A 57,141-nucleotide genomic window follows, 5' to 3' on the forward strand; every position below is an offset into this window, starting at 1 on the left:
GGTACCCCTGCTCAGTGATCTGTTTTACGGCTTCAATTTTGAATTCTTCTGTGAACGTTTTGACTGACATAAACACTCCTTCATTAGGCCTCCATTATGAGGCAAAAAAGTGTCTACGAAACCCGGGTCTATTCAGTATCCGTTGCTTGTCGTGATTGCCGGGGGCGAACCGTTTCTTTGGATCAGGCTGAAACCGAGAGGCAGGGCGTTCCAGTCATGAAGGATTGCAAACGCTGCCGGGGAAGAGGCTATGAGCGTGTACCTGCTGCTGATGCTTTCCGAGCGATTTGCGCCTTTACTGACACCATATCTGCTGCGACATGGGATAAGACGATAAAGCCATTCTATGACCAGCTATGCACCCAATTGGAGATAGAAGAATCGTGGGCTGAAACAACTTTGAATCGCGTTACTGGATAGTGCATGAAAAAATAGCTCACAAAGTTATCGTGAGCTATTTACTTTTCCGGAAGTTGGGGTTAAAGTCTTCTAACACTACAAATCCGTGAATCTGTTACGGTGAGTGAAAAGCATAATTAAGGCCCCGCAGAAATGCGGGGCTTTTTGCTTTATAGCCCTATTAGATTTACCCCTCCAAAAGTAAACAAAAATGTTGACATGGTAAGCATTAATGATTACTATAATCACATGTTCAACAAACAGGAGGAGTAGTGAAGCAGAGCGAGTTTAGGCGGTGGCTTGAATCGCAGGGAGTTGATGTTTCAAACGGTACTAACCACTTGAAGCTGAGATTAAACGGGAAACGAAGCGTAATGCCAAGGCATCCCAGCTCTGAGATAAAAGAACCACTAAGAAAGGCCATACTCAAGCAGTTAGGCCTGAACTAATAAACCAGCCTTTCGGGGCTGGTTACTCAGAAGCTTCACTAAGACTAAAATGCGATATCCAATAAAGTTAGAACCCGATACGGGTGGATATGTCGTCAGCTTCCCAGATATCCCCGAAGCATTAACGCAGGGTGATACGAAACAGGAAGCGCTAAGCATGGGGCTTGATGCTCTGGTAACAGCGCTCGATTTTTATTTCGAGGAGAATCGGAAGGTACCAGAACCGAGCCCCATCACAGGGGATTACGTTGAGTTGCCACTTAGCGTAGCCTCTAAGGTGCTTTTACTTAATGCCTTCATAGAAGCTGATATCAGCCAGGTAGAGTTGGCATCACTCATGGGAATTAAGAAGCAGGAAGTCACAAGACTTCTTGATCTTCATCATTCGACTAAGATTGATACTATTCAACATGCCTTGAATGCGTTGATGAGACCCATGAGCGTTGATTACATCAATCAGATTGATATCTATGGGGTAATTGATGGTTCTTATCAATTGCCTCATGCGATGAACAAAGGTGAAGAGATTAACTTTGCTGGTAGTTATGCTGCCGAACCTGGCAAAATCAGGAAGTTTTCAGGAGTCCTAGCTGGGTTTGAAGCGGAGGAGTCATCATTTGTCGTGGTGAAGGATATTCATGAAGTGGATTGCTGCGGGCTTGAGGGAATAAAATTTAGCCAGGTACCGATTGCAAGTGTCATTTCCAAGTACATTGCGTTGTCAGTCAACTGCATGTTGCCCAGTGGTTGACCCGTAGATAGTAATTCTATTAAAGGCTGCCTTCGGGTGGCCTTTTTTATTGCCCAAATTTAGAGCCCGACCAATCAGTCACCTCACCCTCATGAAACCATGCGGTCGCGGCTCTATTCCCTATGACTAAACACACAGCCCATTTAACCAAATGGGAGCGGAACTATGAAAATGGATCCAGTTAACCAACACAACCTGCCTTACTGGTGGTCAGCGGCACTTGGATTCTTTTCGCTGCTGTCACTCCAAGACTACGTTTTCATCATTGGTGCGGTCATCTCCGCCTTCTTCACGATCAAGACCTACTATGCCAAGCGCAAAGAGGAAGCAGATCGGATGCAAGAGGAGAGGCTCAGAACTCAGATTCTGAAGGACTACATTGATGGTGTTGCTCAGCGTCCAGTTAACGACCGTCCGGCTTCTGCAGAAGTCATCACAGAAGCTATGACAAAGATTGAGGGCTGACTATGGCTTCAGTATCCAAGAAGGGTGTTGTCGGCGGCGTCTGCGCTGTTATGACCATCATTGGCATTGTGGTATCAAGCGGGACGGTAAGAACAAGCGAAGCTGGCCTCAAGCTTATCGGTGACGCGGAGAGCTGCCAGCGTGACCCATACGTTTGTCCTGCTGGTGTACTGACTGATGGCATTGGCAATACTCACGGCGTTAGAGCTGGGGTCAGGAAGTCTGATGCTCAGATTGCAGCTGATTGGGAGAAGAACATCCTCCAGGCAGAATCCTGCGTGAACAAATACGCAAACGGCAAGAAGCTGAATCAAGGCCAGTTCGACGCTGTCACCTCGATCACCTTTAACGCCGGGTGTGGTCAGATGCAGAAGTCCACGATGTTCCGCATGTTCCGAGATGGCAAATTCACCGAAGCGTGCAATCAGTTCCCGCGCTGGGTATATGGCGGCGGGAAGAAATTGCCCGGCTTGGTTATCAGGCGTGAGAAGGAGAAAGCACTATGTCTCTCCACTCCCAAATAATCGCCTTCCTCATTCTCGTCTTACTGGCAACCGGCTACGGAGAAATCCGTTACCGGAATGGCTGGTATGCCCACTCTGACCAAATGAACGCAGCGGCAGCTAAGAAGCAGAAGAAAGCCGAAGCGAAGCTTGAACCAATAGAGCAAAAAGCAGCGAAGGCCAAAGACGACGGTAAGGTCATCTACAAAACGATTACCCGCGACGTGGTGAAATATGTCCAAGACCCGAATCATACCAAGTGTGATTTTGATGCTTCTGCTATCAGGTTGCGTCAGCAGTCAATCGACGCTGCCAACAATATCGCAGGATTTGATGACGGCACCGTGCAAGGCAAGTGATGCCGGTAAGGATAGTGACGAAGATCTGCAAACAGACAAAGAAACGGCTGAATGCCTGCGTGAACTTCGGCTCAACATCTACCGCTGGCAGGCTTGGTACAAATCATCCATATAAAGAGAGGTGTGTAATGGTATTCCCATCGAAAAATATTGATCAGTATTACGAGCAGATGAAGAAAGAGTTGGAAGAGGCCGAGAAGTTGGCTTCTGCATAAAGAACAGCACCAAATATTAAGAGGTCGCCAATCGGCGGCCTTTTTTTATGCCCGCAGTAAATCCCGCGCATCGCAGCGCATTTCACTCAGAACCTTTCAGGATGACCCTTGAGGAACCGGCTGGCTGTCGGAGCCTTCTGAGGGCCGTATTCCTGTGCGAACAAGGTTCATCACTAAAAGGCAAATCCGATGAAACACCTGATTAAGACCATTAAAGGGACTCCTGTTGTTAATACCGATGTGGTTGCTGCTGAATTCGGCAGAGACCACTTTCGCGTGATGAATAGCATTGAATCACTGGCTGCATCCGGGCATTTAGGAGCCTCCGATTTCAGAGCCTCCTCATACACCAGCAAACAGAACAAAGAAATCCCATGCTACGAACTGACCGAGCGAGGGTTCTTAATCGCAATGCCATTCATCGGTGGTGAAAAAGCTAAAGACGGGCAAGTCCGCCTGGTTGACAGTTTTATCGAATATCGTGAAAGGGCAAAGCAAGAATCACTCGTACAGGCAGAGCGTGATTTAGCGCGAGTCGAATACCGTCCAATGACGAACGCGATAAAAAGCAGCAAGGAATCAGAAGGCAAAGAGGCAGAGCATTATCACTTCAGCAATGAAGCCAACATGATTAACCGAATAGTGCTTGGCACCACCTCTGCAAAGTTCAGGAAGGAAAACGACATCGGCAAAACAGAAGCAATTCGTGACTACCTGACTGCGGAACAAATACGGGCGATCACTGAATTACAGCGAGCCGATACCGTGTTTATCAATATGGGGTGGGATTACGACAAGCGAAAGCTTGAATTGACTGGCATGTTTGAGCGCAACCACCGCCTGCCATTGATTGAAGAGCAGCATCGCCTGGCCGCTTAATATGATTTCATCACATCTTTAAAAGAGCCACTTTCACAACGGCTCTTCAGTTAACATCACAAGGCCCATTTTCGAGTGGGCCTGATGATTGAATACATTCGATATGGTCAAAACAGTTAACAGAATTTGGGGGTAAATCTCAGGGAGTGCATTAACCTGCGAAAGGGTTTGTGTCAATGTCATGCATCAGGTTAGCCCTTACAGATTCGTAAGTTTTACCATGTGCAGACCCAATACCTGAATTTGTCACATGACCCATTGGCCCATACAAAAGCTTGGATATGGTTGCTGATATCTCGTCATCTATGCCTCCAACGCTTTGAAACCATAATTCAGGGTTATGATTATTATCTGTTACCACGTCAAATACTAAGGCTAACAAGTCGGGTAAATATTGAGCCTTGAAGCCGCCACCGGCGGATAGGTCCAATTGCAATAGGTTTTCGAGTTTAGGGTACGTACTTGTATCACCCTGAATACCTTTTTTAAGCGTGGAGTAAACAACTCCTAACATACGTTCAACGTTTTCTCTTGTCCCATCAATCCCATTGCGATTAGGACGGTTCCCTGTCAGGTACTTTTCAAGGCAATAATCCAATAAATTCATAATTTCCTCACCTTATTTCCTCACCTTAGGTATATACATGGCACTCACCGACAAGCAAGAAATGTTCTGTCGCGAGTACCTCATCGATTTGAACGCCACGCAAGCGGCAATTCGGGCGGGGTACAGCGAAAATACCGCCCGGAAGATTGGTAGTGAGAACCTCACAAAACCAGACGTCCAGAACAGAATCGCCGAACTTAAATTACAACGCAATGAGCAGGTTAACATTGACGCTGCTTATGTTTTGAGACGCCTAGTTGAAATCGACCAGATGGATGTATTAGATATTCTGAAAGAGGATGGTGGTCTTAAGCCGATAAGTGAATGGCCGAAGGTGTGGCGAACAACGCTTAGTGGATTCGACATAAACACGTCGATCACCAATTTCGATGAAACAACCATTGAGAACATCCTCAAGAAGGTCAAGTGGCCGGATAAGGTCAAGAACCTCGAACTGCTCGGCAAGCATATCTCCGTCATGGCGTTCAAAGAACAGGTTGAGCAATCAGGCTCGCTCACACACAACATCATGCCAGTTCCATCATGCAGCAGCGCTGACGAATGGGAGGCAGCCGCACAGCAACAGCAGAGCGAGGTATTAGGCAAATGAGCTACAACGTAGTTTGGAAGCCTTTGCCCGGCTCTCAGTCGCTTTCGCTAAGCTGCCCTTGTGATGAGATATTGTTTGAAGGTACGCGCGGACCCGGCAAGACTGCCGCGCAGTTAGCTCGCTTTCGTCGCAAGGTCGGCTTGGGGTACGGCACCTTTTGGCGTGGCGTCATCTTCGACACAGAATACAAGAACCTCGCCGACATCATCACCCAGTCAAAACGTATGTACCGCCTGTTTGGTGATGGTGCGAGATTCCTCAATTCAGCATCAGAACTTCGCTGGGTATGGCCTACCGGTGAAGAGTTACTGTTTCGCTTCGGCAAAGAAGAGAATGACTACTGGGACTATCACGGTCAGGAATTCCCGTTCATCGGCTTTAACGAGCTGACAAAGCAACCTAACGCGGATTTCTACGAGTCGATGTTCTCTTGCAGGCGTTCATCATTCAGGCCGCAGGATTACCCGCTGGCGGATGGCACTTTGCTACCGAGCATCCCGCTTGAAACGTTCAATACTACTAACCCTTTCGGCATCGGCCATACGTGGGTAAAGAAGCGATTCATTGAGCCAGCGCCGCGTGGAACGATTATCCGTGACACGCAATTAGTGCCAAACCCACAGACGCAGCAGGAAGAAAAGATAACTCTGACGCGAGTTGCTATTCACGGCTCCTTCAAAGAGAACCCGTATCTCGACCCGGTATACATCGCCACGCTGATGAACATCAAAGACCCGAACAAGCGTAAGGCTTGGGTTGAAGGCTCATGGGATGTCACCAGCGGCGGCAGATTTGACCATCTTTGGAATGACGCCTTACACGTTATCAAGCCTTTCACTATTCCAGAAAGCTGGACTGTAGACCGCTCACACGACTGGGGCGAGTCTAAGCCATTCTCTAATCTTTGGTGGGCTCAAACAGACGGTACTGAGGCAGTGTTACCTGACGGCTCTAAGTTCTGCCCGCCTGCAGGATCACTCATCCTGATTGGAGAGTGGTACGGCTGCCCGCCAGATGAATTGAACAAAGGTCTGAACATGTCCTCTACCAACGTCGCTAAGGGCGTTGCGTGGCTTGATAAGCGGCTTGTTGGCGAAGATGCTGACGAACCAGAGGAAACTAAAGGGCAAGGTCAGATGCACATCATGCCTGGCATCTGCACAAAGGTTATCCCAGGACCAGCTGACAGTGCGATTTATAACACCGCTGACAATGAGCTTTCCATAGGACAGAAGATGGAAAAGCAGGGCGTTAAGTGGCTTGAGTCAAACAAGAAGCCCGGATCACGCATAAACGGTGCGTCACTCTTCGCTGACATGCTCGAAGCTGTCATTGAAGGCAAGAAGACCGAATCAGGCATACCTGAGAAGCCTGCTCTCTACGTATTCGATTATTGCCGTGGCTGGATAAGCCGAGTCCCCGTTTTAGTCCGTGATGAAAAGAACCCTGATGACGTGGACACCACGCAGGAAGATCACGACTGGGACGCAACCCGATATCGCGTTCTGCATAATCCTCCAAGGATGACCAAATCAATTCCTTTCAAGTGGTAATAATATGGCCGATCTCGACATTAACTACCGCCACCCGGCATACGCTGAATTCATGCCCGAATGGGAGATGATCGGCGATTGTGTGGATGGCGAACGCAAGATAAAGAAAAAAAGAACCAAGTATCTCCCTCACCCAAGTAGTGACCACCTAAATGATGATCCAACGGGTGAGCGGTACGATGCATACCTGATGCGTGCAGCCTTCATTAACGCCACTGGCAGAACCCAGTCAGGAATGTTGGGCATAGCTTTTAATAAGCCTCCTAAAATTGAGCTTACTGGCGGTATTGAAGATATTGAGTCGGATGCTGACGGTGAAGGGCAGCAACTAGAACAGATGATCCGTGATGCACTCGCTCAGAATCTACAACGCGGGCGGGCTGGGATTCTTACTGACTTCACCGGTTCTGGACTACAGACGGAAGCGACCAAAGGAAGGCCAGTGCTTAAGCTATTTACTGCCAAGGAAATCATTAACTGGCGTGTGACTAACGGAAAAACCGCATTGGTAGTCATCCATTACGTCGAACCTATTGATGACCCTGCTGGATTTTCTCTTACGTTAAAAAAATGTTGGATCGAGCTCAGATTAATCAACGGAATTGCCTATTCCCGCAAATGGGAGGAAGGCGATACAGAGATTGCTGGAGGTGGTCTGATAATGCTGAAAGATGCTAATGGTTCTGAGCTGAAGGAACTGCCCTGGTCATGGATTGGTGCTAACAATAATGATCACACACCGGATTCACCTCCATTAGCCGATATTGCGTACGTGAATATTAAGCACTATCAGGCAGAGGCAGATATCGCTGAGGCAGCTCACACAGTGGGACAGCCAATGGTTGCCTTGACCGGTCTTAATGATGACTGGGCCTGTAAATACCTGGCAGATGGTTTCAAGGTTGGCTCCCGCAAAGGAGTCCTGCTTCCTGTGGGCGGTGATTTGAAGTTCGCTCAACCTGATGAGCGGAACATCTTAATCACTTTGGCCGAACGTCGCGAAAATCAGATGGCAATGCTCGGTGCAAAGTTGGTAGAGCGTAACACCTCGGCCAGAACAGCTACTCAGGCAGGCGACGAGGCGCAAACTGATAACTCTATACTTTCACTCTGCGCAGGTAATGTTGAGCAGGCTGTCAATCGCGCCTTGCGCTTTGCTATCCAGTTCGCAGGGAGTGGTGAGGGAGCAGTCGAGCTAAACAAGAAGTATGAAATAGCCAATCTCGACTCACAGGCTATTACCGCGCTTCTCTCTGCCGTGCAGTCTGGGAAAATGCGTCTTTCAGACTTTGTTCGCTTTCAGCAACGCATCGGCCTTATAGGACAGGATGAAAGGCCAGAGGAAGTCGTTGATGAGCTTTTAAACCAGAAACCATCATTACTGCTTGGAGAATAAAATGACAGTCAATGAGAGGTTGCGTGATGAGGCAATAAGCCACTCGCTGTTTGTCAGCCGCTATTCGACCGGCGTCGCGCAGCGCATGGTGAAAATCCTCAACCAGAGCGATGCCGAGCTTTCGATTCGTTTGCAGGTAGCTTTGGATGACCTTTCACCTAATAGCTTCACTGTGAAGCAATTGGAGGGATTGCTTGGCAGCGTTCGACAGCTAAACCAGACAGCCATTCATGCCACCTTCACAAGCTTGGGCGAGGAGTTACAGAGCTTTGCTGACCATGAGGCGGATTATCACCTCAGTCTGTTTGATTCCATTCTGCCAGCACCCATTAAGCACCGATTCCCGCTGGCGGCCATTACGGCAGATCAGGTATACGCCGCCGCGATGGCCCAGCCATTTCAGGGGCGCTTGCTGAGTGAGTGGGCGAGCAATCTTGAAAGCGATCGGATGACGCGGATCATCAACACTGTCAGAACCGGTTATCTCACCGGGCAGTCAACCGAGAAAATCGCCAAAGATGTGCGCGGTACCGCGACGAACAACTTTCAGGACGGCGCAATTCAGGTTAGCCGAGCCAACACCACCAGCATCACGAAGACGGCGATCAACCATCTCGCTGCAACGGCGCGTACCCAGTTCGCTGAGCACAACAGTGATATCGTGGACTGTAAGCAGTGGCTTTCGACGCTGGACAACAAAACCACGCCAACATGCATCATTCGGGACCGGCTGAAGTACTCGCTGGAGAATAAGCCCATCGGTCACAAAGTCCCTTATCTGCAGGGACCAGGCAGGATCCATTTCTGCTGTCGCTCGACAGAAACGCTGGTAACGAAATCATGGCGCGAACTCGGCATCGATGCAGACGAAATGGATGCGGGAACGCGCGCCAGCATGGATGGGCAGGTTCCGGCGAACACGACTTACAGCGATTGGCTCAGCCAGCAATCCCTATACCGACAGGTGCAGGTGCTGGGGAATACACGCGCTAGGCTCCTGCGGAACGGTGGCATGAATGTACCTGACTTTTTCACTGACAAAGGCGAATGGATCACGCTGGATAAGCTGAAAGAAATCGATGCGGCTGCGTTTGAGAAAGCCGGTTTTTAGTACCGAGAAATAATCACACAGGGCTGCCTCCGGGCGGCCTTTTTTATTGTCCGCGGCCAGAGGCTGCACACATCTGACCAGAGGTTAAAGATGGCCCTTAAATTTGCATTAACCAAAGAAGAATTTGAAGCACTCGATGAATCCGTTAAAGCCTTGTATGTCGCAAAAGGCGAAGGCTATCAGCTTGCAGTTGATGGTGCTCCAGATGTAGACGGGCTGCAACGTAAGAACGAAGAGTTGCTGAAAGAAAAGGCCAAATGGCGTGAAGACCGTGAAGCAGCCGAAAAATTAGCGAAAGAAAAAGATGATCAGGCCAAAGAGTTGGCGGAAGAGCAAGCCCGCAAGAAAGGTGACATCGAGACTTTAGAGAAAAGCTGGCAAGAAAAGCTGACTGTCCGCGAAAAAGAACTTCTCTCACAGATTGAAGAGCGAGACGGCCGGTTGACCACGCTTTTAGTTGATAACGTTGCGCAGTCATTGGCAACAAAGCTAGCAGGCGACAGTGCTGCGGTAATCATGCCCCACATCAAATCACGTCTCATTGTTGAAGATGGTAAAACTCGCATTGTTGATGCTGAGGGTAAGCCATCAGCGGCAACTCTTGAAGATTTAGAGAAAGAATTCCGTGGCAATAAATTATTTGCACCGATTGTTATCGGAAGCAGGGCATCCGGCACCGGAGGTAATGGAAGCCTGTCCATCGTCAGCGGCGAAGGCAAAAAATGGAGCGATTTCACTGAAGCTCAGCGCATTCAGTTATTCAAAGAAAATCCTGAAGAGTTCAAACGACTCCAGGCAACCCAAAATCATTAAGAGGTAACGCCGCATGGCTTCCACTCGTCTTTCAGACATCTTCATCAGCGATTACTACCAGACAATCGCACCGGTTAACAGCCCGGAGAAAACCGCTGTATACGATTCAGGAATTATCACACGCCTTCCAGCACTCGACGCGGTTGCACAAAATGGTCAAGGTACTGCCACTATCAGCTACTGGCAGGATTTAGACGCGGATGAAGCACCAAATGCTTCTACTGATGATCCGGATGAAATCGGTAAGGTTGGTAAAGCCACCCAGGGCAGCATGCGTTCTCGTACCCTATTCCTGAATAAGGGTTATGGCGTGGCTGACTTAGCATCTGAGTTAGCTAACAGCGATCCAATGACACAGATTCGTAACCGTTTCGGTACCTATTGGACTCGCCAATGGCAACGCTATCTGATTGGCACAGCCCGCGGAATTATCGCTGCGAATATTGCAAACGATGACAGCGACATGGTTATCCAGTCTGGAGCAACAATTAGCGCGCAAAACTTCATCGATGCTGCTTATACCGCTGGCGATGCTGCGGATGGTTTCTCTGCGCTTGGTGTGCATTCGGTCGTCATGAAACAAATGGCTGAGCAGGATTTAATTGAATACCTGCGCGACTCAACCGGCCAGATTATCTTGCGTACTTACTTAGGCAAGCCAATCTTCATGGATGACAGCCTAAAAACAGCAGATAACGGCTATTTGTCAGTATTCTTTGGTTCAGGTGCATTCGGTTATGGCGTTGGCACTCCACACACGCCGACTGAGCTTGAGCGCAAAGCATCTGGTGGTAATGGTGGCGGTGCAGAAGTGTTATGGGAGCGTAAAACCTACATCATTCAGCCTGCCGGTTTCAGCTGGAAAGGTGAAGATGATCCGAACCTGACACCCTCATATACCCAAATGGCAACTGCCTCCAACTGGGAACGAGTCTTTGACCGTAAGCAGGTGCCATTTGCAGCGGTTCTTTCACAAGCTGCAGGTTCCTAAGCGTCAATCATAAAGGGGCTTCGGCTCCTTTTGTGTTTATTTAGGTATTGCGAAATGACCAACAAAATCTTTTTGAGCTTTAACCGTCTTTACACGTTAAAAGATGGCGATTATCACGGTGCAACGCTGACTTATCGGATTAAGCACGGCGAAGACCTACTGGCGGAAGGTGAAATTAATGGGAAATCACTTTCACCTTTTATCAGGCCTATCGACATCGAAGAAACAGAAATCACCCGGCCTCTGACAGTTGAGTACGTCTGCACAGGTAATGTGGAAGATATTTCAGCCTCGCAGGCGAAAGCGGACGATAGCCCTTTCCGAGTAATAGGTGGGAAGGTGTACATCAACAATGCTCATATTTCCCAATGCATTATAAGTAATGCGCTGACTATCATGCGTGATGCCTGCGAAAGCGACGAAGAAAAGCATATTAAAAAATTGGTGAATGATAACGTGACCGAACAAATCACGAAAATGCTGCAACCAGGTGGACTTCTTTCTCGTAGATGAGCGGAGTAATTATGCAGGTCACTATTGATGGTGTCCCGTATGCGTGTAGGTGCAAACCTTACTTCATGATTAAAGGTTGTGGCTTCACCTCTCGTTCTGTATTAGCCGCTTTTAACCGGGGTACGTATGGCAAGTCTCATAGAGATGGAAGCAAAATTTAAAAAAGACATTCGGCTCAGCAAGAATGGCTATGCGCCGATTCGGGTGCCCCAAAAGAAGCAAGCTGCATATCAAGTCTGGAAGAAGCTTCTTAAGGAAAGCATTAAACGTCAACAGTTAATTAAAACTTTGTAGGAGTCGGTATGGACGTGGTGATTGATGGTGTTCCGTATGCACCTGCGTGCAATTCGGGCTCTCGGATTGGAATTGCCATCACCACTCATAATAGACCGGCAGTTCTGGCAAAAACGATTGAGCAGCATCTGAAGCACTTCCCGGCTAGCGCCAAGTTGATTGTGATAGATGACGGTTCCGCGCCAGCAGCCACAGCCGCCGGTATCGAAATAATCAGGCATGAGAAATCACTCGGGATCGTGGCTTCAAAGAACCGGAGCCTCGAGGCGCTGATTGATGCTGGCTGCGAGCACTTTTTCCTGTGGGACGATGACGCCTATCCGATCAGCGATAACTGGCACGTCCCATACATCGAGTCACCCGAGCCTCACCTGGCTTACCAATTTCTCGATCTTGCTGGCGCGCAGAAGCTGAAAGATATGGCGGTGCTGTATCGCGATGAGCAGCATGTTGCTTACACCGGCCAGCGCGGGGTGATGCTGTATTACCACCGCACCGCGATTGAGAAGGTCGGCGGCTTTGACCCGGTTTATGGTCGTGGCATGTACGAGCATCCCGATCTGGCGCTGCGCATCCATAACGCTGGCCTGTCGACGTGGGCGTTTGCTGATGTGACTGGTTCGGAAAAGCTGATCCATTCCCTCGATGAGCACATGACGGTCGAGCGGTCTGTTCCACGGCCTGACCGTGAGACGCTGGTAAAGCGCAATGTAGGGATTTACAACAACAGGCGGGACAGTGGCTATACCGGCTTTGCCCCTTATCGGCGTGAGCGTGACGTGGTCATTACGACCCTGCTGACCAGCCAGCCAGATCCCCAACGTGCAGCTGCAATGAAGCCAGATGAATCAGTTCTTTCTGCTTGGTCGTCTTCGATTCGCGGCGCTGACGCTGTGGTACTGGCCGACCAGCTCAGTGTTGCACCTGCTGGCGCTTCTTTGGTTATGGTGCCCGCGGTTCAGATGAGCCCGTACTTTGCCCGCTGGGTTCACATCTATCAGCACCTCAGAGCGCATCCTGAATACCGGTTCGTGTGGTGTACGGATGGGACTGACGTCGAGATGTTGCGTGAACCTTGGGCTGAGATGGCTTCCGGCAAGATATATGTTGGCTCTGAGCATAAGACTTACGCTGACGGATGGATGAAGGCCAATCACCACGGTCGAGCATATGGCGAGTTCATTGATCAGTATCGCGATGAGCCACTGCTTAACGCCGGTCTCCTCGGCGGCTCGCGTGATGACGTGATGGAGTTTGCTCACCGGATCGTAAGGCTGCATTACCGCATTGAGAGCCAGCGGTTCTGGAAGATGGAAACAGCGCCAGCGACCGCGGTTGATATGGGCGCGTTTGGCATGGCTGCAAAGTCATTCGGTGACCGCGTTGTTACGGGGCCAAAGGTTCACACAGTCTTCAAATCTGATGATGGTATGGGTAAGGAGTTCGCCTGGTGGAAGCACAAATAAAGGTTGTGGTGGTCGGCCATCATTCCCGGCGTCAACAGGCATGCCATCTTGCGCACCTGCTCGATGCTCACCTGCTGATTGATGACCAAGACCGCGGCGCTAACTGGAATCACCGGCGCGCCATGGAGTGGGCAGCTGACCAGGATCAGCGCGTTGTTGTCATTGAGGATGATGCGATCCCTGTTTCTGGCTTCACTGAATCTGTTTGTGGCTGGCTTGAACGCTTTCCTGATGACCTCATTAGCTTCTATCTGGGTACCGGGCGACCTCCACAATATCAAATGGCAATCGCAGGAAAACTGATTAACGCTGATAAAGAACGCTCAGACTTTGTCACGTTACCTCGACTGCTTCACGGGGTCTGTTACAGCCCACCTAAACAGGCTATTGATAAAATCCTGAGCCGCTGGGACTTCGCTAAGGCAGCAGATTACGCGGTCGGTGACGCTTACGGAGGTGCAGTCATTTATCCATGCTACTCGCTGGTTGATCATCTTGATGAAGCCAGCGTGGAAAAGCACCCTGACAACAAACCTCGCACTGAACGCAGAAAAGCGTGGAGGCTTCATCAATGATTATCAACGACCCGAGGTCACCGGATTTTAATAGCTATGCGAGCGTCATAGAGTTAAAGAGCTTTGCCTCATCTCGCGGTTATTCATTGCCGGAAACCGACGAAGAAATCGAGACGTTGCTTATTCACGCGATGGATTACCTCGAGGGGCTTGTCTGGCGTGGAAAGCCTGCTGAACCAAATCAGCCATTGGCATGGCCGCGCACCGGCATAAACCTGAACGGTGAACCAATTACAGGTATTCCGGGAAAGCTTAATCAGGCTCAATGTCGGCTGGCAGTCGAGGCGCAGACTGTTGACCTTTCCCCCACGTTCTCCGGCGGCGGCGAGGTGACTCAGGAAACAGTCGTCGGGGCGGTCAGCGTGTCATATGCAGAAGGCAGCAGCACTTCAACGCCTTATTTCAGCTGGCTTTCAGGATTATTGCGCGGGCTGACTGGCGCGTCATCATCCGTCAACTTTGACGTAATGCGGGGATGACATGGCAATCAACTATCTGCGTATGCGTGCGACAGCAACACGTTTGCTGACTGAGAACGGCCAGGAGTATCTGCTTACGCGTGGCGGCTCCGTGAAAATGGTGGCAGGCAAAGAAGTCACCACGCCTGTTGAAACGGCGAAGCCGGTCGGGGTCATTACTGCTTATGCGCCGGGAGAAATCGACGGGTCGCGGATCCAGAATGGTGACGTCAAACTGACAGCGACGTATGACGTCGAAATCAGGACTGATGACCGGATCGAGGTGGACGGCAAAAAGTTCCGCGTAGTTTTGCCGGGGCCTGTAAAACCTGCGGCGACGCTGATTTGTTATAAAGCCCAGCTGAGGGCGTAACCATGGCTGATAACGATTCGTTCATGACCTCGATCAACGCCTTCGTCGCGACGGCCAAATCCAACCAGGAAGAAGTGATCCGCGCGACCGGTATAAAAATCCTCGCCCGTCTCGTCGACATGTCTCCGGTGGGAAATCCCGAAGTGTGGGCAGTGAACCAGACTGCGGTGGCCTACAACAAAGAGGTGTTCGACTATAACGAAGCCCTAAAGTACGACTCTGCTAACGTGACTAAAACCGGACGCCTGAAGCGCAAGGCGCGAATCAGTGACGGCATGGATGTGAAAGCCCCGCCCGGTTATACCGGCGGCCGTTTTCGCGGGAACTGGCAGGTATCACTGGATGCGCCAGCAACCGGAGAAACGGGTGTCATCGATAAAAGTGGTGGGGCGACAAAAGCGGCCGGTGGCCTGGTCATGGCATCGTTTAAGGTCGGCACCAAATCCATCTACTTCTGCAACAACGTGCCTTATGCGTATCCACTGGAGTTCGGCCATTCGAGACAGGCACCCGGTGGCATGGTGCGGATCACTGCTGAAGAGTTTCAGCGTTTCTTTACTGAATCAGTGCAGGAGGTGGGGCCATGAGCCAACAGGCCATAACGCAGCTTCTTGAGACGCGACTGAGCGAGTGGGCTGAAGCGCAGGGGCTGCAGGTCGCTTTTGACAATATCGGGTTCAGTCCTCCCGATGGTATCTATCTTCAATCCCACGTCATGCCTGCGACGACGACTGCGATCGACCTCAGCCGACAAGCCAAAGTGATTCGCGGCGTCTACCAGATTAACGTTATCGCGCCCGCCGGTACCGGAAAATCGGCAGGTGGTCTCATCGCCGAACAACTGATCCAGCTATTCCCTGAGAATCAGGAGATGAGTGACGGCGTTTTGACTTGTTTCATCAACAGCGTCCCCAGCGCTTTTGCAGGCATTTCTTCCGACACCTCTTACACCATCCCCGTCAGCATGTCTTATCGCGCTGACATATCATAAGCGCCGCCTGCTGGCGGTTTAAAATCCCTCTTAATGGAGAATTCCCATGGGCTTTGCATTGCCTAACGGCGCGACTGTATTCGTCGGGTCAAAACTCGCTGCCGCAGTGTCAGCAACTGCAGTAACAAACGCAGACGGAGCGGTATTCACCGTTGCCACTGGTCACGGACTGGCTGTTGATGATGTTGTTTTGATTTCATCCGGCTGGGGTCTTATTGATAACCTGGTTGCCCGTGTTTCAAGCCAGACAGCTACATCGATCACCATTGATGTGCTGAATACCTCAGACACCAATTTCTTTGCAGCTGGCGCTGGCATTGGCTCACTTCGCAAAGTAATCGAGTGGACTGAGATCCCACAGATTACTGAAGTCGCATCCAGCGGCGGTGATCAGCAGTATGTGCAGATTCAGTTCCTGTCCGATGACCGCCAGCGCAACCTGGCAACCTACAAAGCGGCGAAAACGCAGACCTTCACGCTGGCGCATGATTCAACCCTTCCAATCTACGGCGTGCTTACGGCGGGTGACCGCAGTGGGGACACGCTGCCACTGCGCATGTACGTGCCGAAGGCCAAAGAAATGCGCTACTGGTCAGGCATCCCATCCTTCGACCCGCAGCCAACTACAGCTGTGAACGCCGTCGAAACCGTTCAGGCAGCCTTTGCAGTGCAGTCTCGCGACATGACGTTCTACAAAGACACCGCGTCGGAGCCTTCCAGCTGATAGACCTTCTAATTTGAGCCCGGCAACGGGCTTTTTCTTCACTCATTTACCGAGGCCACCATGGCAGCTAAATTCAAATTAAAACCAAACCCAACGTTTAAAGCCGATGTAACTATTCCCGTGCCAGGCGACGAGCCAGGGATTGTGACCTTTACGTTTAAGCATCGTCCGATCAAAGAGCTGGCGGTTCTGGAAAAGGTCGAGGGTAAGCACATCTCTCAGTTCCTGCTTGATATCACTGAAGGCTGGGCGCTCCCTGACGAGTTCAATCAGGAAAACGTTGAAATCCTGCTGGATAACTATCCGCGCGCCGGTGAGGCGATCATGAAAGCGTATTACGCCGAACTGCTGGGTAATCGCGAAAAAAACTAATAGCGGTTGCCTCGGCGTTCTATACGCCTGATCCCACTGCTGAAGACCTGGCCGGTATGGGGCTGACAGCCGATGACTTCGAACAGGTCATTATCGATGTCTGGCCTGACGTTTGGCCTGCCTTCGACGTCTTTCAGGCGGCCAGCACACAGTGGCGAGTGGGTATGAGTGGGGCGACAGGTTTGGATTACAACTGTCTGCCCTGGCTGATGCGTACTCACGGAATAGACGACGAAGCAACCGCGCTGCATGACATCCGCATAATGGAAAGAACGGCGCTGACACTCATGCATAAGGGGGCGTAATGTCCGGTGACATTGCAACGATTTCGCTCCGGGTCAATACGTCCGACGTTGAGCGTGGCAGTAACGAGCTGGATAAATTTGCTGAGGCGGCGGCCGTCGCAGCAAAGGGCGCCGATAATTTCGGCACCAGCGGTAAAGGAGCCGCAAAAGTTTCTGCTGAAGTTGCACGCGAAGTGGAGGACACGCACCAGCGTGTGCGGCGATTTAGCGAAGCGCTGAAGCAAAACGAAACCAGTATTAAGGGGGCGGCACAGGCGACCGCTCAGCAGCAGCAGGAGTTGCGCACGCTGCTGACCCAGATCAACCCGGTAACGGCAGCATTCGAAAAGCTCGACAACATGGAGCAGCAACTGTCGCGTTTCAATGCCAAAGGATTGGTAGACACTGATACGTTTCGCGACGCGACACGCACTATCCAGCAGACGCGCGAGGAGCTGGGCCGCACGGCTGATGCTAGAACTACTGAGGGGCGTGCGGCTGCAGCGGCAGCGCAACAAGACAAGGCTGCAACTGCTGCGAGGGAGGGCTTCCTTCGGAAGTTGAAAGAGCAAGTCGCCATCCAAAACCTTTCTAAGCAGGAATTACTGCAATACAAAGCAGCTCAGCTTGGTGTTGGCTCTGCAGCTGATGTTTACATCAAGAAAATTAATTCTGCAGAAGAGGCGGTCCATTCTTTCAGCTTGCAAAGTTCTGCTGCCCGTCGTGAGCTGGGTGTCATGCTGGGCGAGCTGGCCCGCGGCAACCTCGGGGCATTGCGAGGCTCATCAATCACGCTGGCTAATCGGTCAGGATTGATTGATCAGTTATTCAGCCTAAAAGGGTTAGCGATTGGCGGAACAATTGGCGCGGCTACCGCTGCTCTGATTGGTCTCTATAAGGTCTATGAAACCGCCGAGAAAGAGAGCAGCGCTTTTAACAAGTCAGTTATTTTAACTGGCGAGTATTCTGGCTTTACTGCAAAACAACTTGCCAATATGGCCGACTCTGTGGGTAAGAGTGTCGGCACGGTAGGTGAAGCCTCTGAAGTGCTTAGTAAGCTGGCAGGGGCTGGAGTAAGCTCTGCCGTTAACTTCAAGGAAGCTACGGCTGCAATTGTCGAGTTTAGCCATTACTCGGGGCAGTCTATTGATGACCTGGTCAAGCAGTTTGCTCAACTTTCGGATGACCCTTCTGGCGGTTCACTTGCTCTAACTAAAAACCTCCACTATCTCACTGCCGCACAATACCAGCACATTTCCGCATTGCAGGAAGAAGGTGATAAAGCTGGTGCCGTTACTGCCGCCACAGATGCTTTGAGCGGAGCAATGGAGCGTCGCGCTAAAGAGATCAAAGAGTCCATGGGAACTCTGCCATCCTTCTTTGATGAGGTGGGTAAAAGTGCTTCGAAAATGTGGGATGGCATCATGGGGCTGGGGCGTGAGCCATCAGATGCTGAACGCAGGGCTAAGCTTACGCTGAAAATTAAATCAGCAGAGAACGACCCGCGAAGATATAAAGGAGGAACACCAAGCCTTTCAGATGCTGATCTGGATGCCGCTAAAAAAGAGTTAGCAGCGCTGGATGCCGTGCAGCAAAAGAAAACGAATACTGCCAAAGTTGACCAAGATGCAATTGATGCTCAGCAAGGGCTAAACAAGTTAATCAAGGAGGGATTAACGCCAGCAGAAAAGCGGCTTGCTGTAGAAAAAGATTTATCCAAGTGGATAGAGTCCAACAAAAAAGCCCACGCAGAGGATGCCAAGGTTCAGTTATTCACCGATGCGCAAATCGCAAAGGCAAGAGCGGGTATTGAAAACCAGTACAAAGATCCAAAAATACCTAAAGGCGTCACCAAAGCCTATCAGGATGATGCAGGTACCCGGGAACTGCTGGCGAGCCAGCAGCGACTGGCAGCATTGAAAGACCAAGTGTCGGCCAGCACCACGCTGACCAGTCAGGAGCAACAACTCTCGAAGTTCACTCAGCAAATCGCTGACCTGAAAAGAAAAACCATCCTGACCGCCGATCAGAAGTCTCTGCTGGCGCGCGCAGGGGAAATAACGGCCAGCCTGCAGCTTGAGGCGCAGCTGTCTCGCGAGAACGTACAGCGCGAGAAGGCGGTGAAGGCGCTCAAGCAGATGCAGGACTACACCACGTCTATTGTCAGCAAGAACGCTCAGACTCAGGAAAAATTTGGACTCACCACGAAGCAGACCGGGCGAGTCGATCAGGAAACGCAGCTCAACAACACGTTCCGTAAGCAGACTGACGGCATCACTGATCCGGCGGCACTTTCAAAAGTTACGGAAGAATACAACCGGGCTAAAGAGGCTTTGCGTTCAGGATGGGATCAGGAAGATGCCAATCAGGGGGACTGGCTGGCAGGCATGAATCAGGGAATTGCCCAGTTTGGTGAAAACGCCAGTGACGTGTTCACTGCGACCGGACAGCTGGCGCAAACCACGCTCAGTGATATGTCCTCAATGATGAGTACGCTGGCAACAACCGGCAAAGCTAATGTGAAGGATTTTGCGAAGTCATTCCTGACCAGCATTGTTGAGATCATCAATAAACTGCTCATTGCTCAAGCTGTACAGGCGGCCATGGGCTGGATCAGCAGTTCGTTCTCGGCCGGTTCAGGTACCGCTACGGCAGCCTCTAACAGTTCGTTTTCATCGGGTGCCTACAACGGGCTATCTTTTGATTCCGGTGGCTATACCGGCGAAGGCGATAAGTTCGCGCCAGCCGGTATCGTTCATCGCGGCGAATTCGTCATGACCAAGGAGGCTACCAGCAGGATAGGCGTCGATAACCTGTATTCCATGATGAGGGGGTATGCAGACGGCGGTCTGGTTGGCGGAAATGCCGGTATGTTTGGCCTGTCCGGTGGTCAATCCAACTCTACGGTTGTGCAGACGTCCGTTGTGGTTCAGACCGGCAACAATCAGCAGCAGACGTCGGGCAACAGTGACGCCATTGGTAAAGCTTACCAGCAGGTGATCGACCAGTCTGTTCGCGATGGGATTGCGAAAGCTTTGCGTCCCGGTGGTCTCATCTACAACGCAAACAACTCACGTTAACCGCCTACGGGCGGTTTTTTATTGAGGAAATTATGGAACTCGAAACGTTCAGCTGGCGCGTGCAGGGAACACCTGAGGGGGCTTATGACTGGCGCGTGTGTAGCACTCAGTTTGGCGACGGGTATAAACAGGTTGCCGGAGATGGCATCAACCCCGAAACCCAGACGTGGCCGCTCACTTTTCAGGGGAGAGAAAAGGATATGAAACCTATCCTCGCCTTCGTTCGTGCGCACGTCATTAAGTCATGTGTCTGGACGCCCCCCTATGGTGTAGCCGGGCTTTACCGCGTTACGGCTGACTCCATCAAAGCGATGCCAATAGGCGGCGCGACAATGAGCGTTTCTTTCACTTTTGAGCAGGCTTATTCGGTCTGATAGCAGGCAATCACATGGTCATGAATTCTGACGTCCAGAAGCTGGAGCCGGGCGACAAGCTACGCCTTTTCGAAGTTGATGGATCTGCATTTGGCGCAGATATTCTGCGCTTTCACAATGAAACGCTGCCACACACGCCGGAAGAAATTGCCGCTGCAGGTGGTGATGAATCGAAGTTGCCGCCGAAATCTGTCTGGTGGCAAGGGCTGGAGTATTCTGCGTGGCCGACACAGATTGAAGGGCTTGAAGATTCAACGGATGGTTCATCAGCGCAGCCCAAGCTCACGGTCGCTAACCTGAATAGCAGCATTACAGCACTGTGTCTGGCCTATGACGACATGCTGCAGGCAAAGGTCATCATCCATGACACGCTGAAGCATTATCTGGACGCGAGAAATTTTACTGATGGGAATTCGACTGCAGACCCGACACAGGAAAAACTCAGCGTTTTCTATATCGACAGTAAGAGCCAGGAAAACAATCAGCTTGTCGAATTCACCCTCAGTAGTCCGATGGACCTGCAGGGGGTAATGCTGCCCAAGCGCCAGATCCACGCCATCTGTACGTGGGCGATAAATGGCTGGTACCGGACGGGTAACGGCTGTTCATATTCTGGTACCGCCTATTTCGACAAATTCAACAACCCGGTTGATGACCCATCAAAGGATGTTTGCCCCGGCTCACTGTCCGGCTGTAAATGCCGGTTTGGTGCAGACAATGAACTCGACTTCGGCGGTTTCCCCGGCACCAGCTTACTGAAGAGTTAACGCGATGGACGATAAACAGATTCAGGCCATCATGGCACATGCTGAGGCAGAGTATCCGAGGGAGTGCTGCGGCGTATTGGCGCAGAAATCGCGAGTCATTAAATACTTCCCATGCCGAAATCTGGCTGCTGAGCCGACCGAGCATTTCCATCTCGATCCGCAGGGCTATGCTGGCGCGGAGGACTGGGGAACGGTGATAGCAGTAGTCCACAGCCACCCAGACGCAACGACGCAGCCGAGCGAGCTGGACAAGGCCCAATGTGACGCCACTGAATTGCCCTGGCACATCGTCAGCTGGCCGGAGGGGGATTTGCGCACCATTCATCCACGTGGCGAACTGCCGTTACTCGAACGCCCGTTCGTGCTTGGACATACAGACTGCTGGGGTTTGGTGATGAGCTATTTCCTGCAGACGCACGGCATTGAGTTGAACGATTACCGTGTCGATTATCCGTGGTGGGAAAAACAGTATCAGGATAATTTCTATCAGGATTGCTGGTACGAATGCGGTTTCCGGGAGTTCTCCGGCGCGCCAGCTGCAGGGGATTTGGTGATCATGCAGGTTCAGTCGGAGAAGTGGAATCACGCTGGGGTCTTGCTCAAAGGCAACATGCTCTTGCATCACATGTACGGCCGGTTGAGTCAGAGAGTGCCGTATGGGGGGTATTGGCGAGAACGTACGGTAAAAATCCTCAGACACGTTCTTAAAGACTCGGCAACCTTTCATGATTGATAGGTTAAAGCTATTTGTTGGAAACTATTATTGGTGATACTGTTTTTATATACAGTGTTTATGTGGTGCTGTATTTAATTACATGAATACGTTTCATTTAAAACTGTCTATCATAAGGTAATAATAAGCAATCTTTACATTTTGTTTAACCGTATGAAGGATTTTACATGGACAGTACTACCCCTGACGTTTGTAAGTCATGTGGTCGCGATATTGATTTTGACCCGGCACTTGCTTCTTGTGTATGCGGCTATGATGTTTCTTTAGAGCAAGAATCTATCGTTTACAGCCCACATAATGCAATTACTGCAAGGTTAGATGTAGTATCCGGCGAGCATGGTACTACGTTTAAAGCTACCACCGGTGAAGTGTGGGGGTTAGATGTAGAGGATGTTCGTTCTTTCATTTTACAGGCTGAAAGAAAGTTTAAATTAAAACGTAAAAGTCATGGTTTTATTACTAAAAATAATCTAGCAAACAGTACCGCTACTGCATTGAAAAATTATATTAATGCAGGAATTGATTTTAAGGTTTTTGTTGAATACTTTATGCAAAATATCAAGAATCAGGCGGCGCTTAACGGGAAAAAACCAGCTGGCGGTTCTATCGTTTTTATACATTATCATACAGAAGATGAAACAGAGAGCATGGGTAGGCTCTTTGTGATCATGGTAGACAATAATAGTGTTTTCAACTTTGATGAAAATCTAGTACCTAAAAAACTACCCTCTATTGATATGGACGCACTCAGGCAAGCGGTTTTAGTTGATTTGACTCTTTTCGATGTTTCATATCCTAACAATATGAATGAAACATACCTGCAGTTTATAACAGGGAAGTCTAATAGTAATTTCTTTAAGAAAGCTATTGGTTGTGAAGAAGACCTTGATAACAACCGTAGTGTTGAAGAAGCAGAAAAGGCAGTTAAGGAATTTTCTGTTCATATGAAGTTAACTCCGATTGAGAAGGTAAAAATTCTTGATGCTGTTAAGCAATTAATGCATGAAAAGGCAAAGAGTAAGACTAATAATAAAATTTCCTTAGCTGATATCAGTAAAACGATAGACAAGGTTCTTGTAGAGGATTCTCCTGCTCAAAATAAATTCACTCAATTTGCATTGTTGGGTGAGTATAAAATAGATGAGTTTTTCGAACCAAGCATAAATTCAGAAAAGAAATTTGGCAAGGTGATTTTGTCTGATGTGGATAAAGATTACGCTTGCAGTATATCTGTTAAAGCTATTGGCACCGATAATGACTCTGAAGCTAAAGCTATTTATAAAAAAGAACAGGGGGTTCTCATAATAAAGCTTTCCGATATTGATGTTGAAAAAATGAATGATATTTTTAGCGAGTGACTCACGTTAAGGAGGGCATATGAATACGAGCGTAGAATTTAAAGATTTTACACAAAAACTTCAACAGTCCTCAATTGAAGTCGCCGAGGGATATGCATCTATAGAAGTAGTTGATGGCGATGTGAGTTCTTTCGTTTCACAATTGAAAAAATTTGGAATAATATCAGAGGTAAATACATCTGATAATAATATAGTATTTAAAATAGGGAATGGGAGTTTTAACGAAGACTCACTTCTTTTTGTTTCGATAGAATCTCTATGGCGAAAAAGTTGTAGCCTTGCCAGAGTTCCAGATGATTTTTTCTTAATACGTGAAAAAATTAGTTCTTTTGATGTTTTTCCTGAAGTGGATTGCATGAGGCAATTTATCTGTTGGAGAAAGGTTTTATCAAATATTTCAAATCATCCTCTTGATAATAAAAGTATTTGGTATTTGCCGGATGATGATGGAGGTAAAGAAGTCGTTGTAGAGCTCCATGATAATTTAGTTCGGGTTAAAAAAATCCCTTATAGCGCGATTTCTTTAGATAGTGCAAATAAGTTGGTAAGTGTCATCAATCTTGATGATGCTCAATCAAGCGAGAGAAAGGCTATTTTGCGAAAGGCAGTAAGTGATTTCGTTAATGATGATAGCAGCATTGATTCGATCGTTAAGTATGGTGAAAGAGTTTACAATCGTTATAACGACTTGCTAGATCTGTACACTAAAAGATTCTCAGTTAACAAAATTCTTTCTGAAATAGAATCCAAAAACCTTGAGTATACTACTAAAATCAATGATTTTATTTCATCGAGTCAAAGCAAGGCGTTTACCATCCCTGGCTCACTAATTGCTGTAGGTGCTTTAGCGAAAACCAGTGGCTTTTGGGAGGGGGTTCTTGTTGTTATTGGTCTTTGGATGGTTCATTACATAACAAAATCATCAAATGACGTCCAAAGAGAGTCTTATAAAAACCTAATAGACACGCTGAGCAATGCATTTGATAGATATAATCAATTTGATGAAGGAACAGAAGTTCGTAAAGCTGCGAAGAATACGTTGAAATCCCTTTCGACTAAAATAGATACGGCTTCTGTGAGATTAGATAAAATTGATTGTCTTGGTCGAGCGATGATAGTTATAAGCGTAATTTATCTAATTTTCAAATGACGAGAAAGTAATGAGAAAACTACTCATAGCAGTGCTGGCGCTCGGGCTTGCCGGTTGCAATGAAAGTGACGAAAAGGTTATTGCTTACGGACAAAATGAAATTTCGCAAAACCTTAAAGATCCAACAAGTCCGTTATTCAGGGATGTTTTTTTTCACAAGGATGAAAAAAATGCCAGGCGACGGGGTGAGCGGCTATGTCTGTGGACAGCTTAATGCCAAAAACTCCTTCGGTGCATATAATGGTTACAACCCTTTCTATATACACGTCACGATTAAAACAAGATGGTTACTGCCTGCATTTGGAGTCTTACGGGGATCATCAGACCCTTGGGTATTAATCAGTTCTGACTCATCAGAGGAACAGCAACTAGCGCTGCAAACGTACATGTCGAAGTGTGGAAAAAGCTAAAGTTGTCTGTGATGATTGCACGAACGAAATCTTTTACTCTTTCTTGAAAGTCATGGAGAAACAGAAATGAAAGTTTGTTTATTTCTCGGATTAGTGCTCGCTACAAGCCTTACTCAAGGAGCTGCATTCGCACAAGATAGCACTCAAAACGCTCAATCCTCGGAGTTTTATTTACAAGGGTTGTGCCGCGGAAATGGTCATCTCGGCAAGGGATTAGGTGATAATTCTACTGAGGTTATCGAACAATCCGCACGAATTTCTAAGCCAGTAAGACCTGGTAATTCTGCTCCAGAAAATTACAAAATCGCAGAGCTCACCTATCAGGGACTTAGCAAAGATGCTTTATTGCATTGCCATGAGTACTCTGATGAGCAACTAAAGGGTCTTGTTGATAATTTCCTACTAAAATCAAAGTAACGGCATTAATACATTGAGAAAATCATACATGGTGACATGCGAAAGGGTTGCTACGCTTTTACTGGCGCTCGGGCTGGCGGGGTGTGCTTCAGTAAGTGAGATGCGGCAAGGTGAGCCTGCATTTTCGACAACTACCAGTAAATCAACGCAACAAGTTTCACAGTGTATTCTTTCTGGTTGGCAAGAGAAAAGCGCAAGATACGGTGATGTATATTTGCAGCCTCTTGGCGAAGGTTTCTCTGTGTTGTCTGCTGGTAACGTTGAAGTTGCTGATATAAACCCCATTTCTTCGGGAACGGATATCAAGTTCTACCATAAGTCAGGGGTTTTTTCGTACCGAACGGATGCAAGAGTTGATGTCATAAAACACTGTATCTAACCTCAAGGTAAAATTATGAAGCCGCTTAATTGCGGCTTTTTTCATTTATGGAGAAATAAATGTCTAACTCTCTAAATACAACACCACTCCGCAATGTTCGACTCGGCGGGGTTTTAGGAAAGCTTTATGGAAAGAAGCACCGCTTTGCAATACAGCATCCAGTTGAAGCGATTAAGGCTTTAAAAGCGAATTATAATGGCTTTGAGAAATACATGAACAGCAGTAACCGCCGAGGCATAACGTACGCTGTTTTTAGTGGAAAAAGAAACTTACAGCTTGATGAACTGGAAATGGATAAAGGGACTGAAGACATTTACATCATGCCCGTTGTTATTGGCAGTAAGCAGGCGGGTTTATTTCAAACAATCTTGGGTGTCGCGCTCATAGCGGCAGCAACATTTTTCACTGGTGGGATCGCAGGAATCGCAGCCGGCGGTGCCTGGGGAGTGGTTGGTGCTGTTGGCATTTCAATGACACTGGGCGGCGTCATCCAAATGCTTTCCCCGCAGGCTGGCGGCCTAGCGAGTAAACAGGACGCCGATAACAAAGCCTCCTACGCGTTCGGCGGCGTGACTAATACCACCGCTCAAGGTAATCCGGTACCGCTTCTTTACGGCAAGCGGCGCATCGGCGGGGCGATTATCTCAGCTGGCATCTACGCTGAAGATCAGCAGTAAGCTTTCTCTCTCAATCAGGCACCCGTCAAGGTGCCTTTTTTTATGGGCGCAACATGACAACAGCTACCGCAATCAAAGGCCGCAAAGGCGGCAGTTCTTCCCCTAGAACACCCACTGAAGCGCCAGATGATCTGCAGTCAGTTGCTAAAGCAAAGGTTCTGCTGGCACTGGCCGAGGGAGAACTCGGTGGAGAACTGGATGGTACCAGCATCTTTCTCGACGGTACGGCCATCACCAACGCCGACGGCAGCAGCAACTTCAGCGGCGTTGCGTGGGAGTTTCGTTCAGGTACTCAGGATCAGACCTACATTCAGGGCGTTCCCGGCACCGAAAACGAGATCAGCGTCAGTACCGAAATAACGACGGTTAAGCCTTGGACTCACACCTTCAGTAACTCGCAGCTCTCTGCCGCGCGCGTGCGTTTGAAATGGCCAGCTTTGTACCAGCAATCGAGTTCAGGGGACATTAACGGCTTTACGGTTCAGTACGCGATCGACCTGCAGGTGGATGGTGGCACCTGGCAGAATATTTTGACCGAATCCGTCAGTGGTAAAACCACTACCGGCTACGAGCGCAGCCGCCGCATTGATCTGCCACAGTCAGCATCAACGTGGACGTTGCGCGTACGACGCCTGACCGCGGATTCCACCAGCTCACTGATCGGCGATAAGATGACCATCGAGAGCTATACCGAAGTCATCGACGCAAAACTCCGGTACCCAAATACCGCACTGCTCTACATCGAATTCGACTCCAGCCAGTTCAACGGCTCTATCCCTCAGATTTCATGCGAGCCAAAAGGGCGCGTGGTTCGCGTTCCGACAACTTACGACCCTGTCACCCGGTCTTATTCAGGCACCTGGGATGGAACGTTTAAATGGGCGTGGACCGATAACCCGACGTGGATTTTCTACGATATCGTCGTGAATAACCGCTTTGGTCTCGGCCAGCGGCTCACTGCTGACAATATCGATAAGTGGGAACTTTACCGCGTCTCGCAATACTGCGATCAGATGGTGCCGGACGGCCGCGGGGGAAGTGGAACTGAACCGCGTTATATCTGCAATGTGTACGTGCAGGACCGGAACAGCGCGTTCAACGTTATCCGCGATTTTGCCGCCATTTTCCGTGGAATGACTTACTGGGGTAATAATCAGCTGATCGCTCTGGCGGATATGCCTCGGGATATCGATTATAACTACACGCGCGCGAATGTAATTGACGGGCGTTTTACGTACTCAAGCAGCACGACCAAAGCGCGTTATACGACAGCACTGGTTTCATGGTCCGATCCAGACAACGCTTACAGCGACGCAATGGAGCCTGTGTTCGAGCAGGATTTGGTAACGCGTTACGGCTTCAATCAGCTCGAGCTGACAGCGATTGGCTGCACGCGCCAGTCGGAGGCAAATAGGAAAGGCCGCTGGGGAATACTGACCAATAACAAAGACAGAATGGTGTCTTTCAGTGTTGGGCTTGATGGCATGATCCCGCTGCCCGGCTACATCATAGGTGTGGCCGACGAGCTTCTTTCCGGAAAAGTGACTGGCGGACGTATCAGTTCGGTAAACGGCAGGGCAATAACCCTTGATCGTGTGGCGGATGCTGTTGCCGGTGATCGCCTCATGGTAAATCTGCCATCTGGTGCCTCGCAGAGCCGGACAATCCAGTCAGTCAGTGGAAAAATCGTCACGGTAACAACGGCATTCGGGGAAACGCCGCAGGCAGAATCAGTCTGGGTTGTTGAGTCCGATACGCTTTACGTGCAGCAATATCGCGTTGTAGGGCGTAAAGACAATAACGACAACACTTTCACCATCACCGCCATGTATCACGACCCTGATAAATACGATCGTATCGATACAGGTGCTGTGATTGACGACCGCCCGATCAGTGTTGTCCCTGCCGGAACGCAGGCCGTGCCAGCAAATATCATTGTCAGAAATACTTCGACTGTAATACAAGGCCTTTCCGTGGCCACGTTGCACGCCACATGGGACAATGCTACTGGTGCCATCGCCTATGAGGCTCAGTGGCGTAAAGACGACGGTAACTGGATATCTGTTGCCCGTTCTTCTACTAACTCATTCGACGTATCTGGGATTTATGCCGGTAACTATCTCGTTCGAGTTCGTGCCATAAACGCAGCCGAAATCTCATCTGCATGGGGCTACTCAGTACTTACAACGTTGACTGGAAAGGTGGGAATGCCAGGCAAACCAGTTGGCTTTTCGGCCATAGGTATAAATTGGGGAATTGAGCTTAAATGGGGATTTCCAGAAAACTCTGCAGATACTATGAAAACGGAAATTCAATACACGGCAAATTCAGACCAATCAAACCCTTTGCTCCTTACCGATGTTCCCTATCCACAGTCTACCTACACGCAGCTAGGTCTTAAGGCTGGCCAGGTGTTTTGGTATCGTGCGCAGCTTGTAGACAGAATCGGCAATGAATCGGGTTATACCGACTGGCTAAGGGGCATGGCAAACGATAATGCCGATGATTATCTGGGCGATATCGCTGATGACTTCCTGAACTCAGCCGACGGTGACCGACTGACGAGTGACATTGAAACCAACATAGATGCCATTCTGCAAAATGCTCTGAACCTCAACTCAACCGTTGATCACCAGTTCGCCCAGAACGGTGAGGTGCGCGCTGATATTTTAACGGTGAAAACGACTATCGCTGATGTCGATCAGGCGATGGCGGATCTGACGACTCAGGTGCAGGCGCAGATTGGTGACGTGACTGCGGCGCTCGAGGACAAACTAACGGCCGTGGTTGATGCCAGTGGTGCTTCAGCTATTTACACCCTGAAAACAGGCGTGCGGATCGGTGGCGTCATGTACAACGCCGGTATGTCGATTGCCGTGCTGGCGCAGGCTGGTCAGCCGGTGGTGACGCGTGTTGGCTTTAATGCGAATCAGTTTGTGCTGATGTCAGGTTCTGGGGATACGCAGTATTCACCCTTCGCCGTGATTAACGGGCAGGTGTTTATCAGCGATGCCTTTATCCAGGACGGGACGATTACCAATGCGAAGATCGGTAACTTCATACAGTCGAATAACTTTGACGGTTCAACGCAGGGCTGGCAATTAAGTAAATCCGGTACGTTTATCAACCTTGGGAATGCTGGCGGGGCTGGTGCAATGAAACAGACGAATACCACGATCAGCACCAAGGATGATAACGGAGTGCTTCGCGTGCAAGTCGGTCTAATTACGGGGGTCTGGTAATGGCTAACTGGGGGATCCAAACGTGGGATGCAAGCGGCAACCCTAATAACACCGGTATCGTGCCGGTGTTGGTTGTGGCAACCGTGTATTTAAGTGCCGGGCAGGTTTCCGGCACGTACTCCTATACCGTCCCGTCAGGGTTTCGTGTTGAAGCAATCCAGTCCCCAATAACAGGGGATGCTTATTCCGGGTCACGCCGGAAAATTACGGGGTCAGGCGGAACGATATCGATCAGTGATGCGAATGGCGACTACTCAGCCGGGACATATACCGCTGATGAATGTTGGTTAATCATTTATTTGGTAAAAGCATAATGGCAAATTGGGGAGCGTTAATTTCAGATCAGTATGGTAATCCGTGGGTAACACCTGATACGACGCCAATGTCTCTGGTACAGAAAATAGTTTTGAACCCTTCTGCAGCCGGTTCATACACTCTTCCGGTAAATTCTTCGTCGCCTTTCATAATCGGCTGCCATGCAACAGTGGGTAATGTGCTGTTCTATATTAGAAAGGTCGATTCCACTTATACCCTAAATTATAAGGTGGTGGGGACGGGCGGCAGTCCGGGAACTGTCACCATTTACATTTTTGGATACGTCATACCGCAACCGCTGCCTAAATGGGGAGTTGCCATCTGGAATGCTGCGGGGCAGTGCATTTTGACTAATGAAACTAAGGTGATGAATCCACCGGTTGGGTACGGGACGATAGGATCCACAACCGATATCGGTTATTTGGTTGATAAAACAGTCGGTGGAAAATGGGCAGTGTTGCCCAGAGTGGTGGGTGTTGTGGTGGGTGTTATGGGCACCACTCAGCCACGCCCGTGGTCTTCTCCCATTGATACTTCAGCATACTACGACGGTTCTTCTACTCGCATCAGGGCCGGTCAGCGCGATGCGCCTGGTGAAGAACTACACAATGTCGGCTATTCAAACTCACGCGATCAGATATTCGCGATTGATGTTTCACGTTATTAATCAATAAATAACGAGAACGATCGTTATAAACGATCAATATCAATATATTGATCTATATAACCAATTATCCCCGCTCAATTTTCATTGTTAATGTCTTTTCATCTACGTTGATAGGGACATAAACATGAAGAATATTTTAATGGTTCTTGCCATTGCTTTGATGGTTTCCGGTTGTGCAGGAATGCTTGAAAAGCAGGAGCCCGTTTGTGCTGGCGTTGCTCTGGTCGCAGGGCAGGAAACCAATGTGCAGATTTATGGCGTACGTAAGGTCGCCAGCCAAACCCAGTACAAAGCAGGTGACCCCTTCGGCTGGCGCTGGGTAAGTAAGACGAACTTCATCAGCACAACGTGCGATAAATAACCCCATAACTTCAAACATACCCGCTTCGGCGGGTTTTTTTATGCCCGGAGAAAAGCATGTCAGCAGGCACAATCGCATTAACAAATAATTCAGCAAACGTGACTGGTACCGGTACCGCCTTTACCACGGATTTAAAAGCGGGTGATTTCGTGGTCGTTATTGTCGGCGGCGTGACGTACACGCTGGGTGTCAAAGCAATAACCTCAGCTACTGCATTAACTCTGGTCACTGCTTATGGTGGACCGACCGCAACGGGTAATGCATGGACTGCGGTACCGAATGCGACACTGGTTGGCATTACTTCTCAGGTCGCCGCTGATGTTGCAAAAGCTATCCGAGGTTTAAATCTGGATAAGGCTAATTGGCAGAAGATATTCAGTAGCGACCCATCAGTCACAGTGACACGACCTGATCTTTCGACATTCACCGGGCCAAGCTGGGGAAGTCTCAGCGATTCATTGGCTGGTAAGGCAGCAAAAGGCGCGAACACTGATATTACTTCACTTGCCGGTTTGACTACTGCATTGAGCATTGCTCAGGGCGGGACTGGTGCAAAAACGGCCGCAGCAGCATGCACGGCATTAGGGGCAGCACCAACGTCAGCGCCAGTGTTTAGCGGAACTGTTGCCATTGAAGGAACGCAGTTAAATCTCAGGGCATCGGTATCTGGTGGTGGCTGGCCGTTCTTCATCACGTTCATGGCGGGGCAGGGTAACAATCTTCCCTATTCACGAGTCTATGGCGAAAACTCGGGCGATATAACTATTGCTACAGGGGTTCAATCCGGTATTAAATATTTCCAACACACGGCAAGCGGTGACTTAATCGTGTCCCGTAATATTCAATGTGTGTCCCTGACGCAAACGTCTGACCGTGACAAGAAAGACTTCATCACGCCGATCTCCAATGCGCTGGATAAAATTAACGCCATCGACGGAGTTACCTTTGTATGGAAAGCCGACGGCACACCATCAGCGGGTGTGATAGCTCAGGATTTGATGAAAGTGTTGCCGGAAGCCATTGGTTCGACTTTCGATGAAAACGATGAGTACGTCACCGAAGAACAGAAGGTAGAAAAGGAAATTGTGGGCGAGGATGGCAAAACTACCATCGAGACTGAAACTGTCAGCGTGCCCAAACTGATCCGCAAGCGTGATGAATCGAAACGTTCATACACTGTGGAATACAACGGCGTAATTGCACTGGCTGTACAGGCCATAAAAGAACTGTCGGCAAAAGTGACTGAATTGGAAGCCATCATCGATCCTGACAAACTTGCGGCGATATCGAAAGAGGAATCCACCTCATAACTTTTTCTCTATGCCGAATAGTTACACCAATTTGCCCTATTTCAAGTCATCCTATGCTAGGCTCACGAAAACTATTTCGAGGTGCTTATGCTTACAGATGAAGAATATTCACAAATACGGCAGGAAATTGGTGAGGCAGTTATAACGGTACTTGAGGAAGGTAAGATAGTAAGCGTTGAAACAATCATTACTCAGTTGGAGCAAAAGCACCAAAAGGTAGTTCATCTGCACCACAAGGATAGATTTTGGAAAGCTATTGACCTGCTAATAGGTAAATCTTAAAGAAAGCTTAGCGGGGAAGGTTAGTGGATCTGGATAAAAATTTAGTCCGGAACAATCTAAAAACTCTATCGTAAACAAAATATTAGGAGTTTAATTTGCATTTAGAAACATAATGTAAAAAAAATTACAATCTTCTGACATTTCTTTGCAGTGTATTTAGGAGTACTCTTAATTCACATACTGCTTTGGAGTTGTTGAAAGTGAAAAAAAGGAACGCAGCTTTGTATGGATTGCCACTGTTGTTAGTGGGTGGCATTGCCTTCGCTAGCTATAGCGGTGGGAATAACCCGGTCTATGTTCAAGAAGCTATTACAGCTGTGAGTAGCAAAATGTCGTATAGTTACGGCCCTACCAACTGTAAAGCCATTGAGAAAGATGCATCTCATTGGGATATGACCTGCAGCTCTTCCATTACCCCTTCAGCATTAACGTTTACCATCCAATCGGCCGACAAAGCTCCCTACGATTTGGCGACTTCGTTTTACCTGATTGCCAGCAATGACCCGGCTAGAAAGGCATCAGATGAAGGTTTGCTTCGATATTTGATGATTAACGACGGTTCAAAAATTTAGTCGACTGTATGCTTTAAAATAACCCGCTTCGGCGGGCTTTTTTTTCGCTCAATAATCATCATTCGTATCATCGGCACCCGATTTCATAACCCACCAAATCAGCCCAGCAACAATCGCCAGAACGATGACTATAAGCAGTATGATTTTCACAATGTTCTTAGCCCTCAGAAATTTATGCAATCTTCCGCTGAATACCCTTAGGACTCCAATGGTAATTACCGATCGAAACGCAACTATTGATCGTTATTACCGATCGAAAAACCAATCGTTCTTTATTTTCTATCTGTGCCATATAGTTATTGTGGTTGGAGTTTGAATAACAACCTTCATGAGTTCCGGCTTAGGTAACCTACAAGGGTGTTCACTCAGGTACAGTAAAAAAGCCCTCGCGAAGAGGGCCAGTGAATCATCACAAAAAATTTAGTTCGGAACAGGAGTGTTACTCCTTTGTTAACAATAGCTGATAAATAAAATTTGGGTTAAGTAACATTAGTTTTGTAGTTAAAAAAAAGCCCGCGTTAACGGCGGGCAAATATCAAGGTTATCAACATTACTTAGTACTGGTAGGTAGTCACTCCATCCATTTTCAATTTTAGTCCAGGGCGAAGAAAAAGCTATCTATGGGTAAAAAAGAACCCACGTATAAGGTGGGTTATCAGAAGATAGGCATGCATAGCCTTGGCAGGCTTGCTGTTCTACGTCAGCTGATATGAGAATAGTGCAGGGCGGTGATTTTGCCAGATTACAGGCACAAAAAACCGGCTCTGTGGCCGGGTAACGATTAAAGTTTTGAGACCATAATGTCTATGGCGGCAAGGCAGGACTTTTTGTATGGGGCGTTAACTTTTACTCTTCTGTTCATCACTCTAACGCTACCGGTAGGTATGATTGAGAAAGGGCATCCTTTTGCGAAAGCTACCACCTCGGTAGTTTGAAAGTCCTTAATGTTTACAACACCATTATCTACAGCAGTAAAATCAAATATCTCAGGCTTTCAGTCAGCGCCCAACATATCCAATAGCTACGATGAGAACTGCTATGCATGTAACTTTACTGGCACGGATTATCTGAGCTCGGTCTTTTCTGTAGATAGCAAAAACTAGTGTAGGTAATGCCCAAATCATTAGAATCAAGCCAATTATTGCGTAAACAGACATTTGGCCTCCATCAGTCACCTATCCATGGTTTTTCCAAGCCGTAACTCAGGTCGTAGGTTAGCGATCACAGTGCCCCAAGACCCAATGTGCATGCATTTTCAAGGCGTGATGTATCTCGTCACTACCAGCCATTAAAAAAATCAGTATGAGCAGAACTAAGAGTATGGCGAACAGCCCATAGCGCATCGCAGATCCATTGCTGTAAATGTAAATAAAGTAAATTTTAACGATAATATAACGGAATCTTTGCAGTGAGGATACCGAAGGGTACTTCCATTAAGGCAGGAAAGTTGCAAACCCGCCAGCGCATTCAACCACGAGGACTCTGACCCGTTGCTGTCATGACGGAGAAAATATAATTTTGGTTTTTTATGGTGTCAATATTGGCCTCAGATTTCATGGTCCAGGCTGAAACCAATCATCCGCGCTTTCCCACGTATTCTGCAGCATCACGTCGATTACTTCTTTATCCCGCGCTGTACCTCCCATCACAGAAAGCCCATCGCTATGAGCCCGCCGAATTGCAAATTTCGCGCCCGGGTAATGATCATCGAGCCTTTTCTGGGATTCTTCATTCAATGCCTCGACGGCACCGGGGTTTTTTATTGATTTACAGATCAGCCTCCTAAGATTTTTCTCTCTACACTGACTTCACAAACCAAAATCCTCATGATAATACTGTATGCATGAACAGTATTTGTGAGGTGGTTTTGGCTAGGTATTCAGACATCAAAGGTGCGTTCGTCAGCAGCATCACGCAAGACCCGAAGAAGGGAAGGATTGTGACTACCGCTCGCTTCGTACAGGAACTAGTGAAGGTCAATCACTTCTGGTCACTGCAAGAAGCGAATGAGTGGATAGAGCACTATCAGCCCTACTTCCGTGATTACACTGACCACCACGGCGATGAGAGGTGTTATTTCATGAAGAACATGGGCTATGTGATGTGAGGAGGGCGGTATGGGATTTCCAAGTCCAGCAAGTGATTTTGTAGAGGGGCGTATTGACCTGAACAAGGTTTGCTCATGCACCAGTCCATCAGTGAGGATGTTCATCGCGGAACGCTATCATGGCATGCACATAAACTCAGGCACCAAGTTACTGGTCGATAGTTCTATCAAGCCGGTGGACGGCAATCTGCTTCTTACTCAGGTTAATGGAGAGTACGGAGTCTTTCGCCTGGTGACCATTCTTCGGCACGGACTTGAGTCGCTTATCGACAAGAGTGAGTTCATCCCGTTCGGTGATGAATTCTTTGATGATGAGATTGTGATCGAGGGAGTGGTGACATTCATCATCTATGACGCGAAGAACGAAGTGTTCGATGACACTTTAGTGTTTTGAAATGAGCGGGGGCATATACGGGGCAAAAAATTACCGCAAACCGATGTTACTACGTGCCAAGCAGCGTTTCAGTTTGCGGTAATACTCTGTTTTAACCGTGATTAAATCTTACTTCACTTCACTTCGTTTTCTGACAGCCGCCTATCATGAATAAGCCAAGCTGGGCGAGATAAGCTCGCTTCTCTTTCAGGATATGAAATGAAAAAGCCCCGGCAAATGCCAGGGTTTTTTTATTCCAGGATTTTGATATCAGATCTCTGAATCAGGCCGGACAGCACCCAGCGCATTCAGCGCCTCGGAATCCAGCTCCGGATCGGCCTTGTCGATAAATCGCGTCATCTCAATCAGTGCCTGAAACTGTTCAAACAAAATTTTGGCGTCGGATTTAAGGACTTCATCATCGGAGTCGAGCACGGAGTTAATGGCTTTATTGACGCTTTCGATGATTTCTTGCGGCCCGCCATTTTTCCCGACAGTGATGAAAATAGCCCCGAGAAGGAGTGACTGCGCCTCAACCTGAGCGGTGAGCTGTTTAGTGTCTGCTTCCATACGGGAGATTTTTGCGATCATACCTAAAATGATATTTTTCATTTATTACCCCTGCAGATCGATAGTGTTAGTTGTCATTTATTTCTACGCCAGGTTCTGAAAACTGCATAATCATATTTGGTAAAACTGGGCGGTTTGTAGCAACCGCCCGTTAAACTCAGACCGAAGATAACGATGCGCGGATTGGGCACTTAGAGAAAATGCCCTGTGTATCATGTCTCCGGGTGATTTTTACCTTCCTCAATGAAATCTTCGTCAATCTCATCGGTATTGTTACGATGGTCACGCCCGGAAAGAATGTTCCAGCAGGCGATAAACAATGCCGCAATCAACGGACCAATCACAAAGCCATTAATGCCATAAACTTCCATGCCACCCAGCGTGGTGATAAGGATCAGGTAATCCGGCATTTTTGTATCTTTGCCAACCAGCAGCGGGCGTAAAACGTTATCCACGATACCGATAACCACCACGAAGAAGACCACGATAAAGATCCCCTGCCACAACATTCCTGAAGCGAAGAAATAGATGGCAGCCGGTACCCAAATAATGGCTGATCCAACCGCAGGGATGATTGACAGGAAGGCCATCAGCGCGCCCCAAAGAAGGCTGCCATCCACACCCGCGATGTAAAATGCCAGCCCGCCCAGCGCACCCTGAACGATTGCCACCACCACCGTACCTTTAACTGTCGCGCGGGATACGGCCGCAAACTTCATAAACAAATGATGTTTAACGTGGCGGGAAAGCGGCAGGGCTTCCAGCGTCAGATTAACCAGATAAGCGCCATCTTTCAGCAGGAAGAACAGGATGTACAGCATGATGCCGAAACCGACAACAAAGCCGAACGTGCTCTTACCAATGACAAAAACGCTACCCGCCAGATACTGGCTGCCTTGCAGCGCGACATCAGAAAGCTTTTTCTGAATTTCAGTCGTGCTGTCCAGATTATGCTCCGCAAGGAAATGTCTGGCCCATCGCGGTAAATGGTGGATGGTATCGGTCAGCATCGCCGGCAACTGGGAATCATTCGCCTGAAGCTTGGTGTATACCGCATTGAATTCGATCGCCAGCGAAGAAGTAATAATCGCCAGCGGTGTGAATACAATCAGACAAATAATCAAGACGGTTAATAAAGAAACAACACCGTTGCGATCACCGACAAATTGTTTAAGCCGGTTTTTCAGCGGATTGAAAATCACCGCAAGTATAATTGCCCATAGTACGGAAGAATAATAAGGCCTCAATACATCAAAAAAAGCCAAAGTAACGATTAAAAGAATCGCGATGAAAAACCCTTTTGAAAACCCTTTTACAACCATATCTGTTCCTCTGATGAACCTTTTTGCCCTCGTAGCATAGAACTCATTGAGGTTTTTACAAATCCAGGTCTTTTTTTGCACAGTGTATTGAGCGAACCTGCCAGCTGATACTCGTCCGGACAGGCCGCCAGTGTGGCGTTATCTGAACAAGCCATAAAAAATAAAACCGACTACGACCCAGAAAAGGAGACAGGCTCCGACGCAGATTATCCAGACCAGCCCGACAGGGAGATTTTTCATTGCAGGTTCCAAATTAGTCATATAAACCACTCTGATTAAAAAGTCTGCATTCCCTGCATGATGATACTGAAGGTCATAGAAAAGGCGCCGGGAGGCGCCTTTGTGAATTTAGTTTACTGAAATTAACGACCGAACAAGTCACGTCGTTTAGGTTTTACGAACTGTGCCAGCAGCACCAGAATCGCAATGACCATAAACACGCTGAAAACAACAACCAGCCACTGCGGCATACCGAGTGACAGGAATTCCCATTGTTTTTCCGCACAATCACCGCTGGCAATAAACATCCACGGGAACCATTTGTCCAGTGGCAGCCAGGTCGGGAAGCGGGCAGCAAAATCACAGGTCGCGAACGGAGAAGGATGCAGTTGGATCATGGTGTGTTCCCATGACAAACGGATCCCTTCGTAAGCGCTGTAAATCCAGATAAGAATACCGGCATAACGTAACCAGGTAGAGGGTGCAATCGCACCGACCAACCCGGCAGCCAGAATACCCATCAACGCACAGCGTTCATAAATGCACATGACGCAAGGTTTAAGAAGCATCACGTGTTGAAAATACAACGCAACCAGCTCAAGAATAAGAGCTGTCAGAGCCATCAGAAGCCATGCACCGCGGCCTTGTGAACAGCGGTTAAGATATTGCAACATAGTAAAATTTCCCTGCGGTTAGCTACTGATACGCAGTGTAAACCAATTGCTCCCTGCTGCCAGCCTGTCAGAATAAATAATAGGTAAATAATTAATATAAATCGGAGAATTCGACTTTAATTTCGGTAATTTTCTGGGCTACGGAGCTGCCAGAGAATTACCGACGTTATGTCTGTGTATTAGTGAGGCATGAGTACTTCACTGGCCGGTGGCATGCTCAGCCATCCCATCTCCGTAAACCACTGCGTCATATCCGGCAGCAGATATTGCACGCACAGCAAACCCACCAGCGTCATGACCACTGTGTAAGGTAGCGCCATCCACACCATTCTGCCGTATGAAAGGCGGATGAGTGGAGCAAGGGCGGACGTCAGCAGGAACAAGAACGCCGCCTGACCATTGGGCGTGGCAACCGATGGCAGGTTTGTGCCGGTATTAATCGCGACCGCCAGCAGTTCAAATTGCTTCAGGTCAATCACGCCATTAACCAGTGCAGATTTAGCTTCATTGATATAAACAGTGCCGACAAAAACGTTATCAGACACGGAAGAAAGCAATCCGTTGAACAGATAGAACAATGACAGCTGATTTGACGGCGCTGACTGAAGCACAAAGTGAATGATTGGAGTGAACAGATGCTGTTCGACGATCACGGCAACGATGGCAAAAAAGACGGTCAGCAGGGCGGTGAAGGGCAGGGAATCCTGGAATGCTTTACCAATCGCATGTTCATCAGTGACGCCACAAAATGCGGTGGCAAAGATAATCACCGAAAGACCGATCAGTCCGACTTCAGCCAGATGGAAAGCCAGGGCGATAATCAACCAAACCCCAATGACGATCTGCACCGCCAGCTTAATGCGGTCTTGTTTCGTGATGTTCTCACTGTTTTTCTGATCGTACTTTTTAAGCACTTCATAAACCGGATGCGGCAGTTTTGCGCCATAACCAAACACGCGGAAACGCTCCACCAGCGCGCAGACAATGAAACCGCAGATGAACACCGGGACGGTGACCGGAGACATACGGATCAGAAAGTCGACAAACTGCCAGTCTGCGCTTTTAGCGATGATCAGGTTCTGCGGTTCGCCCACCATGGTCATCACACCGCCGAGCGCGGTACCCACGCCGGCATGCATCATCAGGCTGCGTAAGAAGGACCGAAACTGCTCCAGAACGGCCTGATGTTGCTGATTGCCTGTAAACGAGCTGTCGTCGGTCACATCCGTGTTTTCACTCTGATTAGAGGCGACGTTGTGGTAAATCGAATAAAAACCGACTGAAACGCTGATCACCACAGCAATAACGGTCAGCGCATCGAGGAAGGCGGAAAGGAAAGCGGCAGCAAAACAAAAGGCCAGTGACAGCGCAATTTTATTTCTGAGATTCAGCAGCAGCTTGGTAAATACGGTCAGCAGCAGTTGCTTCATAAAGTAGATGCCCGCCACCATAAAAATCAGCAGCAGGAGCACTTCCAGATTGGCCGAAATCTCTTCACGGATACGCTCTGCGCTGGTCATGCCAATCATGACCGCTTCAATAGCCAGCAAACCGCCAGGCTGAAGTGGATAACATTTAAGCGCCATACCCAGGGTAAAAATGAACTCGATGACCAGCAACCATCCGGCTAAAAACGGACTGACCAGAAAGAAAATCAACGGGTTAATAACCAGAAAGGCCAGAATGGTAATTTTGTACCAGTCAGGAGACTGCCCCAAAAAGTTTTTTATAAATGCGCGACTGTAGCTTGTTTCCATATTCCCCAGTTCTCCTTTATCTGTAATTTATAGTGGTATCAAAAGCATAGGTCAGTGTAATTGTCTGACAGAAATTTTTCACCGGAACGGACTATCCCATAAGCCATTAAGAAATGTGAAATTCTGCAAACCCCTGCACAGTTTCAACATTTGTTCTGACTGACGGCTATAACAGGCGTTTTTCATCTGGTATGATGAGCTGAACTATATCCCTGATAAAAGCCCCACACGGAACGACAAACACATGGTTATTAAGGCACAAAGTCCTGCCGGTTTTGCCGAAGAGTATATCATCGAAAGTATCTGGAACAGCCGCTTCCCTCCGGGCTCAATTTTGCCTGCAGAGAGAGAACTTTCCGAACTCATTGGCGTGACCCGAACCACATTGCGTGAGGTGTTACAGCGGCTTGCCCGGGATGGCTGGTTGACAATTCAGCATGGAAAACCGACCAAAGTGAACAATTTCTGGGAAACGTCGGGTCTGAATATTCTGGAAACGCTGGCGCGTCTCGATCATGACAGTGTTCCACAGCTCATTGATAATTTGCTGTCCGTGCGTACTAACATCGCAACAATCTTTATCCGTAAAGCGATGCGAACCAATCCTGAAGAAACCCAGCAGGTACTGGCTAAAGCGGCGGAAGTTGAAGATCATGCCGAAGCCTTTACGGCGCTCGATTACGGCATTTTCCGTGGTCTGGCATTTGCCTCCGGCAACCCGATTTACGGTCTGATTATCAACGGACTGCGAGGTCTTTATACCCGCGTCGGACGTTATTACTTCTCCAATCCTGAAGCGCGTAAACTGGCGATCACTTTCTATAAAAAGCTGTCTGATATCTGCCACGAGAAAAGCTATGAGCAGATTGTCGATTGCGTGCGTAATTATGGCCGTCAGAGTGGTGAAATCTGGCACAGCATGCAGAGCGCGATGCCGGGTGATCTGACCGAACAAAAAAAACGCTAATTCCCTTCATCTTTCTAACTGTCTCTTCGTTGCCGCCTTGATACAATTCGATTGATTTCGGGAAGCAACAATAAATACAGGGCGCTTAGCGCCCTTTTTTATGTCTGAATATGGGAGGTTTATAGCGGCGTCGGACGCGGCGGGCAGCGTTCGAGTAATTCAACGCTGCCGTCTTCGTTGAGCTGCTCGATAAACACATCGAAGCCCCACAGACGATGAACATGTTTCATCACTTCACGGCGGCTCTTATCGAGCGGTGCGCGATCTTGCGGGATATAACGCAGCGTGAGCGAGCGGTCACCGCGCAAATCGACATTCCAGACCTGAATGTTGGGCTCGTGATTACTCAGGTTATACTGCGCCGATAACTCCTGACGAATGGCGCGATAACCTTCCTCATTATGAATCGCCGCGATTTCCAGATAGTTATTATGGTCGTCATCCAGCACGGTAAATAACCGGAAATCACGCATCACTTTCGGCGACAGGAACTGGCTGATAAAGCTTTCATCTTTGAAATCCCGCATCGCAAAATGCAGCGTTTCAAGCCAGTCTGAACCCGCGATATCCGGGAACCAGTAACGATCTTCCTCCGTTGGTTCCTGACAGATACGTTTGATATCTTGCATCATCGCAAAGCCCAGCGCATACGGGTTGATGCCGCTGTAATACGGGCTGTTATAAGGCGGCTGATACACCACATTGGTATGGCTGTGCAGAAACTCCAGAATGAAACGGTCGGTGACTTTTCCTTCATCATAAAGATGATTAAGAATGGTGTAATGCCAGAACGTCGCCCAGCCTTCATTCATCACCTGAGTCTGTTTCTGCGGATAAAAGTACTGGCTGATTTTACGCACGATACGCAAAATCTCCCGCTGCCAGGATTCCAGCAGAGGCGCATTTTTTTCCATGAAATACAGCAGGTTTTCCTGCGGCTCTGAAGGGAAGCGTCGCGCCTGTTCAGGTGCATCAACGCTGTCCTTGCGCGGCAACGTTTTCCACAGCGTGTTCACCTGGCTTTGCAGATATTCCTCACGGCTTTTCTGCCGCGCCAGTTCCTCCTGCAAGGAGATTTTTTGCGGACGTTTATAGCGATCGACGCCGTAATTCATCAACGCATGACAGGAATCGAGCAACCGTTCAACCTCATCGACCCCGTAGCGTTCTTCACATTCGCTGATATAACGTTTGGCGAACAGCAGGTAATCGACGATTGAACTGGCGTCAGTCCAGCTTTTAAACAGGTAGTTATTTTTAAAGAAAGAGTTGTGGCCGTAACAGGCATGAGCCATGACCAGCGCCTGCATCGTGATGGTGTTTTCTTCCATCAGATAGGCGATACAGGGATTAGAGTTGATGACGATTTCATACGCCAGACCCTGTTGTCCGTGTTTATAAAGTTGCTCGGTTTCAATGAATTTCTTACCGAACGACCAGTGAGTGTAATTAATCGGCATGCCGATGCTGGAGTAGGCATCCATCATTTGTTCGGAGGTGATGATTTCGATCTGATGGGGATAGGTTTCAAGCCGGTAAGACTTGGCCACCCGGTCGATCTCCGCAAGATAGGTCTGCAATAACTCAAACGTCCAGTCCGGTCCGTCGCTGAGACGTTTGTCCTCAGTTTTTTGCTTCTGGGTCACTGTTGTCATAAGCCGCACCCTCATTCAGTTATGGACGCTACAGAGTGTTTGATTCACAACCTTTTCTTAAGATTTCGCACGTCCATTGATAATCGTAGCTCAATCTGAGTGTGCTGTTAGATAAACACCATGGATCCCTTCCTGATTAACTCTATATCCTCATGGCTGATGGCTGTCAATTTCCCTTATCCGCCAGGTTTGTGTCATAAAATGCCGCTGATGAGAGTGGTATTCGTGTTATCAGTCCCATGCCTCGTTTTTCACCCCTTTATAAAAACCCACCCGTCCTGAATCGCAAAAATTCTCAATCCGTGAGGTAATATCACTACTGTGAATGTTTGTGGTTTTTTATTCTGGCTTTATAGCTTTATTGAAGAATAAAAACCTTTTCATAAACCAGCTTTGATGCGCCCCCTGATTCGTGACATCAGTGCAGTCATTGCTATCATAAGACCATGATTTTCTTTCCCGATGGATGAAATGTTGCGAGATATCGTTATTTATTTCACCCTATTGAAATAAATGCCGTCATGAACGATAAATAATTGTGAAAGACCTCACGGTTATGAGTGACTGTGTTGGTGATTTTTCTCAGTCAGGTTAATTTCCTGTCATCAGAATATTATGCTTTGTTTGGGTGTGGAGTGGAGTCGATATGCGTGTGGTCATTTTAGGCAGTGGTGTGGTCGGTGTCGCCAGTGCATGGTATCTGGCAAAGGCGGGTCATCAGGTCACGGTCATTGATCGTCAGTCCGGTCCGGCGGAGGAAACCAGCGCGGGTAATGCAGGCCAGATCTCTCCGGGTTATGCCGCACCGTGGGCGGCTCCGGGCGTTCCGGTGAAAGCGGTAAAATGGATGTTCCAGAAACATGCACCGCTGGCAATCCGTCTGGACGGCACGCAGTTCCAGCTCAAATGGATGTGGCAGATGCTGCGCAACTGCGACATGAACCATTATCAGACCAACAAAAGTCGTATGGTGCGTCTGGCGGAATACAGTCGTGACTGCATGAAGGCATTGCGTGACGATACCGGCATTCAGTATGAAGGTCGTCAGGGCGGAACGTTACAACTTTTCCGTACCGCGCAGCAGTTTGAAAGTGCATCCAAAGATATTGCTGTTCTTGACGATGCGGGTGTGCCGTATCAGCTGCTGGAGTCCAGTCAGCTGGCCACCGCAGAACCTGCGCTGGCGCAGGTCGCGCACAAGCTGACCGGCGGTCTGCGTTTGCCGAATGATGAAACCGGCGACTGCCAGATGTTTACCCGCAAGCTGGCGGACATGGCGCGTCAGGCGGGCGTTGTCTTCGAATTTAACCGCACGGTGGATAAGCTGCATGTAGAAAACGGCGAAATCACCGGCGTGCAGTGCGGCGATGAGGTGGTGAAAGCCGATGCTTATGTGGTGGCATTTGGATCCTATTCAACTGCGTTGTTGCGCGACCTTGTGTCCATCCCGGTCTATCCGCTGAAGGGATATTCCCTGACTATCCCGATTACCGATCCTGCGTCCGCGCCGGTTTCAACCGTACTCGATGAAACCTACAAAATTGCCATCACCCGTTTTGATAACCGTATTCGTGTCGGTGGCATGGCGGAAATTGTCGGCTTCAATCTGAAACTGGCACAGGCGCGACGTGAAACGCTGGAAATGGTTGTAAGAGATCTCTATCCGAATGGCGGAAATGTCGGACAGGCGACGTTCTGGACCGGTCTTCGCCCGATGACGCCGGACGGTACGCCGATTGTCGGACGCACGCGCATTAAAAATCTGTATCTGAACACCGGCCACGGCACACTGGGCTGGACGATGGCCTGTGGCTCAGGGCAATTGCTGTCAGATATTATGTCGGGCGTGACGCCGGCCATTCCGTCTGATGATTTATCGGTTGAGCGTTACAGCCCGGATTTTATCGCGCGTCCTGCGGGGCCGCATAAAATGCATCCGGTAGGCTGAGTCCGCTGACATTATTTCCCATGCAGTGCCTGACGCTGCATGGGCATTACTTTGCTTATTACCGGAGCCGGTATGCCTCGCCCGATTTCTGCCACATTATCTCTTTCTGCATTAACCCAAAATCTGAACATCATTCGTGCCTTTGCTCCTGACAGCAAGGTCTGGACTGTTGTCAAAGCCAATGGCTACGGCCACGGAATTTCGCGCATCTGGCGCAGTTTGTCCTCCACCGATGGCTTTGCATTACTTGATTTCAACGAAGCTATTTTGCTGCGTGAAGCAGGCTGGCAGGGGCCGATTCTGCTGCTTGAGGGATTTTTCACTCCTCAGGATTTAATGATCGTTGATAAATATCGTCTGACGACTGCCGTTCACAGTGACTGGCAAATTAAAGCACTGGCTGAAGCGCAATTGAGTCAGCCGGCTGAGATCTACCTGAAAGTGAACAGTGGCATGAACCGTCTGGGGTTTCCCCCCGAGCGGGCGGGCGCTGTGTGGCAGCAGCTGAGTGAACTGAAACAGGCAGGCGAACTCACCCTGATGAGCCATTTTGCCACCGCCGACAGTGTTGAAGGTGTCGATGCCCAGATGGCGGCGATTAATCTGGCCGGACAAAATATCCGCGGGCCACGGTGTCTGGCGAACTCGGCGGCGACCTTGTGGCATCCTCAAACCCATCATGACTGGGTGCGCCCTGGCATTATTATTTATGGTGCATCGCCAAGCGGTGAGTGGAAAGATATCGCTGATACCGGTCTGCAACCGGTGATGACGTTAAAAAGCGAGCTGATTGCCGTGCAGGAGCTTAAAGCGGGTGACCGCGTGGGTTATGGCGGCCGTTATCACGTGAGCGGCCCGCAGCGCGTAGGGGTGGTCGCCTGTGGCTATGCTGATGGTTATCCGCGCCATGCGCCGTCCGGAACACCTGTGTGGGTGGATGGCGTGTGCACAACCACGGTGGGGACGGTATCCATGGATATGCTGGCTGTTGATCTTACGCCGTGTCCGCAGGCGAAAATCGGTTCACCGGTCGAGTTATGGGGTAATCATTTGCCGGTAGATGATGTGGCGACGGCATGCGGTACGCTGGGCTATGAGCTGCTGAGTGCGCTGGCACCCCGCGTACCGGTGACGACAATCGATTAAAGAGAGCGGTTATTGTTCCAGACGGGTCAGACGTCCCGTCGATTTCTTACTGGCGCGACGTGCCAGCATCGCCAGACACCCTCCCGCCAGCATCACCAGCGCCAGACTCAGCTTTGGCTGCAACGGCAACGCCATCGCAATAAAGCCCAGCAACGCGCCACCGGCCATCTGCACCGAACCGACCAGTGCGGAAGCGACACCTGCTTCGGCAGAGAACGGTTCCAGCGCATAGCTGGTTGCCGGCCCCATCAGGAACGCCAGACCGGCGCAGGCGCTGGCCACCGGCAACATATACAACCAGGTTGCGGTCTGTTCAGCAGGCGGAACCAGCGTTATCCCGGCAATCAGCCCGAGGCAGCCGATAAACATCAGAATCCCGCCCGTTTTCAGGCATACCGGACGTCCTACCTTGCGGATAATGCGGTTAGCGATAAAACTCATCCCCATGATCCAGAATCCGTTTGCGCCGAACACCAGGGAGAATTCCAGTGGGGTGAGTCCGGCAATATTCATCAGTACCGTCGGTGCCAGCGAAACGTACGTCAGTGCCATACCCATTGCGCCGGCATTAACCAGTGCGAAAGTGATAAAGCGGGCATTAAACAAGATACGTGCGTACTGACGGAACGGCAGTCCGGTATTGTTTTGCGTTCCTTCGGGACGGGTTTCCGGCAATTTGAAAATGACCAGCAGCAAAACCGCCAGCGTATAACCCGCCAGCGCCCAGAACGGCGCACGCCAGCCATAATATTGGGCAATCAGTCCGCCAATCAGCGGCGCCAGAGCTGGGATAATGTTGAGCGTACCGTTGAGAAAACCGTACGCGCGGGCGGCATCGTTGCCGCTCATCCGGTCACGAACCCCGCTGAAAATCACCACCGATGTACAACAGACTGCCAGCCCCTGAATGACGCGCGAGAGCAGAAACATCCACGGTGCGATGGCTGTAGCGGCGACGATCGCGCCTGCCAGATAAATCACCACGCCGATGATGGCGATGGGACGGCGTCCGAATTTATCAACCAGCGGCCCGGCAACCAGCTGGCCGAGGCCCATCACCAGAATGAAAAGTGAAATTGAGGACTGAATGACCGCCTCGGTGCTGTTCAGACCCAGAGCAATCGCCGGGATCGCCGGAAGGTAAAGGTCGATACCCAGAGGGCCAAGCAATACCAGGCTCAGCAGCAGGAAAAGGAATTTTTGCATTGAAAACATCACTGTCAGTCATCCGAAGGGAGGCTAAGGGTAATGATTTAGTTAAAGAATGGAAAGTAGCTTGTGATAATCGTGCCGGAAGGACTTGTGAAAAAAAACGGACACCTGTCAGTGTCCGTTAACGCACAGATACAAGAAAGATTATTTTTTCTTCCAGAAATCATCAAACACCGTGACCGGTGGCTGGCGTTTGTGTTCTGTACGCAGATACCAGCCTTCGATAATCGTGGCATATTTATCGTCGACTTTTTTGCCTTCGAGATAATCGTCGATCAGTTCGTAGGTCACACCAAGAGCAACTTCATCCGGCAAAGCAGGGCGGTTCTCTTCCAGATCCGCCGTCGGGGCTTTGGTATACAAATGTTCCGGGCAACCGAGCTCTTTAAGCAACGCTTTACCCTGACGTTTGTTCAGACGGAAAATTGGGTTAATGTCAGTACCGCCATCGCCGTATTTGGTGAAGAATCCGGTCACGGCTTCTGCCGCATGGTCAGTTCCGACCACCACACCTTTTTTCATTCCGGCAATGCTGTACTGCGCTTTCATGCGTTCGCGGGCTTTTTCATTACCTTTAATGAAATCACTCAGCTCAATACCAATTTCGCGCAATGTCGCTTCGCTTGCCAGTACGGCATTCTTAATATTGACGGTCAGAACCTGATCAGGCTGGATGAACGCAATGGCATCCTGACAGTCGGATTCATCAGCCTGCACGCCATACGGCAAACGGACAGCGATGAACTGATAATCGGCTTCGTGAGTTTCTGCGCGTAATTCGCTAATTGCCATTTGGCAAAGTTTGCCGGTGAGAGTAGAATCCTGCCCGCCGCTGATACCCAACACCAGTGTCCTGATGAACGGATGGGCCAGCAGATAACTTTTGAGAAAATCGACGCTGACACGGATTTCTTGTGCGGCATCGATATGCGGTTTAACGTGCAGAGCCTGAATAATCTCTTTTTGTAAAGCCATGACCACTCCTCCTGAAGCCTGCCTTCGAGGAACCCGAGGCAAAAATAAGACGTTATCAGGATAAAACTACCCCGCATCGCTCAAAAGGACAAGATTCAGCGAAGAGTTCGGCGGAAATCTGTACGCTGCCGGCTCGCAACATTTCGAACCAAAGCGGCAGGAAAGAAGTAAAGTGTGGCACACGATGAGTAATTACTGACCGGCGTTGAAAATAAGAGATCAATGAAGGGAAATGTAATGATTCCGTATATTTCTATTGCAGGAAATATATGTCATTCGGAACTATCTAAAAAAGCCGCTTTATTAAGATATCCTGGGCTGAGTGCGTTATATTTGTTGCGGTAGAAATATGTGTATGCATGTGCCATCGAAATGGAGTTGCCAGGCTTGATTAACGGATCCTAATTAATGGCATACATCGTGTGGTTTTAATGTCGTTATTTGCCTTAAGTCTTATTGGGGAAACAAAATGTTTTTTCGGGTTGTACGTCGTCTACCAGCTTGTGCCATCGTCTGTGGTGCAGCGCTGTTCAGTATCTCAAGCCTTGCAGACACCACCATCTTCACTGCGTTAGATGACCCTGCTCAGGCAAAAAAGCCTTTCGAGGGTAACGTTCAGGCGGGTTACAGTGCGCAAACTGGTAACACCAGCAACTCCACGCTGAATGCTGATACCACCATGACCTGGTTTGACACCAACACGGCTTACAGCCTGTGGGGTTCTGCACGTAATACTTCTTCTTCCGGTGTGCGTTCATCCGAGAAGTACCAGGCCGGTGGTCGTACCCGTTATAACCTTGATAATGCGAACTATGTTTTCGGTCAGGGTAGCTGGCTGAGCGACCGTTACAACGGTTACCGTTCACGTACTGTCGGTACATTGGGTTATGGTCGTCAGATCTGGAGCGGTCCGGTTCACACGCTGAACCTGGAAGCGGGTCCGGGTGTTCGTCATGATGAATTCCAGCAGGGCGGTAATACCACCCGTGCCCTGGCTTATGCTTCCGGCACTTACGGTTACCAGATCAGCGACACTGCTCGCTTCACGCAGGGCGTTTCTGTTTTAGCGAACGATGAAACCACGCTGAACTCTGAAACTGCGCTGACCGTTGCGATCAACTCCCACTTCTCCCTGAAAGTGGCGTATGACGTAACCTATAACACCAAACCACCAGCCAGTGCGCCGGATAAAACCGATACCGTGACGTCTGTAAACCTGGTGTACGGCATGTAATTCCCCCTTCGGGAAATGATGCAAGAAAGCCAGAGGGATTATTCCTCTGGCTTTTTTTATGGATTATTTTCTGTGTGACGTGCAGGTTTTTGCGCTAAAAAAAAACCACGCACTCAGGCGTGGTTTCGTTATTTCTGAGCAGATATTATTTCTCTGCGTCTTTATATACTGTGGCTATTGCTTCAAAGTTCGGGCCTTTCTGGCCGGCAGCAATGATATGGTAATATTTACCGCCTTTTTCATCCGCTAACTTTGAGAGCTCATCGTGCAACTCACTTGGTGAACCGACTTTCCCGCCGGATTCAGCCACCTGGATGTTGCCGATTTTGACCAGTTTAAAGTGGGCGACTTCTTCTTTGGATACCTGATCGGCAGCTAATGCACTGAAAGTACTGAAAGAAAATGCAGAGATCAGCAGGGTAGTAGCTAAAGTAATTTTTTTCATATACAGCGTCCTTTTGTAGAGGTAAGTAATTGCTTTGCTCTTTTGAAGTTTAGACGGTATTTCAAAAAATACCCCAAGTCTGATGAGATTTTGTAAGAGATAAAAAAACAGCGGGTCATTAATAAATAATCCGCTGTTTTGAAAGGCTAAAGATTAGTGGTCCTGAACCTGCTTATGGAACAGCTCCCTGAACACCGGATAAATATCTTCCTGTTCGCGGATATGCTGCATGGCGAAATTATCGAATTTCTCCTGCAACACTTCGTATTCACGCCACAGCGTCTGGTGGGCGCGGCGGGTGATTTCGATGTAGCTGTAATAACGCACCAGCGGCAAAATCTTCTGTGCCAGAAGCTGGTGGCACAGAGGGGAGTCGTCAGCCCAGTTATCGCCATCGGAAGCCTGCGCGGCATAAATGTTCCACTGCGCCGGATCGTAGCGTTCCCTGATGACGTCATCCATCAGTTTCAGTGCGCTTGAAACGATGGTCCCGCCGGTTTCCTGTGAGTAGAAGAACTCCTGTTCATCCACTTCTTTGGCTTGTGTATGGTGACGGATATAGACCACATCGACGTTTTTATAGGTTCTGCTCAGGAACAAATAGAGCAGGATATAGAAACGTTTGGCCATGTCTTTGGTCGCCTGATCCATCGAACCGGAGACATCCATCAGACAGAACATCACCGCCTGGCTTGACGGCTCAGGGCGACGCTCATAGTTGCGATAGCGTAAATCGAAGGTATCAATGAACGGTGTTTTCGCGATCTTCGCCCGCAACTCGGCGATTTCTTTACGCAGCCGTTCTTCTTCGAGTAACTGTGCCGGTTCGCTGTGCTCGACCTCGGTCAGCGTCGATTCCAGCTCACGCAGCTCCCGTTTTTTACCCGCGGTCATCGCCGTGCGGCGGGCCAGCGAGTTTTGCAAAGAGCGCACCACACTGATATTGGCCGGTACGCCGTTAGACGTATAACCGGAGCGGTGGGTTTTGAATTCGTTAAGCTGTTTATGCTGGTTTTTACGCAGGTTTGGCAGTGCAAGATCCTCAAACAGCAGATCGAGATACTCGTCTTTGGAGATCTGGAACGAAAACTCATCTTCGCCTTCACCGTCCTGACTGGCTTCTCCCTGACCACTGCCGCCGCCACCGCCCCCTTGCGGTCGTTCGATGCGGTCATTCTGCACAAAGTGGTCATTACCAGGGTGAACACGGTGGCGTAAGCCACCGCGACCCTGATGAAACATGGGTTCGTTGATATCAGCATTGGGGATCGAAACCGACTCCCCGCTGTCCACGTCGGTAACCGAACGCTTGTTGATGGCCTCGGCAATCGACTGTTTGATTTGCGACTTATAGCGGCGCAAAAAGCGCTGGCGGTTCACCGCGCTTTTGTTTTTGCCATTCAGTCGACGGTCAATGAAATACGTCATATTTCCCCCAAACGACGTTGCCAACGATCCTCTGCTACGAGGATTTTCTTACGCGCAGGTACCATTCACACAGCAAGCGAACTTGTTTGCGTGTATATCCTTTCTCCATCATTCTGTCGACAAAATCATCATGTTTCTTCTGTTCATCGGTCGACGTCTTGGCGTTAAACGAGATAACTGGCAGTAATTCCTCGGTATTTGAGAACATTTTTTTCTCAATGACCGTGCGCAGTTTTTCGTAACTGGTCCAGTTTGGATTGCGGCCGCTATTGTTAGCGCGGGCACGCAGCACGAAGTTGACAATTTCGTTGCGGAAATCTTTTGGATTGCTGATACCGGCCGGTTTTTCAATTTTCTCCAGCTCAGCATTCAGCGATTCACGGTCGAACAGTTGTCCGGTATCCGGGTCGCGATATTCCTGATCTTGTATCCAGAAATCAGCGTACGTTACATAACGGTCGAAAATGTTTTGTCCGTATTCTGAATAGGATTCCAGATAAGCCGTCTGGATCTCTTTGCCGATAAACTCAGCGTATTTCGGGATCAGATAGCCTTTCAGGTGCTCCAGGTATTTTTCAGCGATGTCCTGCGGGAATTGTTCGCGCTCGATTTGCTGTTCCAGAACATAGAACAGATGAACCGGGTTGGCGGCCACTTCAGCATGGTCAAAGTTGAAAACGCGGGACAGGATTTTAAACGCGAAACGCGTCGACAGCCCGTTCATACCTTCGTCTACACCCGCATAGTCGCGGTATTCCTGATAGGACTTGGCTTTCGGATCGGTATCTTTCAGGCTTTCACCGTCGTAAACCCGCATTTTGGAATAGCTGCTGGAGTTTTCAGGTGTTTTCAGCCGCGACAAAATCGAGAAGCGCGCGAGCGTTTCCAGAGTTCCCGGCGCGCACGGAGCATGGGAAAGCTCACTGTTGCTGAGCAGTTTGTCGTAGATTTTCATCTCTTCAGACACGCGCAGGCAGTAAGGCACTTTCACGATGTACACACGGTCAAGGAATGCTTCATTATTCTTATTGTTACGGAACGTCACCCACTCAGATTCATTGGAGTGCGCCAGAATAATGCCGTTGAACGGCAGGGCGGAGATCCCTTCGGTACCGTTATAGTTACCTTCCTGCGTCGCAGTCAGTAACGGATGCAGCACTTTAATCGGGGCTTTGAACATCTCGACGAATTCCATCACACCCTGGTTTGCACGGCACAGCGCACCGGAATAACCATAAGCGTCAGGATCGTTTTGGGCGTGGTTTTCCAGTTTACGGATATCCACTTTCCCGACCAGCGCAGAGATGTCCTGATTGTTTTCATCGCCCGGTTCCGTTTTGGCGATGGCAATTTGTTCAAGAATAGACGGCCAGACTTTCACCACTTTAAACTTGGTGATGTCACCGCCAAATTCATGCAGGCGTTTTGCCGCCCATGGCGACATGATGGTGCCGAGATAGCGCGGAGGAATGTTGTATTCTTTTTCGAGAATATGCGCATCTTCCTGCGGGTTAAACAAACACAAAGGATGATCGTTTACCGGGCTTCGTTCGCCATTAGCGCTCAGCACATAAATCGGTACACGTTGCATCAGGGATTTCAGCCGTTCGGCCAGTGACGATTTACCGCCACCCACCGGGCCCAGTAAATAGAGGATTTGTTTCTTTTCTTCCAGGCCCTGCGCGGCGTGTTTCAGGTAGGAGACAATCTGTTCGATAGCCTCTTCCATGCCGTAAAACTCTTCAAATGCAGGGTATCGTGCAACAACACGGTTCGAGAATAAACGCGACAGGCGTGGTTCAAGCGCGGTATCTACCATCACTGGTTCACCGATTGCCATCAACAGACGTTCCGCCGCATTGACATAAGCACTGCGATCTTGCCGTGCAATGGTAAGAAATTCCTGCAGTGTGAACTCTTCGTCCTTGGCAGCCTCATAGCGCTGGCGATAGTGGTCAAATATGTTCATACGATGCCCGTCCTTCGTTATTTTACCCTTCGTCCTTGGAACCGCTGTTTGACCGCAATTCCAACGAGTTGGATATAGCACAGGTTAATGAGAGCTTTTTCAGCGCTCCCGGAAGAAAGATCTCCCACCTGAATTACAGCAACCCTTATGCCAACTTGCAGAACCCTTCAAAGCCGACAGTCACGATGATTTGTTTACTGTCAGACCCGGTGGGACGGGCAACCGTTCAGGCTAAGTCTTTCATCTATTTATAAGCGTAGTTTGGCATTAGGAAAATTTCCTCTATGGGTTGGGCGTTTTTTAAGCCATATCAATGACTCAGTTGTCGGAAATGCTCTGGAAAGCCTTACAGGGCGTGCTTTGCAGCGCGGATGTTGTTTCTTTAGTCATTTTTATTTCATATTTTGCAGATAAATTATGCGATCGCCTCTGTTTTACGTAATGAAACCGGTTCAGGACATTCTGAAAAACTGTAAATGCTAAGCGCAATGTTTAACGTTCATTTACACTAGCGACGATTTTTTACTTAATGGAATTAAGACAATGAAAATTTCAAACCTTAAAACACTGTCCATCGTGGGCGCGGCAGTGCTTTGCAGCCATGCAGCCGTGGCTGGCACCTGGTCACTTGGCGCATCAGCATTGGGTGACGTCAACCCGTATCGTGGATATGACAACAAAGTTTATCCGGTACCGCTGGTGTCTTATGAGGGTGATGATTTCTATTTCAAATCACTGACTGCGGGTTACTACCTGTGGAAAGACGACAGGAATAAGTTCAGCGTTACGACGACATACGTTCCATTTGGGTTTGACCCGGATGACAGCGATGATCATCAGATGAAACATCTGAACAAGCGTCGCGGCACGTTATACGCTGGTCTGGCGTATTCACATATTGAAGACTGGGGTACGCTGCGCGCGACCTTCAATGGTGATGTACTGAACAACAGTAATGGTCTGGTCGCGGACGCTGCTTATCTGTATCCAATCCATCAGGATAACTGGGCGCTGGTGCCTGGGTTCGGTGTGATGTTCAACAGCAGCAATCAGAATGACTATTACTATGGTGTGACTAAAGGTGAATCACGTCGCAGCGGTCTGAGCAGCTATTCGGCTGATGATAGTTTTAGCCCATACGCTGAGCTTTCTGCTCGTTATAATTTCACCCGTGACTGGCAGGCATTCTTCACTGGTCGCTATATTCGTTTAGCGGATGAAGTTAAAGACAGCCCGATGGTCGATAAGTCATATTCGGCGATTGTCTGGACAGGTGTCACTTACACCTTCTGATGCAATGCACCGTTACGGTGCTGACATTGCACATCAATGGGGCGTTTCGCCCCATTTGCACATTTATGGCTCATTAACTTTATCGATAGTGAGACTCACGACCCGACCGGAGGAAACAGATGAAAGCGAAAACCGTGCAATTCCCAGACGGGAAAACTGTACCCGCAATCGGACAAGGCACCTGGTATATGGGGGAGCGAAACAGTGATATTCGCGCTGAAGTGAATGCGTTAAGACAAGGGCTGGATGCCGGTATGACGCTGATCGACACAGCAGAAATGTATGCAGACGGTGGCGCGGAACGAGTGGTCGGCGAAGCGATAGCAGGGCGGCGGGATGATGTGTTTCTGGTATCCAAAGTCTATCCGCACAACGCCGGTGGCGCGAAAGCCATAACAGCTTGTGAGCAAAGCCTCAAAAGATTACAAACCGATTATATAGACCTTTATCTGTTGCACTGGCGTGGTTCGATCCCGCTACATGACACGGTTGCCGCGATGGAGAAGTTACAACAATCAGGCAAAATCCGTCGCTGGGGCGTCTCCAATCTTGATACTGACGACATGCAGGCGCTGTGGAAAATTACCGGTGGCGAACAATGTATGACGAATCAGGTGCTGTATCACGCGGCTGCGCGTGGCATTGAATTCGATTTGCTGCCATGGTGCGAAGAACACGGCGTGCCGGTGATGGCTTATTGTCCTTTGGCTCAGGCGGGAAAGTTACGCCACGACGTGCTGACGTCACCGGTGATGCAGAATATCGCGAAAGAGCGGGGCGTCAGCAGTTCACAGATTGCGCTGGCTTGGGTGATACGCTCGGGTAACGTGATTGCGATCCCAAAAGCCGTACAACCGCAGCATGTAAAACAGAATGCCGCAGCGATGATGCTCAGTTTGTCTGCGGATGAAATAGCGCAAATTAACGCCGCTTTTCCGGCACCAAAACATAAAACGCCGCTGGATATGGTCTGAAATCTTCCATTCCTTTCATCATGCATCAGACAGCAAAAAGGGGCCTTTTGGCCCCTTTGTCATCTATGCTGCAATCTCAAAGCGATTATTTGCGGATGGAGAACGTCACCGCCAGGCGCGCTGGTGCAGCATGCGTAGAAATGTGTTTGTCTGAAACCTGCGCGGTTTCGACGCAGACCATGGTTTTGTAGCCGTCGTCTGGCATATCCGCCATGCTGACAGACAATTCAGAACCTGGGTTCCAGGCAACAACGTCTGAATTGTTTTCGTGTGCGATAACCAGCGTGCGTTTCAGCACCGGATCGACGATTTCACTGGTAGCCTGCGGCTGGGTATAGATACGGTCAGTCTGGCCAGTGAAGGTGAGGTCGCCTTCGGTTTGTTTGGCTTTTGCGCCATCGACTTTATCGATAAAGTGGTTGCCAAGACCTTTGACGCTCACACTGGCAATATCACCGATATTGAAATAAGTGTGAAGGGCGCTGTTTGCGTCGAAATCACCGGTAGATTCCAGTTCGATATGGCAGGTTGCGCCGAGAGTGAAGCGTGCGGTTAGCGTAAATTCGTGCGGCCACAAAGCCAGTGTTTCAGGAGAGCTTTTCAGCGTTAAGGTCAGAACAACGCCTTCGTCAGTTTCCTGATGGTCTGTCAGTTCCCATGCCATGTTTCGGGCGAAACCGTGTGATGGTTTGCCTGCCGGACCAAACCACGGCCAGCAAATTGGAATACCGCCACGAATAGCGACGCCTTCTTTAAACGCACTGGCGCTGCTCATCCAAAGCACAGGTTCTTCACCTTCAGGCTGCCATGACAGCAGATGCGCGCCTTGCAGGGCAATTGCAGCACGAACTTTTGGATGGGTAACAACGAGCACCGGCAGTTCGTCGATAAGACGCTGGCTGACGGAGGTAGTGATCTGGTTTACGACTGGAAGAGAAAAGAGTTGTTCTGTCATTATCTAAAGTCCTGTCAGGGTTAAAACTTCTAAGATTTTGAACCAAGACTACACATGAACCCAATCCCTCTGTTTGATCGCACTCATGTGCTGATAAAAAAGTGCATCCGACAGAAAGCAAAAGGGCGACTTGCGTCGCCCTTCAATCAGTTCATTCACATTGCCAATTATTTGGAAACGTGAGCGATCAGATCCAATACTTTGTTGGAGTAGCCAGTTTCGTTGTCGTACCAGGAAACCAGTTTCACAAAGTTGTCGTTCAGAGCGATACCTGCTTTCGCATCGAATACGGAAGTCAGTTTTTCGCCGTTGAAGTCGGTAGATACTACGTCGTCTTCGGTGTAACCCAGAACGCCTTTCAGGTCGCCTGATTCAGAAGCTGCTTTGATTACTGCGCAGATTTCTTTGTAAGACGCTGGTTTTTCCAGACGTGCAGTCAAGTCAACAACAGAAACGTTAGGGGTAGGTACGCGGAACGCCATACCAGTCAGTTTACCGTTCAGAGCTGGGATTACTTTACCTACTGCTTTAGCAGCACCGGTAGAAGAAGGGATGATGTTCTGGGATGCGCCGCGGCCGCCGCGCCAGTCTTTGTGAGACGGGCCATCAACAGTTTTCTGAGTTGCGGTAGTTGCATGCACAGTGGTCATCAGCGCTTCAACGATACCGAAGT

At 49.1% G+C, this 57,141-nt stretch carries 61 protein-coding genes and 1 pseudogene (1 of these 62 only partly in view); 48 read left to right on the forward strand and 14 right to left on the reverse strand.

Annotated elements, in window-relative coordinates; genetic code table 11:
• The first annotated feature begins 96 nt into the window (after nt 1-96).
• From UC15_RS10610 to UC15_RS10645, 7 genes and pseudogenes are all read left to right on the forward strand, one after another.
• Nucleotides 97-420 carry an antitermination protein gene (locus UC15_RS10610; RefSeq protein ID WP_232829852.1) on the forward strand — a complete coding sequence of 108 codons (324 nt, stop codon included), beginning with the start codon at nt 97-99 and terminating at the stop codon, nt 418-420.
• Nucleotides 421-671: 251 nt separating this feature from the next.
• A complete protein-coding gene (locus tag UC15_RS10615) occupies nt 672-848 on the forward strand; it encodes a type II toxin-antitoxin system HicA family toxin (protein ID WP_112288411.1) in 177 nt (58 codons plus the stop codon).
• Nucleotides 849-897: 49 nt separating this feature from the next.
• Nucleotides 898-1,293: pseudogene (locus tag UC15_RS25925) on the forward strand (type II toxin-antitoxin system HicB family antitoxin); the annotation flags it as partial.
• Between the two features lie 471 nt (nt 1,294-1,764).
• Entirely contained in the window at nt 1,765-2,064 is a 300-nt protein-coding gene (locus UC15_RS10625) for a hypothetical protein (RefSeq protein ID WP_112197800.1), read from the forward strand.
• A gap of 2 nt (nt 2,065-2,066) precedes the next feature.
• Nucleotides 2,067-2,588: a lysozyme gene (locus UC15_RS10630; RefSeq protein WP_112288413.1), complete on the forward strand. Its 522-nt coding sequence runs from the start codon at nt 2,067-2,069 to the stop codon at nt 2,586-2,588.
• A complete protein-coding gene (locus tag UC15_RS10635) occupies nt 2,567-2,926 on the forward strand; it encodes a hypothetical protein (RefSeq protein ID WP_198659694.1) in 360 nt (119 codons plus the stop codon). The genes UC15_RS10630 and UC15_RS10635 overlap by 22 nt, the downstream gene beginning before the upstream one ends.
• 404 nt (nt 2,927-3,330) lie before the next feature.
• Nucleotides 3,331-4,020, forward strand: a complete 690-nt coding sequence (locus tag UC15_RS10645; RefSeq protein WP_112288414.1) for a Rha family transcriptional regulator — start codon at nt 3,331-3,333, stop codon at nt 4,018-4,020.
• 151 nt (nt 4,021-4,171) lie between these two features.
• Here the strand turns inward: UC15_RS10645 and UC15_RS10650 are convergent, their stop codons facing one another.
• Nucleotides 4,172-4,627 (reverse strand): hypothetical protein, encoded by a 456-nt coding sequence (locus UC15_RS10650; RefSeq protein WP_112288415.1) that lies wholly within the window; start codon nt 4,625-4,627, stop codon nt 4,172-4,174.
• Between the two features lie 37 nt (nt 4,628-4,664).
• On the opposite strand from UC15_RS10650, the gene UC15_RS10655 reads away from it, so the two are divergent.
• The 34 genes from UC15_RS10655 to UC15_RS10810 all read left to right on the forward strand — a co-directional run bounded on the left by UC15_RS10655 (nt 4,665) and on the right by UC15_RS10810 (nt 33,245).
• The gene (locus tag UC15_RS10655; protein ID WP_112288416.1) at nt 4,665-5,237 is read left to right on the forward strand and encodes a terminase small subunit; all 573 of its coding nucleotides are present in this window, start codon (nt 4,665-4,667) and stop codon (nt 5,235-5,237) included.
• Nucleotides 5,234-6,790 carry a terminase gene (locus tag UC15_RS10660; protein WP_112288417.1) on the forward strand — a complete coding sequence of 519 codons (1,557 nt, stop codon included), beginning with the start codon at nt 5,234-5,236 and terminating at the stop codon, nt 6,788-6,790. The genes UC15_RS10655 and UC15_RS10660 overlap by 4 nt, the downstream gene beginning before the upstream one ends.
• 4 nt (nt 6,791-6,794) lie before the next feature.
• Nucleotides 6,795-8,186, forward strand: a complete 1,392-nt coding sequence (locus UC15_RS10665; RefSeq protein WP_112288418.1) for a DUF4055 domain-containing protein — start codon at nt 6,795-6,797, stop codon at nt 8,184-8,186.
• A 1-nt stretch (nt 8,187) separates the two neighbouring features.
• Entirely contained in the window at nt 8,188-9,297 is a 1,110-nt protein-coding gene (locus tag UC15_RS10670) for a hypothetical protein (protein WP_112288419.1), read from the forward strand.
• 90 nt (nt 9,298-9,387) lie between these two features.
• Nucleotides 9,388-10,110: a hypothetical protein gene (locus tag UC15_RS10675; protein WP_112288420.1), complete on the forward strand. Its 723-nt coding sequence runs from the start codon at nt 9,388-9,390 to the stop codon at nt 10,108-10,110.
• Between the two features lie 13 nt (nt 10,111-10,123).
• A complete protein-coding gene (locus UC15_RS10680) occupies nt 10,124-11,101 on the forward strand; it encodes a major capsid protein (protein WP_112288421.1) in 978 nt (325 codons plus the stop codon).
• Between the two features lie 54 nt (nt 11,102-11,155).
• Nucleotides 11,156-11,614, forward strand: a complete 459-nt coding sequence (locus UC15_RS10685) for a hypothetical protein (RefSeq protein ID WP_112288422.1) — start codon at nt 11,156-11,158, stop codon at nt 11,612-11,614.
• A gap of 126 nt (nt 11,615-11,740) precedes the next feature.
• Nucleotides 11,741-11,908, forward strand: a complete 168-nt coding sequence (locus UC15_RS25640) for a hypothetical protein (protein ID WP_157960973.1) — start codon at nt 11,741-11,743, stop codon at nt 11,906-11,908.
• 8 nt (nt 11,909-11,916) lie between these two features.
• Nucleotides 11,917-13,374 (forward strand): glycosyltransferase family 2 protein, encoded by a 1,458-nt coding sequence (locus UC15_RS10690; protein ID WP_112288423.1) that lies wholly within the window; start codon nt 11,917-11,919, stop codon nt 13,372-13,374.
• Nucleotides 13,356-13,949, forward strand: a complete 594-nt coding sequence (locus UC15_RS10695) for a hypothetical protein (protein ID WP_112288424.1) — start codon at nt 13,356-13,358, stop codon at nt 13,947-13,949. Before UC15_RS10690 ends, UC15_RS10695 begins: the two co-directional genes overlap by 19 nt.
• Entirely contained in the window at nt 13,946-14,428 is a 483-nt protein-coding gene (locus UC15_RS10700) for a DnaT-like ssDNA-binding protein (protein ID WP_112288425.1), read from the forward strand. Before UC15_RS10695 ends, UC15_RS10700 begins: the two co-directional genes overlap by 4 nt.
• Before the next feature lies 1 nt (nt 14,429).
• Nucleotides 14,430-14,780 (forward strand): hypothetical protein, encoded by a 351-nt coding sequence (locus UC15_RS10705; protein WP_112288426.1) that lies wholly within the window; start codon nt 14,430-14,432, stop codon nt 14,778-14,780.
• A 2-nt stretch (nt 14,781-14,782) separates the two neighbouring features.
• Nucleotides 14,783-15,367, forward strand: coding sequence for a hypothetical protein (locus tag UC15_RS10710; RefSeq protein WP_112288427.1), 585 nt, complete (start codon nt 14,783-14,785; stop codon nt 15,365-15,367).
• A complete protein-coding gene (locus tag UC15_RS10715; RefSeq protein WP_112288428.1) occupies nt 15,364-15,771 on the forward strand; it encodes a DUF4128 domain-containing protein in 408 nt (135 codons plus the stop codon). The genes UC15_RS10710 and UC15_RS10715 overlap by 4 nt, the downstream gene beginning before the upstream one ends.
• 46 nt (nt 15,772-15,817) lie before the next feature.
• On the forward strand, nt 15,818-16,495 hold the full coding sequence (locus tag UC15_RS10720) for a phage tail protein (protein WP_112288429.1): 678 nt from the start codon (nt 15,818-15,820) through the stop codon (nt 16,493-16,495).
• A gap of 60 nt (nt 16,496-16,555) precedes the next feature.
• Nucleotides 16,556-16,867 (forward strand): phage tail assembly chaperone, encoded by a 312-nt coding sequence (locus UC15_RS10725; protein WP_112288430.1) that lies wholly within the window; start codon nt 16,556-16,558, stop codon nt 16,865-16,867.
• A gap of 56 nt (nt 16,868-16,923) precedes the next feature.
• Nucleotides 16,924-17,172 (forward strand): DUF1799 domain-containing protein, encoded by a 249-nt coding sequence (locus UC15_RS10730; protein WP_112288431.1) that lies wholly within the window; start codon nt 16,924-16,926, stop codon nt 17,170-17,172.
• The gene (locus tag UC15_RS10735) at nt 17,172-20,231 is read left to right on the forward strand and encodes a phage tail tape measure protein (RefSeq protein ID WP_112288432.1); all 3,060 of its coding nucleotides are present in this window, start codon (nt 17,172-17,174) and stop codon (nt 20,229-20,231) included. The genes UC15_RS10730 and UC15_RS10735 overlap by 1 nt, the downstream gene beginning before the upstream one ends.
• 32 nt (nt 20,232-20,263) lie before the next feature.
• A complete protein-coding gene (locus UC15_RS10740) occupies nt 20,264-20,605 on the forward strand; it encodes a phage tail protein (RefSeq protein WP_112288433.1) in 342 nt (113 codons plus the stop codon).
• A 14-nt stretch (nt 20,606-20,619) separates the two neighbouring features.
• The gene (locus UC15_RS10745) at nt 20,620-21,372 is read left to right on the forward strand and encodes a phage minor tail protein L (protein WP_112288434.1); all 753 of its coding nucleotides are present in this window, start codon (nt 20,620-20,622) and stop codon (nt 21,370-21,372) included.
• A gap of 4 nt (nt 21,373-21,376) precedes the next feature.
• Nucleotides 21,377-22,105, forward strand: a complete 729-nt coding sequence (locus tag UC15_RS10750; RefSeq protein ID WP_112288435.1) for a C40 family peptidase — start codon at nt 21,377-21,379, stop codon at nt 22,103-22,105.
• Between the two features lie 167 nt (nt 22,106-22,272).
• Nucleotides 22,273-23,463 carry a nucleoid-associated protein gene (locus UC15_RS10755; protein ID WP_112288436.1) on the forward strand — a complete coding sequence of 397 codons (1,191 nt, stop codon included), beginning with the start codon at nt 22,273-22,275 and terminating at the stop codon, nt 23,461-23,463.
• A gap of 19 nt (nt 23,464-23,482) precedes the next feature.
• Nucleotides 23,483-24,613 carry a hypothetical protein gene (locus tag UC15_RS10760; protein ID WP_112288437.1) on the forward strand — a complete coding sequence of 377 codons (1,131 nt, stop codon included), beginning with the start codon at nt 23,483-23,485 and terminating at the stop codon, nt 24,611-24,613.
• Between the two features lie 10 nt (nt 24,614-24,623).
• Nucleotides 24,624-24,827: a hypothetical protein gene (locus UC15_RS25645; protein ID WP_157960974.1), complete on the forward strand. Its 204-nt coding sequence runs from the start codon at nt 24,624-24,626 to the stop codon at nt 24,825-24,827.
• Between the two features lie 262 nt (nt 24,828-25,089).
• The gene (locus UC15_RS10770; protein WP_112288439.1) at nt 25,090-25,440 is read left to right on the forward strand and encodes a hypothetical protein; all 351 of its coding nucleotides are present in this window, start codon (nt 25,090-25,092) and stop codon (nt 25,438-25,440) included.
• A 28-nt stretch (nt 25,441-25,468) separates the two neighbouring features.
• On the forward strand, nt 25,469-25,819 hold the full coding sequence (locus UC15_RS25650) for a hypothetical protein (RefSeq protein WP_157960975.1): 351 nt from the start codon (nt 25,469-25,471) through the stop codon (nt 25,817-25,819).
• A gap of 59 nt (nt 25,820-25,878) precedes the next feature.
• Complete coding sequence (locus UC15_RS10775; protein ID WP_112288440.1) at nt 25,879-26,496, forward strand: tail assembly protein; 618 nt, start codon at nt 25,879-25,881, stop codon at nt 26,494-26,496.
• A 53-nt stretch (nt 26,497-26,549) separates the two neighbouring features.
• The gene (locus UC15_RS10780; protein ID WP_112288441.1) at nt 26,550-29,738 is read left to right on the forward strand and encodes a host specificity protein J; all 3,189 of its coding nucleotides are present in this window, start codon (nt 26,550-26,552) and stop codon (nt 29,736-29,738) included.
• Nucleotides 29,738-30,052, forward strand: a complete 315-nt coding sequence (locus UC15_RS10785; RefSeq protein WP_112288442.1) for a hypothetical protein — start codon at nt 29,738-29,740, stop codon at nt 30,050-30,052. Before UC15_RS10780 ends, UC15_RS10785 begins: the two co-directional genes overlap by 1 nt.
• Nucleotides 30,019-30,720, forward strand: a complete 702-nt coding sequence (locus UC15_RS10790) for a hypothetical protein (RefSeq protein ID WP_232829853.1) — start codon at nt 30,019-30,021, stop codon at nt 30,718-30,720. Before UC15_RS10785 ends, UC15_RS10790 begins: the two co-directional genes overlap by 34 nt.
• A gap of 124 nt (nt 30,721-30,844) precedes the next feature.
• On the forward strand, nt 30,845-31,081 hold the full coding sequence (locus tag UC15_RS10795; RefSeq protein WP_112288444.1) for a cor protein: 237 nt from the start codon (nt 30,845-30,847) through the stop codon (nt 31,079-31,081).
• A 56-nt stretch (nt 31,082-31,137) separates the two neighbouring features.
• Nucleotides 31,138-32,391, forward strand: coding sequence for a tail fiber domain-containing protein (locus tag UC15_RS10800; RefSeq protein ID WP_112288445.1), 1,254 nt, complete (start codon nt 31,138-31,140; stop codon nt 32,389-32,391).
• Between the two features lie 87 nt (nt 32,392-32,478).
• Nucleotides 32,479-32,673, forward strand: coding sequence for a hypothetical protein (locus tag UC15_RS10805; protein ID WP_112288446.1), 195 nt, complete (start codon nt 32,479-32,481; stop codon nt 32,671-32,673).
• Nucleotides 32,674-32,867: 194 nt separating this feature from the next.
• Entirely contained in the window at nt 32,868-33,245 is a 378-nt protein-coding gene (locus tag UC15_RS10810; protein ID WP_147412507.1) for a hypothetical protein, read from the forward strand.
• 1,553 nt (nt 33,246-34,798) lie between these two features.
• Here the strand turns inward: UC15_RS10810 and UC15_RS10820 are convergent.
• Complete coding sequence (locus UC15_RS10820) at nt 34,799-35,023, reverse strand: DinI family protein (RefSeq protein ID WP_112288448.1); 225 nt, start codon at nt 35,021-35,023, stop codon at nt 34,799-34,801.
• Between the two features lie 339 nt (nt 35,024-35,362).
• Here UC15_RS10820 and UC15_RS10830 point away from each other — a divergent pair, with 339 nt between their 5' ends.
• The gene (locus tag UC15_RS10830) at nt 35,363-35,746 is read left to right on the forward strand and encodes a DNA repair protein (protein ID WP_112288450.1); all 384 of its coding nucleotides are present in this window, start codon (nt 35,363-35,365) and stop codon (nt 35,744-35,746) included.
• Between the two features lie 249 nt (nt 35,747-35,995).
• Here the strand turns inward: UC15_RS10830 and iraP are convergent, their stop codons facing one another.
• From iraP to nhaB, 4 genes are all read right to left on the reverse strand, one after another.
• Nucleotides 35,996-36,337 (reverse strand): anti-adapter protein IraP, encoded by a 342-nt coding sequence (gene iraP / locus UC15_RS10835; protein ID WP_112288451.1) that lies wholly within the window; start codon nt 36,335-36,337, stop codon nt 35,996-35,998.
• Between the two features lie 170 nt (nt 36,338-36,507).
• Nucleotides 36,508-37,617, reverse strand: coding sequence for an AI-2E family transporter (locus UC15_RS10840; RefSeq protein WP_112288452.1), 1,110 nt, complete (start codon nt 37,615-37,617; stop codon nt 36,508-36,510).
• Between the two features lie 362 nt (nt 37,618-37,979).
• The gene (gene dsbB, locus UC15_RS10845; protein WP_112288453.1) at nt 37,980-38,510 is read right to left on the reverse strand and encodes a disulfide bond formation protein DsbB; all 531 of its coding nucleotides are present in this window, start codon (nt 38,508-38,510) and stop codon (nt 37,980-37,982) included.
• A gap of 179 nt (nt 38,511-38,689) precedes the next feature.
• A complete protein-coding gene (nhaB, locus tag UC15_RS10850) occupies nt 38,690-40,267 on the reverse strand; it encodes a sodium/proton antiporter NhaB (protein ID WP_112288454.1) in 1,578 nt (525 codons plus the stop codon).
• Nucleotides 40,268-40,511: 244 nt separating this feature from the next.
• Here nhaB and fadR point away from each other — a divergent pair, with 244 nt between their 5' ends.
• Entirely contained in the window at nt 40,512-41,234 is a 723-nt protein-coding gene (gene fadR / locus UC15_RS10855; protein WP_112288455.1) for a fatty acid metabolism transcriptional regulator FadR, read from the forward strand.
• Nucleotides 41,235-41,353: 119 nt separating this feature from the next.
• Here the strand turns inward: fadR and UC15_RS10860 are convergent, their stop codons facing one another.
• Nucleotides 41,354-42,889: a SpoVR family protein gene (locus UC15_RS10860; protein WP_112288456.1), complete on the reverse strand. Its 1,536-nt coding sequence runs from the start codon at nt 42,887-42,889 to the stop codon at nt 41,354-41,356.
• 646 nt (nt 42,890-43,535) lie between these two features.
• On the opposite strand from UC15_RS10860, the gene UC15_RS10865 reads away from it, so the two are divergent.
• Both UC15_RS10865 and dadX read left to right on the forward strand, forming a co-directional pair.
• Nucleotides 43,536-44,837, forward strand: coding sequence for a D-amino acid dehydrogenase (locus tag UC15_RS10865; RefSeq protein ID WP_112288457.1), 1,302 nt, complete (start codon nt 43,536-43,538; stop codon nt 44,835-44,837).
• Nucleotides 44,838-44,909: 72 nt separating this feature from the next.
• A complete protein-coding gene (gene dadX, locus UC15_RS10870) occupies nt 44,910-45,983 on the forward strand; it encodes a catabolic alanine racemase DadX (protein WP_112288458.1) in 1,074 nt (357 codons plus the stop codon).
• Between the two features lie 9 nt (nt 45,984-45,992).
• Here the strand turns inward: dadX and UC15_RS10875 are convergent, their stop codons facing one another.
• On the reverse strand, nt 45,993-47,189 hold the full coding sequence (locus tag UC15_RS10875) for a multidrug effflux MFS transporter (protein WP_112288510.1): 1,197 nt from the start codon (nt 47,187-47,189) through the stop codon (nt 45,993-45,995).
• A 150-nt stretch (nt 47,190-47,339) separates the two neighbouring features.
• Complete coding sequence (nadE, locus tag UC15_RS10880; protein WP_112288459.1) at nt 47,340-48,170, reverse strand: ammonia-dependent NAD(+) synthetase; 831 nt, start codon at nt 48,168-48,170, stop codon at nt 47,340-47,342.
• 469 nt (nt 48,171-48,639) lie between these two features.
• Here nadE and UC15_RS10885 point away from each other — a divergent pair, with 469 nt between their 5' ends.
• On the forward strand, nt 48,640-49,404 hold the full coding sequence (locus UC15_RS10885) for a YdiY family protein (RefSeq protein WP_112288460.1): 765 nt from the start codon (nt 48,640-48,642) through the stop codon (nt 49,402-49,404).
• Nucleotides 49,405-49,549: 145 nt separating this feature from the next.
• Here UC15_RS10885 and UC15_RS10890 read toward each other — a convergent pair whose 3' ends face one another.
• The 3 genes from UC15_RS10890 to yeaG form a co-directional block, all read right to left on the reverse strand.
• The gene (locus tag UC15_RS10890) at nt 49,550-49,849 is read right to left on the reverse strand and encodes a DUF1471 domain-containing protein (RefSeq protein ID WP_112288461.1); all 300 of its coding nucleotides are present in this window, start codon (nt 49,847-49,849) and stop codon (nt 49,550-49,552) included.
• Nucleotides 49,850-50,002: 153 nt separating this feature from the next.
• The gene (locus UC15_RS10895) at nt 50,003-51,277 is read right to left on the reverse strand and encodes a YeaH/YhbH family protein (RefSeq protein ID WP_112288462.1); all 1,275 of its coding nucleotides are present in this window, start codon (nt 51,275-51,277) and stop codon (nt 50,003-50,005) included.
• A 34-nt stretch (nt 51,278-51,311) separates the two neighbouring features.
• Nucleotides 51,312-53,246 carry a protein kinase YeaG gene (gene yeaG, locus UC15_RS10900; protein WP_015697208.1) on the reverse strand — a complete coding sequence of 645 codons (1,935 nt, stop codon included), beginning with the start codon at nt 53,244-53,246 and terminating at the stop codon, nt 51,312-51,314.
• Between the two features lie 543 nt (nt 53,247-53,789).
• Between yeaG and UC15_RS10905 the strand changes: the two genes are divergently transcribed.
• Both UC15_RS10905 and UC15_RS10910 read left to right on the forward strand, forming a co-directional pair.
• Nucleotides 53,790-54,539, forward strand: coding sequence for a MipA/OmpV family protein (locus UC15_RS10905; protein ID WP_112288463.1), 750 nt, complete (start codon nt 53,790-53,792; stop codon nt 54,537-54,539).
• A gap of 119 nt (nt 54,540-54,658) precedes the next feature.
• Entirely contained in the window at nt 54,659-55,513 is an 855-nt protein-coding gene (locus UC15_RS10910; protein ID WP_112288464.1) for an aldo/keto reductase, read from the forward strand.
• An 85-nt stretch (nt 55,514-55,598) separates the two neighbouring features.
• On the opposite strand, the gene UC15_RS10915 is transcribed toward UC15_RS10910, so the two are convergent.
• Both UC15_RS10915 and gapA read right to left on the reverse strand, forming a co-directional pair.
• Nucleotides 55,599-56,468 carry a D-hexose-6-phosphate mutarotase gene (locus UC15_RS10915; RefSeq protein ID WP_112288465.1) on the reverse strand — a complete coding sequence of 290 codons (870 nt, stop codon included), beginning with the start codon at nt 56,466-56,468 and terminating at the stop codon, nt 55,599-55,601.
• Nucleotides 56,469-56,635: 167 nt separating this feature from the next.
• Nucleotides 56,636-57,141, reverse strand: partial view of a glyceraldehyde-3-phosphate dehydrogenase gene (gapA, locus tag UC15_RS10920; RefSeq protein WP_165353128.1) — the 3' portion only. It continues 493 nt past the right edge of the window; the window shows 506 of its 999 coding nt (coding positions 494-999); its start codon lies off the right edge, out of view; its stop codon occupies nt 56,636-56,638.

This window comes from Rahnella sp. AN3-3W3 (assembly GCF_003263545.1).
Classification (GTDB): domain Bacteria; phylum Pseudomonadota; class Gammaproteobacteria; order Enterobacterales; family Enterobacteriaceae; genus Rahnella; species Rahnella variigena.

Excerpts from the sequence above, each read along its gene's own strand:
- UC15_RS10735 (WP_112288432.1), top strand. The coding sequence starts at position 17,172 with ATGTCCGGTGACATTGCAACGATTTCGCTCCGGGTCAATACGTCCGAC.
- UC15_RS10760 (WP_112288437.1), top strand. The coding sequence starts at position 23,483 with ATGAATACGAGCGTAGAATTTAAAGATTTTACACAAAAACTTCAACAG.
- UC15_RS10770 (WP_112288439.1), top strand. The coding sequence starts at position 25,090 with ATGAAAGTTTGTTTATTTCTCGGATTAGTGCTCGCTACAAGCCTTACT.
- UC15_RS10915 (WP_112288465.1), bottom strand. The coding sequence starts at position 56,468 with ATGACAGAACAACTCTTTTCTCTTCCAGTCGTAAACCAGATCACTACC.
- UC15_RS10665 (WP_112288418.1), top strand. The coding sequence starts at position 6,795 with ATGGCCGATCTCGACATTAACTACCGCCACCCGGCATACGCTGAATTC.
- UC15_RS10905 (WP_112288463.1), top strand. The coding sequence starts at position 53,790 with ATGAAAATTTCAAACCTTAAAACACTGTCCATCGTGGGCGCGGCAGTG.
- fadR (WP_112288455.1), top strand. The coding sequence starts at position 40,512 with ATGGTTATTAAGGCACAAAGTCCTGCCGGTTTTGCCGAAGAGTATATC.
- UC15_RS10655 (WP_112288416.1), top strand. The coding sequence starts at position 4,665 with ATGGCACTCACCGACAAGCAAGAAATGTTCTGTCGCGAGTACCTCATC.
- dadX (WP_112288458.1), top strand. The coding sequence starts at position 44,910 with ATGCCTCGCCCGATTTCTGCCACATTATCTCTTTCTGCATTAACCCAA.
- UC15_RS10660 (WP_112288417.1), top strand. The coding sequence starts at position 5,234 with ATGAGCTACAACGTAGTTTGGAAGCCTTTGCCCGGCTCTCAGTCGCTT.
- UC15_RS10675 (WP_112288420.1), top strand. The coding sequence starts at position 9,388 with ATGGCCCTTAAATTTGCATTAACCAAAGAAGAATTTGAAGCACTCGAT.
- UC15_RS10910 (WP_112288464.1), top strand. The coding sequence starts at position 54,659 with ATGAAAGCGAAAACCGTGCAATTCCCAGACGGGAAAACTGTACCCGCA.
- UC15_RS10865 (WP_112288457.1), top strand. The coding sequence starts at position 43,536 with ATGCGTGTGGTCATTTTAGGCAGTGGTGTGGTCGGTGTCGCCAGTGCA.
- UC15_RS10875 (WP_112288510.1), bottom strand. The coding sequence starts at position 47,189 with ATGCAAAAATTCCTTTTCCTGCTGCTGAGCCTGGTATTGCTTGGCCCT.
- nadE (WP_112288459.1), bottom strand. The coding sequence starts at position 48,170 with ATGGCTTTACAAAAAGAGATTATTCAGGCTCTGCACGTTAAACCGCAT.
- UC15_RS10795 (WP_112288444.1), top strand. The coding sequence starts at position 30,845 with ATGAAGAATATTTTAATGGTTCTTGCCATTGCTTTGATGGTTTCCGGT.
- UC15_RS10650 (WP_112288415.1), bottom strand. The coding sequence starts at position 4,627 with ATGAATTTATTGGATTATTGCCTTGAAAAGTACCTGACAGGGAACCGT.
- UC15_RS10720 (WP_112288429.1), top strand. The coding sequence starts at position 15,818 with ATGGGCTTTGCATTGCCTAACGGCGCGACTGTATTCGTCGGGTCAAAA.
- UC15_RS10710 (WP_112288427.1), top strand. The coding sequence starts at position 14,783 with ATGGCTGATAACGATTCGTTCATGACCTCGATCAACGCCTTCGTCGCG.
- UC15_RS10800 (WP_112288445.1), top strand. The coding sequence starts at position 31,138 with ATGTCAGCAGGCACAATCGCATTAACAAATAATTCAGCAAACGTGACT.
- UC15_RS25640 (WP_157960973.1), top strand. The coding sequence starts at position 11,741 with ATGGCAAGTCTCATAGAGATGGAAGCAAAATTTAAAAAAGACATTCGG.
- iraP (WP_112288451.1), bottom strand. The coding sequence starts at position 36,337 with ATGAAAAATATCATTTTAGGTATGATCGCAAAAATCTCCCGTATGGAA.
- UC15_RS10625 (WP_112197800.1), top strand. The coding sequence starts at position 1,765 with ATGAAAATGGATCCAGTTAACCAACACAACCTGCCTTACTGGTGGTCA.
- UC15_RS10715 (WP_112288428.1), top strand. The coding sequence starts at position 15,364 with ATGAGCCAACAGGCCATAACGCAGCTTCTTGAGACGCGACTGAGCGAG.
- UC15_RS10690 (WP_112288423.1), top strand. The coding sequence starts at position 11,917 with ATGGACGTGGTGATTGATGGTGTTCCGTATGCACCTGCGTGCAATTCG.
- UC15_RS10840 (WP_112288452.1), bottom strand. The coding sequence starts at position 37,617 with ATGGTTGTAAAAGGGTTTTCAAAAGGGTTTTTCATCGCGATTCTTTTA.
- UC15_RS10790 (WP_232829853.1), top strand. The coding sequence starts at position 30,019 with ATGTTGGTTAATCATTTATTTGGTAAAAGCATAATGGCAAATTGGGGA.
- nhaB (WP_112288454.1), bottom strand. The coding sequence starts at position 40,267 with ATGGAAACAAGCTACAGTCGCGCATTTATAAAAAACTTTTTGGGGCAG.
- UC15_RS10785 (WP_112288442.1), top strand. The coding sequence starts at position 29,738 with ATGGCTAACTGGGGGATCCAAACGTGGGATGCAAGCGGCAACCCTAAT.
- UC15_RS10680 (WP_112288421.1), top strand. The coding sequence starts at position 10,124 with ATGGCTTCCACTCGTCTTTCAGACATCTTCATCAGCGATTACTACCAG.
- UC15_RS10885 (WP_112288460.1), top strand. The coding sequence starts at position 48,640 with ATGTTTTTTCGGGTTGTACGTCGTCTACCAGCTTGTGCCATCGTCTGT.
- UC15_RS10700 (WP_112288425.1), top strand. The coding sequence starts at position 13,946 with ATGATTATCAACGACCCGAGGTCACCGGATTTTAATAGCTATGCGAGC.
- UC15_RS10830 (WP_112288450.1), top strand. The coding sequence starts at position 35,363 with ATGGGATTTCCAAGTCCAGCAAGTGATTTTGTAGAGGGGCGTATTGAC.
- UC15_RS10780 (WP_112288441.1), top strand. The coding sequence starts at position 26,550 with ATGACAACAGCTACCGCAATCAAAGGCCGCAAAGGCGGCAGTTCTTCC.
- UC15_RS10610 (WP_232829852.1), top strand. The coding sequence starts at position 97 with ATGAGGCAAAAAAGTGTCTACGAAACCCGGGTCTATTCAGTATCCGTT.
- UC15_RS25645 (WP_157960974.1), top strand. The coding sequence starts at position 24,624 with ATGAGAAAACTACTCATAGCAGTGCTGGCGCTCGGGCTTGCCGGTTGC.
- UC15_RS10705 (WP_112288426.1), top strand. The coding sequence starts at position 14,430 with ATGGCAATCAACTATCTGCGTATGCGTGCGACAGCAACACGTTTGCTG.
- UC15_RS10725 (WP_112288430.1), top strand. The coding sequence starts at position 16,556 with ATGGCAGCTAAATTCAAATTAAAACCAAACCCAACGTTTAAAGCCGAT.
- UC15_RS10860 (WP_112288456.1), bottom strand. The coding sequence starts at position 42,889 with ATGACAACAGTGACCCAGAAGCAAAAAACTGAGGACAAACGTCTCAGC.
- UC15_RS10750 (WP_112288435.1), top strand. The coding sequence starts at position 21,377 with ATGGACGATAAACAGATTCAGGCCATCATGGCACATGCTGAGGCAGAG.
- UC15_RS10670 (WP_112288419.1), top strand. The coding sequence starts at position 8,188 with ATGACAGTCAATGAGAGGTTGCGTGATGAGGCAATAAGCCACTCGCTG.
- UC15_RS10685 (WP_112288422.1), top strand. The coding sequence starts at position 11,156 with ATGACCAACAAAATCTTTTTGAGCTTTAACCGTCTTTACACGTTAAAA.
- UC15_RS10775 (WP_112288440.1), top strand. The coding sequence starts at position 25,879 with ATGTCTAACTCTCTAAATACAACACCACTCCGCAATGTTCGACTCGGC.
- UC15_RS10630 (WP_112288413.1), top strand. The coding sequence starts at position 2,067 with ATGGCTTCAGTATCCAAGAAGGGTGTTGTCGGCGGCGTCTGCGCTGTT.
- UC15_RS10805 (WP_112288446.1), top strand. The coding sequence starts at position 32,479 with ATGCTTACAGATGAAGAATATTCACAAATACGGCAGGAAATTGGTGAG.
- UC15_RS10740 (WP_112288433.1), top strand. The coding sequence starts at position 20,264 with ATGGAACTCGAAACGTTCAGCTGGCGCGTGCAGGGAACACCTGAGGGG.
- UC15_RS10635 (WP_198659694.1), top strand. The coding sequence starts at position 2,567 with ATGTCTCTCCACTCCCAAATAATCGCCTTCCTCATTCTCGTCTTACTG.
- UC15_RS10755 (WP_112288436.1), top strand. The coding sequence starts at position 22,273 with ATGGACAGTACTACCCCTGACGTTTGTAAGTCATGTGGTCGCGATATT.
- dsbB (WP_112288453.1), bottom strand. The coding sequence starts at position 38,510 with ATGTTGCAATATCTTAACCGCTGTTCACAAGGCCGCGGTGCATGGCTT.
- UC15_RS10890 (WP_112288461.1), bottom strand. The coding sequence starts at position 49,849 with ATGAAAAAAATTACTTTAGCTACTACCCTGCTGATCTCTGCATTTTCT.
- UC15_RS10730 (WP_112288431.1), top strand. The coding sequence starts at position 16,924 with ATGGGGCTGACAGCCGATGACTTCGAACAGGTCATTATCGATGTCTGG.
- UC15_RS10645 (WP_112288414.1), top strand. The coding sequence starts at position 3,331 with ATGAAACACCTGATTAAGACCATTAAAGGGACTCCTGTTGTTAATACC.
- UC15_RS10895 (WP_112288462.1), bottom strand. The coding sequence starts at position 51,277 with ATGACGTATTTCATTGACCGTCGACTGAATGGCAAAAACAAAAGCGCG.
- UC15_RS25650 (WP_157960975.1), top strand. The coding sequence starts at position 25,469 with ATGGTGACATGCGAAAGGGTTGCTACGCTTTTACTGGCGCTCGGGCTG.
- UC15_RS10745 (WP_112288434.1), top strand. The coding sequence starts at position 20,620 with ATGGTCATGAATTCTGACGTCCAGAAGCTGGAGCCGGGCGACAAGCTA.
- yeaG (WP_015697208.1), bottom strand. The coding sequence starts at position 53,246 with ATGAACATATTTGACCACTATCGCCAGCGCTATGAGGCTGCCAAGGAC.